Annotated in this window: 52 protein-coding genes, 1 tRNA gene and 1 pseudogene (1 of these 54 only partly in view); 37 read left to right on the top strand and 17 right to left on the bottom strand. The window is 67.4% G+C overall.

The window, feature by feature from the left end:
- Positions 1 to 284: the 5' portion of an NAD(P)H-dependent amine dehydrogenase family protein gene (locus tag ADBZ5N_RS00785; protein ID WP_526255575.1), read on the bottom strand. The gene continues 787 nt to the left of window position 1, outside the view; 284 of the gene's 1,071 nt are visible here — the first part of the coding sequence; the start codon lies at positions 282 to 284; the stop codon falls past the left edge of the window.
- Between the two features lie 40 nt (positions 285 to 324).
- Complete coding sequence (locus ADBZ5N_RS00780) at positions 325 to 1,347, bottom strand: helix-turn-helix domain-containing protein (RefSeq protein WP_526255574.1); 1,023 nt, start codon at positions 1,345 to 1,347, stop codon at positions 325 to 327.
- Positions 1,348 to 1,419: 72 nt separating this feature from the next.
- Here ADBZ5N_RS00780 and ADBZ5N_RS00775 point away from each other — a divergent pair, with 72 nt between their 5' ends.
- The 4 genes from ADBZ5N_RS00775 to holA all read left to right on the top strand — a co-directional run bounded on the left by ADBZ5N_RS00775 (position 1,420) and on the right by holA (position 7,058).
- Positions 1,420 to 3,612, top strand: a complete 2,193-nt coding sequence (locus ADBZ5N_RS00775) for a fatty acid desaturase (RefSeq protein ID WP_526255573.1) — start codon at positions 1,420 to 1,422, stop codon at positions 3,610 to 3,612.
- A gap of 103 nt (positions 3,613 to 3,715) precedes the next feature.
- Positions 3,716 to 4,555, top strand: coding sequence for a ComEA family DNA-binding protein (locus tag ADBZ5N_RS00770; protein WP_526255572.1), 840 nt, complete (start codon positions 3,716 to 3,718; stop codon positions 4,553 to 4,555).
- A 1-nt stretch (position 4,556) separates the two neighbouring features.
- Entirely contained in the window at positions 4,557 to 6,080 is a 1,524-nt protein-coding gene (locus ADBZ5N_RS00765; RefSeq protein WP_526255571.1) for a ComEC/Rec2 family competence protein, read from the top strand.
- 30 nt (positions 6,081 to 6,110) lie between these two features.
- Positions 6,111 to 7,058, top strand: a complete 948-nt coding sequence (gene holA, locus ADBZ5N_RS00760) for a DNA polymerase III subunit delta (RefSeq protein ID WP_526255587.1) — start codon at positions 6,111 to 6,113, stop codon at positions 7,056 to 7,058.
- A gap of 19 nt (positions 7,059 to 7,077) precedes the next feature.
- Here the strand turns inward: holA and rpsT are convergent, their stop codons facing one another.
- The gene (gene rpsT / locus ADBZ5N_RS00755) at positions 7,078 to 7,338 is read right to left on the bottom strand and encodes a 30S ribosomal protein S20 (RefSeq protein WP_526255570.1); all 261 of its coding nucleotides are present in this window, start codon (positions 7,336 to 7,338) and stop codon (positions 7,078 to 7,080) included.
- A gap of 307 nt (positions 7,339 to 7,645) precedes the next feature.
- On the opposite strand from rpsT, the gene ADBZ5N_RS00750 reads away from it, so the two are divergent.
- The 3 genes from ADBZ5N_RS00750 to ADBZ5N_RS00740 are packed head-to-tail and all read left to right on the top strand — an operon-like array spanning position 7,646 to position 11,009.
- On the top strand, positions 7,646 to 9,187 hold the full coding sequence (locus ADBZ5N_RS00750; protein ID WP_526255586.1) for a circularly permuted type 2 ATP-grasp protein: 1,542 nt from the start codon (positions 7,646 to 7,648) through the stop codon (positions 9,185 to 9,187).
- The gene (locus ADBZ5N_RS00745) at positions 9,187 to 10,170 is read left to right on the top strand and encodes an alpha-E domain-containing protein (protein ID WP_526255569.1); all 984 of its coding nucleotides are present in this window, start codon (positions 9,187 to 9,189) and stop codon (positions 10,168 to 10,170) included. The genes ADBZ5N_RS00750 and ADBZ5N_RS00745 overlap by 1 nt, the downstream gene beginning before the upstream one ends.
- Entirely contained in the window at positions 10,170 to 11,009 is an 840-nt protein-coding gene (locus tag ADBZ5N_RS00740; protein WP_526255568.1) for a transglutaminase-like domain-containing protein, read from the top strand. Before ADBZ5N_RS00745 ends, ADBZ5N_RS00740 begins: the two co-directional genes overlap by 1 nt.
- Before the next feature lie 13 nt (positions 11,010 to 11,022).
- Here the strand turns inward: ADBZ5N_RS00740 and ADBZ5N_RS00735 are convergent, their stop codons facing one another.
- The gene (locus tag ADBZ5N_RS00735) at positions 11,023 to 11,844 is read right to left on the bottom strand and encodes a ribonuclease Z (RefSeq protein ID WP_526255567.1); all 822 of its coding nucleotides are present in this window, start codon (positions 11,842 to 11,844) and stop codon (positions 11,023 to 11,025) included.
- A 93-nt stretch (positions 11,845 to 11,937) separates the two neighbouring features.
- Between ADBZ5N_RS00735 and ADBZ5N_RS00730 the strand changes: the two genes are divergently transcribed.
- Positions 11,938 to 12,369, top strand: coding sequence for a CBS domain-containing protein (locus ADBZ5N_RS00730; RefSeq protein WP_526255566.1), 432 nt, complete (start codon positions 11,938 to 11,940; stop codon positions 12,367 to 12,369).
- A gap of 7 nt (positions 12,370 to 12,376) precedes the next feature.
- On the opposite strand, the gene ADBZ5N_RS00725 is transcribed toward ADBZ5N_RS00730, so the two are convergent.
- The gene (locus tag ADBZ5N_RS00725) at positions 12,377 to 12,994 is read right to left on the bottom strand and encodes a type II toxin-antitoxin system PemK/MazF family toxin (RefSeq protein WP_526255565.1); all 618 of its coding nucleotides are present in this window, start codon (positions 12,992 to 12,994) and stop codon (positions 12,377 to 12,379) included.
- A 43-nt stretch (positions 12,995 to 13,037) separates the two neighbouring features.
- On the opposite strand from ADBZ5N_RS00725, the pseudogene lepA reads away from it, so the two are divergent.
- Both lepA and ADBZ5N_RS00715 read left to right on the top strand, forming a co-directional pair.
- Positions 13,038 to 14,983: pseudogene (lepA, locus tag ADBZ5N_RS00720) on the top strand (translation elongation factor 4).
- 12 nt (positions 14,984 to 14,995) lie between these two features.
- A complete protein-coding gene (locus ADBZ5N_RS00715) occupies positions 14,996 to 15,727 on the top strand; it encodes a sensor domain-containing protein (protein WP_526255564.1) in 732 nt (243 codons plus the stop codon).
- 46 nt (positions 15,728 to 15,773) lie between these two features.
- On the opposite strand, the gene ADBZ5N_RS00710 is transcribed toward ADBZ5N_RS00715, so the two are convergent.
- Complete coding sequence (locus ADBZ5N_RS00710; RefSeq protein WP_526255563.1) at positions 15,774 to 17,771, bottom strand: glycoside hydrolase family 15 protein; 1,998 nt, start codon at positions 17,769 to 17,771, stop codon at positions 15,774 to 15,776.
- A 76-nt stretch (positions 17,772 to 17,847) separates the two neighbouring features.
- Between ADBZ5N_RS00710 and ADBZ5N_RS00705 the strand changes: the two genes are divergently transcribed.
- The 6 genes from ADBZ5N_RS00705 (at position 17,848) to ADBZ5N_RS00680 (ending at position 22,415) form a co-directional block, all read left to right on the top strand.
- A complete protein-coding gene (locus ADBZ5N_RS00705) occupies positions 17,848 to 18,036 on the top strand; it encodes a hypothetical protein (protein ID WP_526255562.1) in 189 nt (62 codons plus the stop codon).
- Positions 18,037 to 18,330: 294 nt separating this feature from the next.
- Positions 18,331 to 19,362 (top strand): sulfate ABC transporter substrate-binding protein, encoded by a 1,032-nt coding sequence (locus tag ADBZ5N_RS00700; protein ID WP_526255561.1) that lies wholly within the window; start codon positions 18,331 to 18,333, stop codon positions 19,360 to 19,362.
- On the top strand, positions 19,359 to 20,192 hold the full coding sequence (gene cysT / locus ADBZ5N_RS00695; protein ID WP_526255560.1) for a sulfate ABC transporter permease subunit CysT: 834 nt from the start codon (positions 19,359 to 19,361) through the stop codon (positions 20,190 to 20,192). The genes ADBZ5N_RS00700 and cysT overlap by 4 nt, the downstream gene beginning before the upstream one ends.
- Entirely contained in the window at positions 20,189 to 20,995 is an 807-nt protein-coding gene (gene cysW / locus ADBZ5N_RS00690; RefSeq protein ID WP_526255559.1) for a sulfate ABC transporter permease subunit CysW, read from the top strand. The genes cysT and cysW overlap by 4 nt, the downstream gene beginning before the upstream one ends.
- Positions 20,992 to 22,038, top strand: coding sequence for a sulfate/molybdate ABC transporter ATP-binding protein (locus tag ADBZ5N_RS00685; RefSeq protein WP_526255558.1), 1,047 nt, complete (start codon positions 20,992 to 20,994; stop codon positions 22,036 to 22,038). Before cysW ends, ADBZ5N_RS00685 begins: the two co-directional genes overlap by 4 nt.
- A 2-nt stretch (positions 22,039 to 22,040) precedes the next feature.
- Entirely contained in the window at positions 22,041 to 22,415 is a 375-nt protein-coding gene (locus ADBZ5N_RS00680; protein ID WP_526255557.1) for a hypothetical protein, read from the top strand.
- Positions 22,416 to 22,430: 15 nt separating this feature from the next.
- Here ADBZ5N_RS00680 and ADBZ5N_RS00675 read toward each other — a convergent pair whose 3' ends face one another.
- Genes ADBZ5N_RS00675 through ADBZ5N_RS00665 form a run of 3 tightly spaced genes read right to left on the bottom strand, consistent with a single transcriptional unit; the run spans position 22,431 to position 25,524 of the window.
- Complete coding sequence (locus ADBZ5N_RS00675; protein ID WP_526255556.1) at positions 22,431 to 23,150, bottom strand: sirohydrochlorin chelatase; 720 nt, start codon at positions 23,148 to 23,150, stop codon at positions 22,431 to 22,433.
- The gene (locus ADBZ5N_RS00670) at positions 23,147 to 23,839 is read right to left on the bottom strand and encodes a phosphoadenylyl-sulfate reductase (protein WP_526255555.1); all 693 of its coding nucleotides are present in this window, start codon (positions 23,837 to 23,839) and stop codon (positions 23,147 to 23,149) included. Before ADBZ5N_RS00670 ends, ADBZ5N_RS00675 begins: the two co-directional genes overlap by 4 nt.
- Before the next feature lie 29 nt (positions 23,840 to 23,868).
- A complete protein-coding gene (locus ADBZ5N_RS00665) occupies positions 23,869 to 25,524 on the bottom strand; it encodes a nitrite/sulfite reductase (RefSeq protein ID WP_526255554.1) in 1,656 nt (551 codons plus the stop codon).
- A gap of 273 nt (positions 25,525 to 25,797) precedes the next feature.
- Here ADBZ5N_RS00665 and hemW point away from each other — a divergent pair, with 273 nt between their 5' ends.
- Positions 25,798 to 26,949, top strand: coding sequence for a radical SAM family heme chaperone HemW (gene hemW, locus ADBZ5N_RS00660; protein WP_526255553.1), 1,152 nt, complete (start codon positions 25,798 to 25,800; stop codon positions 26,947 to 26,949).
- Between the two features lie 116 nt (positions 26,950 to 27,065).
- On the opposite strand, the gene ADBZ5N_RS00655 is transcribed toward hemW, so the two are convergent.
- Together ADBZ5N_RS00655 and ADBZ5N_RS00650 are read right to left on the bottom strand one after the other, a co-directional pair.
- Entirely contained in the window at positions 27,066 to 27,299 is a 234-nt protein-coding gene (locus tag ADBZ5N_RS00655; RefSeq protein WP_526255552.1) for a hypothetical protein, read from the bottom strand.
- Positions 27,300 to 27,363: 64 nt separating this feature from the next.
- Positions 27,364 to 29,487 (bottom strand): SulP family inorganic anion transporter, encoded by a 2,124-nt coding sequence (locus ADBZ5N_RS00650; RefSeq protein WP_526255551.1) that lies wholly within the window; start codon positions 29,485 to 29,487, stop codon positions 27,364 to 27,366.
- Positions 29,488 to 29,720: 233 nt separating this feature from the next.
- On the opposite strand from ADBZ5N_RS00650, the gene ADBZ5N_RS00645 reads away from it, so the two are divergent.
- The 3 genes from ADBZ5N_RS00645 (at position 29,721) to ADBZ5N_RS00635 (ending at position 32,261) form a co-directional block, all read left to right on the top strand.
- Complete coding sequence (locus ADBZ5N_RS00645; protein WP_526255550.1) at positions 29,721 to 30,491, top strand: response regulator transcription factor; 771 nt, start codon at positions 29,721 to 29,723, stop codon at positions 30,489 to 30,491.
- Positions 30,492 to 30,568: 77 nt separating this feature from the next.
- Positions 30,569 to 31,927, top strand: coding sequence for a sensor histidine kinase (locus ADBZ5N_RS00640; RefSeq protein ID WP_526255585.1), 1,359 nt, complete (start codon positions 30,569 to 30,571; stop codon positions 31,925 to 31,927).
- Positions 31,928 to 31,970: 43 nt separating this feature from the next.
- Positions 31,971 to 32,261, top strand: a complete 291-nt coding sequence (locus ADBZ5N_RS00635) for a DUF427 domain-containing protein (protein WP_526255549.1) — start codon at positions 31,971 to 31,973, stop codon at positions 32,259 to 32,261.
- Positions 32,262 to 32,344: 83 nt separating this feature from the next.
- Here the strand turns inward: ADBZ5N_RS00635 and ADBZ5N_RS00630 are convergent, their stop codons facing one another.
- Complete coding sequence (locus ADBZ5N_RS00630) at positions 32,345 to 32,608, bottom strand: hypothetical protein (RefSeq protein WP_526255548.1); 264 nt, start codon at positions 32,606 to 32,608, stop codon at positions 32,345 to 32,347.
- Between the two features lie 250 nt (positions 32,609 to 32,858).
- Positions 32,859 to 33,107 carry a hypothetical protein gene (locus tag ADBZ5N_RS00625; protein ID WP_526255547.1) on the bottom strand — a complete coding sequence of 83 codons (249 nt, stop codon included), beginning with the start codon at positions 33,105 to 33,107 and terminating at the stop codon, positions 32,859 to 32,861.
- Between the two features lie 403 nt (positions 33,108 to 33,510).
- On the opposite strand from ADBZ5N_RS00625, the gene ADBZ5N_RS00620 reads away from it, so the two are divergent.
- From ADBZ5N_RS00620 to ADBZ5N_RS00575, 10 genes are all read left to right on the top strand, one after another.
- Positions 33,511 to 33,783: a hypothetical protein gene (locus ADBZ5N_RS00620; RefSeq protein WP_526255546.1), complete on the top strand. Its 273-nt coding sequence runs from the start codon at positions 33,511 to 33,513 to the stop codon at positions 33,781 to 33,783.
- 132 nt (positions 33,784 to 33,915) lie between these two features.
- Positions 33,916 to 34,953, top strand: a complete 1,038-nt coding sequence (gene hrcA / locus ADBZ5N_RS00615; protein ID WP_526255545.1) for a heat-inducible transcriptional repressor HrcA — start codon at positions 33,916 to 33,918, stop codon at positions 34,951 to 34,953.
- A 27-nt stretch (positions 34,954 to 34,980) separates the two neighbouring features.
- Positions 34,981 to 36,114: a molecular chaperone DnaJ gene (dnaJ, locus tag ADBZ5N_RS00610; protein ID WP_526255544.1), complete on the top strand. Its 1,134-nt coding sequence runs from the start codon at positions 34,981 to 34,983 to the stop codon at positions 36,112 to 36,114.
- 12 nt (positions 36,115 to 36,126) lie between these two features.
- Positions 36,127 to 36,873 (top strand): 16S rRNA (uracil(1498)-N(3))-methyltransferase, encoded by a 747-nt coding sequence (locus tag ADBZ5N_RS00605; protein WP_526255543.1) that lies wholly within the window; start codon positions 36,127 to 36,129, stop codon positions 36,871 to 36,873.
- A gap of 152 nt (positions 36,874 to 37,025) precedes the next feature.
- Entirely contained in the window at positions 37,026 to 38,036 is a 1,011-nt protein-coding gene (locus ADBZ5N_RS00600) for a PhoH family protein (RefSeq protein WP_526255542.1), read from the top strand.
- Between the two features lie 9 nt (positions 38,037 to 38,045).
- On the top strand, positions 38,046 to 38,576 hold the full coding sequence (gene ybeY / locus ADBZ5N_RS00595; protein WP_526255541.1) for an rRNA maturation RNase YbeY: 531 nt from the start codon (positions 38,046 to 38,048) through the stop codon (positions 38,574 to 38,576).
- A 13-nt stretch (positions 38,577 to 38,589) separates the two neighbouring features.
- The gene (locus ADBZ5N_RS00590; RefSeq protein ID WP_526255540.1) at positions 38,590 to 39,915 is read left to right on the top strand and encodes a CNNM domain-containing protein; all 1,326 of its coding nucleotides are present in this window, start codon (positions 38,590 to 38,592) and stop codon (positions 39,913 to 39,915) included.
- On the top strand, positions 39,908 to 40,813 hold the full coding sequence (gene era, locus ADBZ5N_RS00585) for a GTPase Era (RefSeq protein WP_526255539.1): 906 nt from the start codon (positions 39,908 to 39,910) through the stop codon (positions 40,811 to 40,813). The genes ADBZ5N_RS00590 and era overlap by 8 nt, the downstream gene beginning before the upstream one ends.
- A gap of 113 nt (positions 40,814 to 40,926) precedes the next feature.
- On the top strand, positions 40,927 to 41,736 hold the full coding sequence (gene recO, locus ADBZ5N_RS00580) for a DNA repair protein RecO (protein WP_526255538.1): 810 nt from the start codon (positions 40,927 to 40,929) through the stop codon (positions 41,734 to 41,736).
- Positions 41,702 to 42,610, top strand: coding sequence for a decaprenyl diphosphate synthase (locus tag ADBZ5N_RS00575; protein WP_526255584.1), 909 nt, complete (start codon positions 41,702 to 41,704; stop codon positions 42,608 to 42,610). Before recO ends, ADBZ5N_RS00575 begins: the two co-directional genes overlap by 35 nt.
- A 5-nt stretch (positions 42,611 to 42,615) precedes the next feature.
- Here ADBZ5N_RS00575 and ADBZ5N_RS00570 read toward each other — a convergent pair whose 3' ends face one another.
- Positions 42,616 to 43,035, bottom strand: coding sequence for a Fur family transcriptional regulator (locus tag ADBZ5N_RS00570; RefSeq protein WP_526255537.1), 420 nt, complete (start codon positions 43,033 to 43,035; stop codon positions 42,616 to 42,618).
- Between the two features lie 104 nt (positions 43,036 to 43,139).
- Between ADBZ5N_RS00570 and ADBZ5N_RS00565 the strand changes: the two genes are divergently transcribed.
- The gene (locus ADBZ5N_RS00565) at positions 43,140 to 44,534 is read left to right on the top strand and encodes a glycine--tRNA ligase (protein WP_526255536.1); all 1,395 of its coding nucleotides are present in this window, start codon (positions 43,140 to 43,142) and stop codon (positions 44,532 to 44,534) included.
- Between the two features lie 30 nt (positions 44,535 to 44,564).
- Here the strand turns inward: ADBZ5N_RS00565 and ADBZ5N_RS00560 are convergent, their stop codons facing one another.
- Entirely contained in the window at positions 44,565 to 46,580 is a 2,016-nt protein-coding gene (locus tag ADBZ5N_RS00560) for a TPM domain-containing protein (protein ID WP_526255535.1), read from the bottom strand.
- An 85-nt stretch (positions 46,581 to 46,665) separates the two neighbouring features.
- Here ADBZ5N_RS00560 and ADBZ5N_RS00555 point away from each other — a divergent pair, with 85 nt between their 5' ends.
- The 3 genes from ADBZ5N_RS00555 to ADBZ5N_RS00545 all read left to right on the top strand — a co-directional run bounded on the left by ADBZ5N_RS00555 (position 46,666) and on the right by ADBZ5N_RS00545 (position 50,270).
- Positions 46,666 to 47,931 (top strand): deoxyguanosinetriphosphate triphosphohydrolase, encoded by a 1,266-nt coding sequence (locus ADBZ5N_RS00555; protein ID WP_526255534.1) that lies wholly within the window; start codon positions 46,666 to 46,668, stop codon positions 47,929 to 47,931.
- Complete coding sequence (dnaG, locus tag ADBZ5N_RS00550; protein ID WP_526255533.1) at positions 47,928 to 49,874, top strand: DNA primase; 1,947 nt, start codon at positions 47,928 to 47,930, stop codon at positions 49,872 to 49,874. Before ADBZ5N_RS00555 ends, dnaG begins: the two co-directional genes overlap by 4 nt.
- A 69-nt stretch (positions 49,875 to 49,943) precedes the next feature.
- Positions 49,944 to 50,270, top strand: coding sequence for a DUF7155 family protein (locus ADBZ5N_RS00545; protein WP_526255532.1), 327 nt, complete (start codon positions 49,944 to 49,946; stop codon positions 50,268 to 50,270).
- Positions 50,271 to 50,278: 8 nt separating this feature from the next.
- Here ADBZ5N_RS00545 and ADBZ5N_RS00540 read toward each other — a convergent pair whose 3' ends face one another.
- Complete coding sequence (locus tag ADBZ5N_RS00540; protein WP_526255531.1) at positions 50,279 to 50,515, bottom strand: hypothetical protein; 237 nt, start codon at positions 50,513 to 50,515, stop codon at positions 50,279 to 50,281.
- 137 nt (positions 50,516 to 50,652) lie between these two features.
- On the opposite strand from ADBZ5N_RS00540, the gene ADBZ5N_RS00535 reads away from it, so the two are divergent.
- A tRNA-Asn gene (locus ADBZ5N_RS00535) sits at positions 50,653 to 50,725 on the top strand.
- A 162-nt stretch (positions 50,726 to 50,887) separates the two neighbouring features.
- Here ADBZ5N_RS00535 and ADBZ5N_RS00530 read toward each other — a convergent pair.
- A complete protein-coding gene (locus ADBZ5N_RS00530) occupies positions 50,888 to 52,672 on the bottom strand; it encodes a hypothetical protein (RefSeq protein WP_526255583.1) in 1,785 nt (594 codons plus the stop codon).
- Between the two features lie 1,150 nt (positions 52,673 to 53,822).
- Between ADBZ5N_RS00530 and ADBZ5N_RS00525 the strand changes: the two genes are divergently transcribed.
- On the top strand, positions 53,823 to 55,904 hold the full coding sequence (locus tag ADBZ5N_RS00525; RefSeq protein ID WP_526255530.1) for an ATP-binding cassette domain-containing protein: 2,082 nt from the start codon (positions 53,823 to 53,825) through the stop codon (positions 55,902 to 55,904).
- Positions 55,901 to 56,538: CbiQ family ECF transporter T component (locus ADBZ5N_RS00520; protein WP_526255529.1), on the top strand; the 638-nt coding region annotated here is incomplete at its 3' end. The genes ADBZ5N_RS00525 and ADBZ5N_RS00520, both read left to right, overlap by 4 nt.

The following is a 56,538-nucleotide window of genomic DNA, read 5'->3' as shown; positions in this document are numbered from 1 at the left end:
TCGATGCTGGGCCACAGCGGGTTGTAGCAGCAGGCGTCGGGTTGGGTGGCCAATAGTGCATCGATGTCATTGGTCGCGGTGATGCCGGTGGGCGTGTCGGGCCCCAGTGGCCAACCGGCCAGTTCGGCGGCGTCCAGACCGACCTTGTCGGCGCCGTGGGCGTAGACACCCACCAGTTCCATGTCCGGCCGGCTGATGATCGCGTGCAGGGAGCGCCGACCGATGTTGCCGGTGGTCCACTGGATCACCCGCACAGGCCTGTCGTGTGTTGCCGTCATGGGCATCTGTGTACACGATCCGCCGCCGCGGGTGAAGGCTCTGGCGTCATCCGTGCGATCTGGCCCGGAAGTGGCTGGGGGGCATACCGGTCCACCGCGTGAACGCATGGGTGAAGCTGGCGGTTTCGGCGTAGCCCAGGTGGGCGGCGATGGCCTCGATCGGCTCGTCGCCGCTGAGCAGCAGCTCGGCGCGGATTCGCCGGGCCTGGGCGATCAGTTCCCGATACGACGTCCCCTCAGCGGTGAGTTTGCGACGCAAGGTGCGTGGGTCGAGGTGAAGTTCGTCGGCCACATCCTGCATCGACGGAAACCCACTGGTGTGCATGATTCGGCTGCGGACCTGGCCGGCGACGCCGACGCGGGACAGCCGCTGCTCGAGTAGTTGTCGGCACTGACGCTCGGCGATGCGCGCCGTATTCGGATCCGACTGCGGCAGCGGAACATTCAGCAGTCCGGGCCGACCGACGATACGGTTTCGTGGCCGGTTCGGGCGGACGTCGGACGTCAGCGACCACGTCGACGCCAGGCGTTGGGCGCGCTGCTCGTCGAGAGTCGTCTCCAGCCAGTCGGCGGCAAGGGTCACGTTCGCGCCGGCCAGCACGGCCGCCAGCCCGGCCAGATCACGTTCGACGATGAACGGGCGGACATTCGGGGGGATGTCGCGGTCGTCGGCGAGCAGATACTCCCCGTCTTCGTCACTGTGGATGGAGAAACGCACGTGGGATGGCAGTAACGCCTGGTAGGGCAGAATCCGCTCAAGGCCGTCCCGCACGGTGGCACTGGTGAGGAACGCGAAACCCAACACCCCGAGTCTGCCAAGAGTGCTGAATCCACCCACATCCACACCGAGGCCCGGCCTATCGCCGAGGTGGTTGGAGATATTGCGGACGACCGTGAATTCCTGGTGGGCCCAGATTTCATGGTCTTCGTCCGCCAGGTCGGATTCGTCCAGGCCGGTTCCGGTAAGACACTGCGCGACGGGCATCGAGTCGGCGACCGCCTGCGTCATGATCCGCACGCCCTCGGTTCCGCGGGGCACCGCCCACACCGGGGTGTCGAACCGACTCACTGTCCGAAAATATCAAAAATGTGCCCGGTGGGGACATTAACCTGGCCTTCTTCGGCCCCTACTGTTCATGTCATGCCGTCCACCGCTGTAGCGCCGCAAGAGACCACGGCCGGCCTGGCCGACGAACTGCAGGCCCTCTACCTGCAGACGCGGTCGAAGATGGGCGAGGCAGACCTGGCGCACATCCGCACGGTCACCGCTTACGGCCAGGCGATCAACGCCCGCCGGCTGGAGTTGCTGCGCGACGGTGGCCCGAAGGCCACCAGCCGCGCGATGGTGCTGGAGATGCTGTACCGGCTGCTGCAGTTCTCCGAGCTGGGCCACAACATCCTGCACGGCAGCTACGACGACCTGCCGGGCAACGGGCAGTACCACTCGGATCGCTACCACTGGGATTTCAACGTCGACCCCACCCAGTGGAAGGTCATGCACCACGAAGGCCACCACCCCAACACCAACATCGTCGGCAAGGACCACGATCTCGGCTACAGCGTTCTGCGTGGCCAGGCGGCCCAGGACTGGTTCGGGCATCATGCGGTGCAACTGGTTCTTTTCGGTGCGGCCTCCCCGTTCTTCACCCAGTTGGCCCCGTTTCTCATCGCCAACATCACCAGACAGGTTGAGGGAAGGCGGTTCTGGTCGCGCGAGACTCTGCGGGCACCGATCCGCATCGCGCTCTCCGACACCAAGCGCCGGCTGGTGACAGAGCCCGCTACGATGGGCACCCGATTCCTGCCGGCCATGCTGGCCAACCACATCGGCGGCGCCGCAGGCTATCTCTGCGTCCTCTTTCTCGTCGCCATTGAGCACCACGCGGGCGAGACCGAGGTCTTCCCCGATCCGGGCCCGGACGAGACGCGCGATGAGTACTACCGGCGCCAGATCCGCGGAACGCGAAACTTTCTGCGCAGTGCAAAACTCGACTCGGCCCTGATGCGGATCCTCGAGGAGGAGGTGCCGTTCGGGAATCGGCCCGACTTCCGGATCTTTTACGGCGGCCTCGACACTCACATCGAGCACCATCTGTTCCCGGATCTGCCGCCGAACAGGCAGCGCGAGGTCTCGCCGCGGGTCAAGGAGATCGTCGCCCGCCGTGGTCTGCCGTATCACGAGACACCGCTCGGTGAGACTGCGTCGTTGATGCTCAAAGCGCTTACCGGGCTGTCGATTCCGGTGGGGGAGCGCGAGGCCTCTCACCCGTTGATGCTATTCAGGCAGCCTGCGGGACTCGCTCGCCGGTTGGTGTCCGGAATGCGTTACCGGACGCTGCCGGAGGCCCCCTATCTGGACAAGACCCGCTGGTACAACGTTGGAGCCCGGGTGGTCGAGACGCGGGTACTCGCCGGCGGACGGGCCCGGTTGATCCGGTTGGAGAAACCGCGTGGCTGGGACGATGTCTGTTGGGATCCGGGGGCTTTCGTCTCACTGAGTGTCGAGGACGGCGACGAGACGCTGATCCGGCAGTACAGCCTGCTGCACGACAGCGAAGGTGCACAGACGTTGGACATCTGCGTCAAGCAGGTGGACGGTGGCCGGGTCTCGGGCCTACTCAACGCAGGCGTGCGCACCGGTGACTACCTCACGCTGCTGAGTCCGCCGATCTCCAACGGCGGCCTGGCCATCCCCACGCCTCCCGCGCGCGCCCTGTTCGTTGCCGGCGGCGTAGGGATCACGCCCATCATCAGCCACCTGCGGATGATCGCCCGCTCCGCGACGCCGAAGGATGCGGTGCTGCTGTATTTCAACCACGACGCCAACTCGATCCTTTTCGGAAGCGAGATCGCCGAACTCGGAAAGGTTTTCGGGATCACCGTGCACGTCTTGACCGGTTGTCGCCCGTCGCGAGAGCTGATCTGCGAGCTGGTTCCCGATGCGGCCGATCGGGATACCTTCGCGTGCGCGCCGGCCGGCATGATCGACTTTCTGCGCGATTGCCTTGCGGATATGGGCCACGCGCCGGATCGATTCCACACCGAGTCCTTCGCCCCGCCGCAGTTGCGTCGGCCTGCCGATGACGACAGCCGCTATGTCGTCACCTTCACCCGTGCCCAACGCTCGATCGAAGTCGACGGCAGCACCACGCTGTTGGAGGCGGCCAACCGGGTGGGCATTCGGGTGCCGACCGGTTGTCGCAGCGGCCTGTGCCGAGCCTGTGTGACACCGAAGCTCGGGGGCATTACCCGGCACGAGGCGCAGGGTCCGGTCATGGAACGGATCACGGTCTGTGACAGCTTCGCGTGTTCGGATATCGAGTTGGATCTCTGAGATCGCCGACTGACCACTCACAGATCCCGATTCATTCACACCTCGGCCGGCCGGACGATTCCCGGGGGTCTGCGCGGTCGGCGCCCGGTCCTACCGTCGCGGCATGAGAACCGATGAGCCGCTGGCCAATCTGCACCGCCGGCTGGGCCTGCGCCCCGAGGTGCCGCAGAACACCGACGAGGAGGCGGAGGAGTCCGAGGCAGCCGTCGAGCCCAGTTGGCTACCCGAGGGCCTGGCGGAGAGCAGCGGCCGTGGTCCCCAGCACTGGCTGACCGCGATTCGCGCTGATCCCGGTCGTGCCGGTGGGATCGCCCTGGCAGTCATCGCAGCGTTGGCGGTGCTGGTCACCGTGTTCACTCTCGCCCGCCAGCGCCCCGCACCTGTCGCGTCGGCCAACCTGCCGCCGGTGGAGATGGTTTCGACGTCCGCCGTCCCGCCCGCCGCCCAGCCCGCCGCCCAGCCTTCGGGCACCGCCGCACCGCAGCCATTGGTGATCAGCGTTGTCGGCCTGGTGCAGCAGCCGGGCTTGGTGACCCTGGCCCCGGATGCCCGAGTCGCCGACGCGGTCTCGGCGGCAGGCGGGCCGCTGCGCGGTGCGGACACCCTGGGCTTGAATCTGGCCCGCCACCTCGTAGACGGCGAGCAGATCGTGGTCGGCATCGCCGCCCCGGCCGGGCAATCGCCGGCACTGGGCAGTTCGGTGGGATCAGCAACCGCACCGCAGATGCCCGCCGCGCCGGCCAAACCCGTTGGTCCGGTCGACCTGAACACCGCGACCGTCGAGCAGTTGGACGCTCTACCCGGCGTGGGACCGGTCACCGCAGCGGCGATTGTGGCCTGGCGGACCGCAAACGGCCGGTTCACCGCCGTCGATCAGTTGGGGGAGGTTGACGGTATCGGTCCGGCGCGACTGGAAAAGTTGCGTCCGCTGGTTCGGGTGTGAGTTGCTGACTCCGGTTCCGCGACTGGATGTGCGGTTGGTACCGGCGGCGCTGGCCGCCTGGGGCGCCACCGCTGCCGGGATCGTCTGGCGTTCGGGCCCGGCGCTGGCACTGCTCGGCGCGGTCATCGGGATCTGCGGGGCACTGGCCGGAAGCCGGTGGCCGAATCGGTTCCCGCTGCTGCGTGCCACCGCCACCGGGGTGCTCGCTGCGGCGGTGGTCGGCGCCGGATTCGCCGTCGCGGCTGGACTGCGCAGCGAGGCGGTACGCCAGCATCCCCTTGCCGCACGCACCGGGACAACGGCCCAGGTGACTCTCACCGCAATGGACAGCCCGCGCCAGACCGGCCCCGGCCGGCTGATCTTCCGCGGCGATTTGAGCCGAGTGGCGGGCGCCGAAATGAGTGGCACGGTGGTGGTTTTCGCGCCTGCCGTCGACTTCGGTCAGCTCACCGCCGGTCAGCCGGTGGGGTTTCGCGCGCGCATCGGCCGACCCACCCGGCGCGATCTGACCGTGGCGGTTCTCACTGCTGTCGGCCGCCCGGAGTTCGGGCATCCCTCCGCGGTGCAGCGTGCGGCGCACGCGGTGCGGGAGCGGTTCGCTGCGGCCTGCCGCGCGACGCTGCCCGCCGACCAGGCGGCCATGCTGCCCGGTTTGGTGCTCGGGGACACCGCAGCCATCCCAGCCGCCACGACCGCGGACTTCCGAACGGCCGGTCTGACGCATCTCACAGCTGTGTCCGGCGCCAACGTCACCATCGTCTGCGGGGCGGTACTGCTCAGCTCGCGGTTGGTCGGCCCACGGCCCGCGGTGGCCCTGGCGGCGCTGGCCCTGGTGGTGTTCGTGGTGGTGGTGCAACCGACGGCGAGCGTGCTGCGAGCGGCGGTAATGGGCGCGATTTCGCTACTCGCGGTGGTGTCCGGTAGACGTCGCCAAGCCGTCCCGGTGCTGGCAGCCACCGTCCTGGCTCTGATGGTCACCGCACCGCACCTGGCCGTCGACCTCGGCTTTGCGCTGTCGGTTTCGGCGACCGCAGCACTTGTGGTGCTGGCCCCGGTCTGGTCCGAGCGGCTGGTGCACCGGGGCTGGCCCAGGCCTGCGGCGGCTGCGGTGTGCGTCGCAGTGGCGGCGCAACTGGTCACCGCACCGCTGGTCGCGGCGATCTCCGGACGATTCAGTGTGGTGTCGGTGCTGGCGAATCTGGCTGTGGCGCTGGTGATTCCACCGATCACCGTGCTGGGGACGGCCGCGGCGGCTCTGGTGCCACTGTGGCCGTCTGCCGCTGAACTGCTGATCCGCTTCACCGGGCCCGAAGTGTGGTGGCTGCTGCGGGTCGCCCGCGCCGCGGCAGCGCTGCCCGGTGCGGCGGTGGCTGTGCCCAGCGGGTGGGCCGGACTGGTGACGGTGGGGCTGGTCGGTATGGCCGCGGTCGTGCTGTGGCGATTTCGGTGGTTTCGGCTGGCGACGGCGGGGACGGTGCTGTGGCTGGCCGCATGGTCGGTATCCGGCGCCGTCGGCGGTTCGTGACACCATCGGGGAGTGAGCGCGACCGCGGGACTGCATCTGGTGCTCGGCGATGAAGATCTCCTCGTCGAGCGTGCGGTCGGCGACATTGTGCGGGCGGCCCGGGTGGCGGCGGGCACCGACGACGTCCCGGTGAACCGGTTGCGGGCCGGTGATGTGTCGACCCACGAACTGGCCGAGTTGCTCAGCCCGTCGCTGTTCGCCGACGAACGGGTGGTTGTTCTGGAGGCCGCCGCCGAGGCCGGTAAAGATGCCGCAGCGCTGATCGCCGCCGCGGCGGGTGACCTGCCGCCAGGAACGGTTCTGGTGGTCGTGCATTCCGGCGGCGGGCGGGCCAAGGCGCTGGCCGCTCAGTTGCGTGATCTGGGAGCTCACCCCCATCAAGCGGCCAAGATCGTCAAAGCCGCCGAGCGGACCGACTTCGTGCGGGCCGAATTCCGCAGTCTGAAGGTCAGAGCCGATGAGGACACCGTTGCCGCCTTGCTGGAGGCCGTCGGCTCCGATATCCGGGAACTGGCCTCGGCATGCTCACAACTGGTGGCCGATACCGGCGGCCGGGTGGACGCCGCCGCGGTGCGTCGCTACCACAGCGGAAAAGCCGAGGTGACGGGCTTCGAGATCGCCGACAAAGCGGTCGCCGGCGACGTCGCCGGTTCCGCGGAGGCGCTGCGCTGGGCGATGTCGCGCGGCGTGCCGCACGTGCTGCTGGCCGACGCACTGGCGGAGGCGGTCCATGCGATTGCGCGGATCGGGCCGCTGTCGGGGGACCCCTACCGGATGGCGGGCGAACTGGGTATGCCGCCGTGGCGGGTGCAGAAGGCGCAAAAACAGTCCAGGCGGTGGTCACGGGACAGAATCGCGACCGCCATCCAGTTGGTGGCCGCCCTCAACGGCGACGTCAAAGGAGCCGCAGCCGATCCCGACTATGTACTGGAAGCCACCGTGCGCAAAGTGGCCGAACTGGCCGCCGGCCGGGGATAGCTCAGAGCTTGTCGACAGCTCAGAGCTTGTTGTAGGCCTGGGCCAGCGCCGACTTCTTGTTGGCGGCCTGGTTCTTGTGGATGACGCCCTTGGTGACGGCCTTGTCCAGCTTGCGACTGGTGGCGGCCAGCAGTTCGCCGGCCTTGTCCTTATCGCCTCCAGCGGCGGCGGTGCGGAATGCGCGGATGGCCGTGTGCAGGGACGACTTCACCGACTTGTTGCGCATCCGACGGCGCTCGTTGGTGAGAATGCGCTTCTTCTGCGACTTGATGTTGGCCACGCGTTAGTTCCTCTGTCTTAAAGATACGGTTTCTCAAGCTCGTGCAGTCAACGCCGGGACTGTTGCCCTCACGGCGCGTCGTAAGAATACCAGCAGAGCCGGGCCGCGCCCAAAATGCAGAACCTCTTGCCCTGCGGAAACGGCGTGCGTGATGCAGCATGTGACCGTGACCATTAGCAGCGCGCGGCCCCCGAAGGCCAAGGCCGCCCGCAACGGGTCCCGATCTGCTGCCGACGACGTCCGCGTGAACCTGGGCACCTTCGGTGGATATGCGGAGCCGGGCCCCTACAGTGCCGCCTTCGACGAGATGTTCGACCGCCAGGGCCGGGTTCGGGCGCCCTACAAGGGCATCTACACCGAACTGGCGCCCACCGACACCGACGAACTCGGCGCCCGGGCCGAGGCCCTGGGCCGGGCCTTCGTCGATCAGGGCATCACCTTCTCGCTGTCCGGCCAGGAACGCCCCTTCCCCCTCGACCTGGTGCCGCGGGTCATCTCGGCGGCCGAGTGGGCGAAACTGGAAGCCGGGATCACCCAGCGCGTCGTCGCGCTGGAGAAGTTCCTCGACGACGTCTACGGCGACCAGGAAATCCTTCGGGACGGGGTCATCCCACGCCGACTGGTGACCTCCTGCGAGCACTTCCACCGCGAAGCGGCCGGCATCAGCCCGCCCAACGGGGTGCGGATCCACGTCGCCGGCATCGACATCGTCCGCGACGCGGCCGGAACCTTCCGGGTGCTGGAGGACAACCTGCGCTCGCCGTCCGGCGTCTCCTACGTCATGGAGAACCGGCGGGTGATGACCCGCGTCTTCCCCAATCTGTTCGGCACCCACCGGGTCAGGTCCGTCGACGACTATCCGTCGCACCTGCTGCGGGCGCTGCGCAACGCCGCGCCCACCAACGAGTCCGATCCGACCGTCGTGGTGCTCACCCCGGGGCCGTTCAACTCCGCCTACTTCGAGCACTCGCTGCTCGCTCGTCAGATGGGTGTCGAACTCGTCGAGGGACCGGACCTGTTCTGCCGCGACAACCTCGTCTACATGCGCACCACCGAGGGGGAACGGCAGGTGCACGTGATCTATCGCCGCATCGACGACGACTACCTCGACCCGATGCATTTCCGGCCGGATTCCATCCTCGGGGTGGCCGGCGTACTCAACGCCGCACGCGCCGGCAACGTGGTGATCTCCAGCGCGGTCGGCAACGGCGTGGGCGACGACAAGCTGGTTTACACCTACGTACCGACCATCATCGAGTACTACCTGGGCGAGAAGCCGTTACTGGCCAACGTCGACACGTTGCGATGCTGGCTGGACGACGAACGAGCCGAAGTGCTGGACCGGATCGACGAACTGGTCATCAAACCCGTCGAGGGATCCGGCGGCTACGGCATCGTCTTCGGGCCGAACGCCTCGGACAAGGAGTTGGCGGTGATCCGGCGCAAGATCATCGCCGACCCGCGGGGCTGGATCGCTCAGCCGGTGGTCCAGCTGTCCACCGTGCCCACCAAGGTCGGCGATTCCCTGACCCCCCGCCATGTCGACCTGCGCCCGTTTGCGGTCAACGACGGCGAGAAGGTGTGGGTGTTGCCCGGCGGGCTCACCCGCGTCGCCCTGACCGAGGGTTCCCTTGTCGTCAACTCCAGTCAGGGCGGCGGTTCCAAAGACACCTGGGTGCTGGCAAGCCGATCCTCGGCGCAGGACCGGGAACTGCGGGCAGCGCAGGTGGTGCGAACCATTCCGGTGTCCGCCCACACCGGCACCGATCTGCACCCGCTGCAACAGCAGGCCATGACCGGTCAGCAGCAACAACAGCAACAGCAGCAGCAGCAGACCGGAGCCCGCTGATGTTGGCCCGCAACGCCGAGGCGCTGTACTGGATCGGCCGGTACGTGGAGCGCGCCGACGACACCGCCCGCATTCTCGATGTGACGGTCCACCAATTGCTCGAGGACTCGACGGTCGATCCGGATCACGCATCCCGAATCCTGTTGCAGGTACTTGGGATTGAACCGCCGGCGTCCAGGCTGGATATGTGGGCCTTGACCGACCTGGTGGCCTTCAGCCGCGGGCTGCCCGCCGGCTGCTCAATCGTCGACGCGATCTCCGCAGCGCGGGAGAATGCCCGTTCGGCACGCGAAGTGATCTCCGGCGACATGTGGGAGTGCCTCAACACCACCTACAACGCGCTGCCCGAACGGGAGCGGGCGGCGCGCCGACTCGGGCCGCACGAGTTCTTCACCTTCGTCGAGGGCAGAGCCGCGATGTTCGGCGGGCTGTCCGACTCGACGCTGTCCCGCGATGACGGCTACCGCTTCCTGGTTCTGGGCCGGGCCATCGAACGCGTCGACATGACGGTCCGGTTGCTGCTGTCCCGGGTGGGCGACAGCGCGTCCTCCCCGGCCTGGGTGAGCGTGTTGCGCGCGGCCGGCGCGCACGACACCTATCTGCGCACCCACCGCGGCGTTCTGGATGCCAACCGAGTCGTCGAGTTCATGCTCCTCGACCCCCTCTTTCCGCGGTCGGCGTTCTACTCCCTGCGCCTGGCCGAGCACAGCGTGGAGCGGTTGATGGCAAGCCCCGCCGACCGGGTGGGTCCCGCGGCCGAGGCCCGCCGACTGCTCGGGCGGGCCCGCAGCGAGCTGGAATTCGTCCGCCCCGGAGCGGTCCTGGACTCTCTGGAGCACCGACTGGCCGGGTTGCAGGACACCTGCCGGGATGTGGCCGAGGCTCTGGCGATGCAGTTCTTCCGGCCCACCATGTGGGTGGCCTGGTCGGACGCCGGCCACAACGCACCCCTGGTCGACGACATGGATGCAGGTGAGATCTGATGTGGCGGATGCGGGTAGTCCATGCGACCGGTTATGCCTACAAGGCGCCGGTCACCGCCTCCTACAACGAGGCGCGCCTGACCCCCCGGTCGGATTCCCGGCAGAACGTGATCATCAACAGGGTCGAAACCGCGCCGGCCACCCGGTCCTACCGCTACGTCGATTACTGGGGCACCGCGGTGACGGCGTTCGATCTTCACGCGCCGCATCTCGAACTCGAGGTCACGTCCTCCTCGGTGGTGGAGACCGACAAAGCCGAGATGCCCGCCACCGATGTCGACTGGGCCGCTCTTCAGTCGCCGAAGGTCATCGACCGCTACGACGAGGTGCTCACCCCGACCGACTACACCCCCAACAGCAAGCGCCTTGATCGGGTGGCCCGGCACCTGGCCAAGGGGCACGATCCGCGCCATGCCGTGCACGCTGCGGTCGAGTGGGTCCGCACCGAATTGCAGTACGTGCCGGGCACCACCGGGGTGCATTCCTCGGGTCTGGACGCGTTGCGCGAAGGCAAGGGGGTGTGTCAGGATTTCGCTCACCTGTCGTTGATCCTGTTGCGTGCCATGGGAATTCCAGCTCGCTATGTATCGGGCTATCTGCATCCGAAGGCTGACGCCACCATCGGGGAGGTGGTGCAGGGCGAGAGTCACGCCTGGATCCAGGCCTGGACCGGCGGCTGGTGGCACTACGACCCCACCAACGACACCGAGATCAGCGAGCAGTACATCAGCGTCGGATACGGGCGAAGCTACGCCGACGTCACTCCGCTGAAGGGTATCTACCTCGGCCAGGACTCCAGTCAACTCGACGTCGTCGTCGAGATGACAAGGCTGGCTTAGGAATCAGGGCGGTTCAGCACGAGACCGTCAGCAGATCCTCGCCGAGCTCAACCCGGCCGCTGAACTCTCCCGCCGCCAGTGCCCGCCACTGATCCTCCTGGCCGGGGACCAGTGGGGGCACGTAGTGGGTCAGCACCAGGGTGTCGACCCCGGCCCGCGCTGCGGTAGCCGCCGCCTGCTCAACCGATGAGTGGTAGTCCAAGATGTCGCGAATCCGCTGGACCGGCATCTGCTCCACCAGGTCCTTGCGGATCGCCGTGTGCACCAGCATGTTCGCGCCGTCAGCCAATTCGTCCAGGGTGACGCACGGCACGCTGTCACCGGCCACCACCACCGAGGCGCCGTCGTGCGTGATTCGGAAGGCGATGGTCGGCTCAACCGGCCGGTGGTCGGTGGGGGCCACCGTGATCCGCACGTCGCCGGCCTTCCACACCAGGCCCTCCACATGCTCTTCGACCTTCACCGCGGGCGGTTCGGTGATGTCGGCGTGGTGGGCGATCCGGTAGGAGATGTCCGGCGCGAGGGCGGCCAGGATGGCCGTGACCACCGCCTGGGTTCCCGGCGGCCCGATGATCGGCAGCGGGGTAGGGGCGAACGTGGTGACCCAACGGGTGGTGATGACATCGGCGAGGTCGGTGATGTGGTCGCTGTGCAGATGGGTCAGCAGCAGCGCGGTCAGGTTCGCCGCACCGACTCCGGCGGCGGCCGCACGCATCAGCACCCCCCTGCCGCAGTCGACCAGGAATGTCGAATCCCCGGCCCGCACCAGCGTGGACGGACCGGCCCGATTTGGGTCGATCATGGGGCTGCCGGTGCCGGTGAGAGTGATGTCCATGCACTCGTCTTACCCGACGAGCAGGCTCTTCCCACGCCCGGCCCACCCGTCGTAACCTGATGTGATCTCAATCACATACCAGGGGGTGGCTCGATGCGTATCGCGGATATCTTGCGCAGCAAGGGTGCAGGGGTGGCGACCGTCACCGAGAGCACCACCGTCACCGGGCTGCTTGCCGAGCTTGTCGTCCACAACATCGGGGCGATGGTGGTCATCGGCACCAACGGCGGGGTGGTCGGCATCGTCTCCGAGCGCGACGTGGTCCGCGACCTCGACCAGTTTGGGCCCGAGCTGCTGCGCCGACCGGTCGCGGAGATCATGAGTGCGGTCGCGGTGACCTGCCGGCCCGATGATCCCGTTGACGACCTGGCCGCACTGATGACCAACAACCGGGTTCGCCATGTTCCCGTCCTCGACGACGGGCGCCTGGTCGGCATCGTCAGCATCGGCGACGTGGTGAAGAACCGGATGGAGGAACTGCAGGCCGAGCGCCAGCAGTTACGCGCCTACATCACCGGAGGCTGACGTTCTTTCAGCTCCAGCGGTATTCGGTGCGCAGCCGGGCCGCGACGATCTCGAAAGTGGGCCGGTCCATGATCGCGCCCTCCCGCCGGATGCTTTCCTCGGGCACGTCCAGTACCCGGTCCAGCCGCACCCAGGACGGTCGGCCTTCGTAGTCCCAGCTACCCGGACCGATGTGCACCCAGCTCGGGTCGTGGGCGTGGTGTGCCTGGCTGGACAGCATCAACCCCAGCAGGGTCTGGCGGTCACGGCCCACCACCAAGACCGGGCGGTCTTTGCCCTTCGTCGGGTCGTCCTCGAAAACCACCCAGGTCCAGACGATCTCCCCGGGGTCGGCCCGGCCGTCCAGGTTGGGGGCGTACACGACTCTGCGGGCCCGGTGTGCGGTGGGCGCACTGTCGCGGGTGATCGGCCGCCCGGCGGTGATCGCCACCTGCGGAGGCGGGGGCATGGCGGTGGCGACCAGGGCCTCGATACCCAGCCGCAGACCGGTTTGGATACCGCTCTGGATTGTCCGCTGAACCCCGTTGGGCTGCTGCAACTGCCGAATCAACTTGGGAGCCTCGGTGAACACCAGGTGCTCGGTCTCCCTCAGAAACCGCTGAAACGCCCTCCACTGCGACGCCATTCTGACGAGCATAGGCGAGAGTCGCCGACGGCCGCGCGGCGCGATTGTGTCCGGCCGCGATCGGGTCGATACGCTGGACCACGCCGGAACCCGCCCGCCCACCAGGAGATTCCCATCAGCAGTTTCGCCGATCAGACGTTCACTGCGCCGGCGCAGATACGTAACTTCTGCATCATCGCTCACATCGACCACGGCAAATCCACGCTGGCCGATCGGATGCTGCAGTTGACCGGTGTGGTCGACGAGCGATCCATGCGTGCGCAGTACCTCGACCGGATGGACATCGAGCGGGAACGTGGCATCACCATCAAGGCCCAGAACGTCCGGCTGCCCTGGACGGTCAAGCACGACAGCGAGGGTCTGGCCGCCGGCGACTACGTCCTGCACCTGATCGACACCCCCGGGCACGTCGACTTCACCTACGAGGTTTCCCGGGCGCTGGAGGCCTGCGAGGGTGCGGTGCTGCTGGTCGACGCCGCCCAGGGCATCGAGGCGCAGACGCTGGCCAACCTGTACCTGGCCCTGGACCGCGACCTGACGATCATCCCGGTGCTCAACAAGATCGACCTGCCCGCGGCCGATCCGGAGCGTTACGCCGCCGAACTGGCGCACATCATCGGTTGCGAACCCGGCGACGTGCTGCGGGTCTCGGGTAAGACCGGCGAGGGCGTGGCCGAGTTGCTCGACGAGGTGGTCCGGCAGGTGCCGCCGCCCACCGGTGCCGCCGACGCCCCGGCCCGGGCGATGATCTTCGACTCGGTCTACGACATCTACCGCGGTGTGGTCACCTACGTGCGCGTGGTCGACGGCAAGATCACCCCGCGGGAGAAGATCAAGATGATGTCCACCGGCGCAACCCACGAACTGCTCGAGGTGGGCATCGTCTCGCCCGAACCCAAGCCGTCGGACGGCCTCGGCGTCGGCGAGGTGGGCTATCTGATCACCGGGGTGAAGGACGTCCGCCAGTCCAAAGTCGGCGACACCGTCACCAGCGCTCGCCACGGGGCCACCGAGGCGCTGACCGGCTACCGCGAACCCAAGCCGATGGTGTACTCGGGCCTGTATCCGATGGACGGCTCGGACTATCCGAACCTGCGCGAGGCTCTGGACAAGTTGCAACTCAACGACGCGGCGCTCACCTACGAACCCGAGACGTCGGTGGCGCTCGGTTTCGGATTCCGTTGCGGCTTCCTGGGATTGCTGCACATGGAGATCACCCGGGAACGCCTCGAGCGGGAGTTCGGCCTGGACTTGATCTCCACCTCGCCCAACGTCGTCTACCGGGTGATCGGGGAGGACGCCACGGAGAAGACCGTCACCAACCCCTCGGACTGGCCGTCGGGCAAGATGCGTGAGATCTACGAGCCGGTGGTGAAGTGCACGGTGATCGCGCCCAGTGAGTTCATCGGCACCATCATGGAACTCTGCCAGTCCCGCCGCGGTGAACTCGGTGGCATGGACTACCTGTCGCCGGAGCGTGTCGAACTGCGCTACACCATGCCGTTGGGCGAGATCATCTTCGACTTCTTCGATTCCCTGAAGTCGCGTACCCGCGGCTACGCCAGTCTGGACTACGAGGAAGCCGGCGAGCAGCAGGCCGACCTGGTCAAGGTGGACATCCTGTTGCAGGGCGAGGCCGTCGACGCGTTCAGCGCGATCGTGCACAAGGACGCCGCGCAGGCCTACGGCAACAAGATGACCGTCAAGCTCAAAGAGCTCATTCCGCGCCAGCAGTTCGAGGTCCCGGTTCAGGCAGCGATCGGCTCGAAAATCATTGCCCGTGAGAACATCCGGGCCATCCGCAAGGACGTGCTGGCCAAGTGCTACGGCGGCGACATCACCCGCAAGCGCAAACTGCTGGAGAAGCAGAAGGAGGGCAAGAAGCGGATGAAGACCATCGGACGGGTCGACGTCCCGCAGGAGGCCTTCGTCGCCGCGCTGTCCACCGATGCCGCCGGTGACAAGCCGGGCGAGAAGACCCGGAAGTAGGGGGCTATCTCCGTGGGTTGTGCGGCCCTGTTCCCGCGGATGTTGGCCGCCGCGTTCTGTGTCGGGGTCTCGGCGGGTTGCGTGGCGACCGTCGACGGCGGTGCGGTGCGCAAGCACGCCATCGGTCTGCAGGATGTGCTGCCCAGCGCAACCCAGGTAGCCCAGGCGGTGGGCAATCCGCTCGATCCGACAAGTCCACCGATGGTCGGCGGGATCGCACTGCTGCCCAACGGTATCCGGGACGGCGACGAGGTGTCTGAGCTGGAGTGTCTGGGGGCGGCGACACCATTGATGCGGGTCGTCTACGAGCGTGGCGACGTCCGCTCGGTCGGTCTGCAGGATTTCTCCCGCTACGGCGAGGGGCTGACGGTGTCCAGCGCTCACACCGGTGTGGTGCGGTTCGGTTCAGAAGATGAGGCCGCGCGGATGTTCGAGATATTCGCCGAGCAGTGGCGGTCCTGCGCGGACACCCTGGTCAGTGTGCAGGTGACCCCCAACTCCGCGCTGGAATGGATGATCACCGATGTGCGGCAGGCCGACGACATCGTGTCAGCGACGGTCCTCAACGGGGAGACCGACCGCCAGGCGGCCTTCCCGGTTGAACACGCCATCGGCCTGGCCGGGGAGTACATCATCGACGTCGATGTCGCGGTCACCGACGCCGAGCCGTCCCGGCGGGTCGTAACCGGCCGCGCGGCCGAACTGGTGCGGCTGATCCGGGACAACATCGCCGGCACCAGCTGAATCGGTCAGCGCCGACCAGGGGTCGTTCGGGCTCGATCAGAATTGGTCAGGACGGGGCGTTGGCCGGTTGGAATACCCCGGTCCCGTCGGCCTGCTCCTCGGCACGGATCACGTGGACCACGGCGTTGATCAGTGCCAGGTGGGTGAATGCCTGCGGGAAGTTCCCCAGGTGACGGCCGGTACTGGGCTCGATCTCCTCGGCGTAGAGATGCAGCGGGCTGGCAAACGAGAGCAGCCGCTCGCAGAGGTGCCGGGCGCGGCCCACTTCGCCGATCTCCACCAGTGCCGACACCAGCCAGAACGAGCAGATGGTGAAACTGCCCTCCGCCCCGGAGAGGCCGTCGTCGGTTTCCTCGACCCGGTAGCGCAACACCAGGCCGTCATCGGTGAGTTCATCGGCGATGGCCAGCACAGTGGCCCGGACCCGGGGGTCGTCCGGCGGCAGGAACCGCACCAGCGGCACCAGCAGCAGGGAGGCGTCCAAGGCGCTGTCGCCGTAGCGTTGGGTCAGCACCCCGCGCGCATCGACCCCGTTGGCCAGAATGTCGGCCTTGATCTCGTCGGCGATCGCCCGCCACTGCTGGGCGTAACTCTTCGAACCCTGCAGCGCGGCGAGTCGTGCCCCGCGGTCCAGCGCAACCCAGCACATCACCTTCGACGAGGTGAAGTGCTGCGGCTCGCCCCGAACCTCCCAAATGCCGCGGTCCGGTTCGCGCCAGTGCTTGATGGCTTCCTCGACCTGCTCCTTGAGCACCGGCCACAGCTGATCGGAGATGTTCTCCCGCGATTTGCAGTGCAGGTACACCGAATCGAGCATGGTGCCCCAAATATCATGTTGGCGTTGGTTGTAGGCGCCGTTGCCGATGCGCACCGGGCGGGCGCCGTCGTAACCGGATAAGTGGTCGAGTTCCTCCTCGACCAGTTCACGCTCGCCGCCGACGGCGTACATCACCTGCAGGGGCTGCCGTTCGCCGTTGTTGGCGCCGGACACGTCGGCGATGAAGGAGAAGAAGTCGTCGGCCTCGCGGTCCAGCCCCAACGTGTAGAGGCCCCACAGCGCGAAGGTGGAATCCCGCACCCAGGCGTAGCGGTAGTCCCAGTTGCGTTCCCCCTGAGGCGTTTCCGGCAGCGAGGTGGTGCTGGCGGCCAACAGCGCGCCGGTGGGCGAATAGGTGAGCCCCTTGAGGGTCAACGCGCTGCGCTGCAGATAGGACCGCCAGGGGTGATCCGGGAAATCGCCGATGTTGATCCACTGCCGCCAGGCCTCGGCGGTCTGCCACATCTTCTCGGCGGCGTCCTCATAGGTCTGCGGTGAAGGATGCGTGGACCAGGACAGCGCCACGAAGACGTTGTCCCCCTCCTTGAGTCGGGTCCGGGCGCGTGCTTCCCGGCCCTCTAGGCCGATCCGCAGATTGGTGGTCAGTCGCATCGTCGGGTGGGCGTCGGGGTCGGTGCGGGACCGGGCGATCGCCTCACCGTAGGCGTTGGCCGAGTACTCCCACACCGCGGTACCGCGGCCGTAGTCGAACGCCGGCTCACAGTTCATCACCAATTCGACAGTCCCACTGACGCAGCGCACCGTACGCAACAGAATGTGCTCGGCGTCCCAATCCATCGGGGTGCGGCGATGGGTGCGCGACCGGGCGTCGATGTCGTGCCAGGGACCCATCACCAGGGTGTCCCGCACGATGATCCACCCGGTAGGGGTCTGCCAGGTGGTTTCCATGATCAGGCTGCCGGGCAGGTAACGGCGGGCCGCCGGCACCGTCACCCCGTACGGCCCCAGCCGGAAGTGACCGGCCCCCCGGTCGAGAATGGATCCGAACACACTCGGCGAATCCGGGCGTGGGACGCACATCCACTCCACCGATCCGGCGGCGGAGATCAGGCAGGTGTTCTCGCAGTCGGACAGGAACGCGTAGTCGGCGATCGGCGGGAACTGGCTGCGGCGCGGACCGTTGGGGACATCCGGCACCGGTTTGGTGAGGTTGAGCCCAGTGGCAACTGCGGGTTCCTCACCTGCGGGTTGGGCGTGCAGCACCATCCCGCAATCATGGCGGCCGTGCCGTCTGCGCGTCCACCGATCCGATGAACAAGGCACCGGCGGTTAGGGTTGGGAGGTGGACCGAATCCTCAGCTGGTGGGATGGCTTCGAACTGTGGCTGTCCGGGCTGGGCTTCGTCTGGCAGACCCTGATCGTGATGCCGGTCGTACTGATGCTGGCCTTCGCTATCGCGGTCGTGACCGACGCTTTGCTCGGCGGCGGTATCCGAGTGGTCCGCCGGCTGCGCGGGGACGGCCAAGGATGAGCGGCATGCCCCGATCCCGGGTCACCCTGGCGCTGGTCGCTCTGCTGCTCCTGGTGGTGCTGGTCTGGCTGATCAACCGCTGAGCGCAGCGCGGGGGCGGACGGGTGTTAGGCTGCGGACATGCGTTCGGCTTACGGATTCGGCAGTGCTGTCGATGCTGTCGCCGTCGCCGTCATCAGCTGTTGTCGCTGATTTCCCTGCCCGTCCGGAGCTGGTGGAGATCGCGGCATCACCGATGCCAACCTCTCGTCTGCGGGCGTGCACCAAAGCCCCTGCAACGAGAAAGGCCCGCTGATGTCCGCAGGACCGCTTCGCCACCTGCGCACCGCCGCCGCACTCGCCGCCACCGTCACCGTGCTGGCCGGCTGCGCAGGTGGCGGGAGCAGCGATGTCGTCGGTGGCGGAAACTCCGACGCCGACACCACCCTGACACTGGTCGCCTACGCCGTCCCCGAGCCTGGCTGGAGCAAGATCATTCCCGCGTTCGCCGCGACGCCGGAGGGCAAAGGGATTGACGTGACGACGTCCTACGGCGCCTCCGGGGACCAGTCCCGCTCCGTGGTGGACGGCAAGCCCGCCGACATCGTGAACTTTTCGGTCGAGCCCGACGTCACCCGTCTGGTGAAGGCCGGCAAGGTCACCCCGGAGTGGAATGCCGATGTCACCAAGGGCATCCCGTTCGGATCGGTGGTCTCCCTGGTGGTGCGGAAGGGGAACCCCAAGAACATCAAGGACTGGGACGACCTGCTGCGCCCCGGCATCGAAGTGGTCACCCCCAGCCCATTGAGTTCCGGTTCGGCCAAGTGGAATCTGTTGGCGCCTTACGCCGCAAAAAGCAACGGCGGGAAGGAGCAACAAGCCGGCCTGGACTTCGTCGGCAAGCTCGTCGCCGACCATGTCAAGACCCGTCCCAGTTCCGGCCGGGAAGCCACCGACGTGTTCCTGCAGGGCACCGGTGACGTGCTGATCAGCTATGAGAACGAGGCAATCCACGTCATCAGGCAGGGCAAAGACGTTGAGTACGTCAACCCACCTCAAACCTTCAAGATCGAGAACCCGGTGGCCGTCGTCACCACCAGTACGCATCTTCAGAAGGCGACCGCGCTGAAGAACTTCCTGTTCACCCCCGAGGGCCAAAAGATTTGGGCGCAGGCCGGTTTCCGCCCGGTCGATCCGGCGGTGGCCGCAGACTTCACCGAGGAGTTCCCGCCCGTTCAGAAACTGTGGACCATCGCCGACCTCGGCGGGTGGGGTGCGGTGGATGCCGCCCTGTTCGACAAGGACACCGGGTCGCTGAGCACCATCTACAAGAAGGCCACCGGATGACCGCAGTGCTCAGCGCCCGGGCGGCGGTCTCGGGTCCGCGGGGCGGTTCCACCCCTGCACTGGCCGGAGCGGCATCGGTGTGGCTGAGCCTCATCGTCCTGTTGCCACTGGCGGCAATAGTCTGGCAATCCGGCAAAGGCGGGTGGGCGGCGTTCGTGGCCGCGGTCACCTCGAGTGCCGCGCTGGAGTCGTTCCGCGTCACGCTGACCGTCTCCGTCGGCGTCACGCTGGTCAACACGGTGTTCGGTCTGCTGGTCGCCTGGGTGCTGACCCGCGACGACTTCCCCGGCAAGAGGTTGGTCGACACCCTGATCGACCTTCCTTTCGCGCTGCCCACCATCGTGGCCAGCCTGGTCATGCTCGCTCTCTACGGGCCCAGCAGTCCGGTGCGACTGCACCTGCAGCACACCATCTGGGGAATCGGGGTGGCACTGCTGTTCGTCACGCTGCCGTTCGTGGTGCGCACCGTCCAACCCGTCCTGCTGGAACTCGACCGGGAGACCGAGGAGGCCGCCGCGTCGCTGGGCGCCACCAACCCGGTGATCTTCCGTCGGGTGATCCTGCCGGCCCTGCTGCCGGCCCTGCTGACCGGTGCCGGGCTGGCATTTTCCCGGGCGATCGGCGAATTCGGGTCGGTGGTCCTCATCGGCGGCGCCGTACCCGGTGAGACCGAAGTGTCCTCGCAGTGGATCCGGACCTTGATCGAAAACGACGATCGCACCGGCGCGGCGGCGATTTCCATTGTGCTGCTGCTGGTTTCCTTCGTAGTGTTGTTCGTGCTCCGCTGGATCGGTTCACGTGCGGCCAAACGCGAGGAGTTGGCGCCGTGATCCTCTCGCCGACGGCGCGCCTGGTCGCCCGCTACCTGGCGCTGACGTACATCGCCGTGCTGGTCGCGGTGCCGGTGGGTTTGATCCTGTGGCGGACCTTCGCGCCCGGCTTCGGGGCCTTCGTTGCCTCGATCAGCACTCCGGCGGCGATCTCGGCGTTGAACCTGTCGCTGCTGGTGGTGGCGATCGTGGTTCCGCTCAACGTCATCTTCGGCGTGCCGACTGCTTTGCTGCTGGCCCGCAAACGGTTTCGCGGAAAACCCGCGCTGCAGGCGATCATCGACCTGCCGTTCGCGGTGTCCCCGGTGGTGATCGGTGTCGCCCTGATCCTACTGTGGGGCAGCGCCGGTCTCTTCGGCTTCGTGGAGAACGATCTGGGATTCAAGATCATCTTCGGCCTGCCCGGCATCATTCTGGCGAGCATCTTCGTCACGGTTCCGTTCGTCATCCGTGAAGTGGAACCGGTTCTGCACGAATTGGGCACCGAGCAGGAGGAGGCCGCCGCCACCCTGGGATCGACGTGGTGGCAGACGTTCTGGCGGATCACCTTGCCGTCCATTCGCTGGGGCCTGACCTACGGGATCGTGTTGACCGTTGCTCGCACGCTCGGCGAGTTCGGGGCGGTTCTTTTGGTGTCATCCAATCTGCCGGGCAAGTCCCAGACCCTGACACTGCTGGTGAACGACCGCTACAACAGGGGCGTCGAATACGGTGCCTACGCTCTCTCTACGCTGCTGATGATGGTGGCGGTGCTCATTCTGGTGGTCCAGGTGGTGCTGGATGCGCGAAGGAGTCGCACGTGACCAATCCGACTGCCCCCGAGAACGCGATCGTCGTGAGCGGCGCCAACAAGCGCTACGGCGACTTCACCGCCCTGGACAACGTGGACTTCGTGGTTCCCGCCGGTTCGCTGACCGCTCTGCTGGGTCCCAGCGGTTCGGGGAAGTCCACCCTGCTGCGAGCGATCGCCGGGTTGGACCGACCGGACACCGGCACCGTGGTCATCAACGGCCGGGACGTCACCGCCGTCCCGCCGCAACGGCGCGGAATCGGCTTCGTATTCCAGCACTACGCAGCGTTCAAACACCTCAGCGTCCGCGACAACGTGGCGTTCGGATTGAAGATCCGCAAGCTGCGCAAGGCCGAGATCGACGCCAAGGTCGACAATCTGCTCGAGGTGGTCGGCCTGGCCGGTTTTCAGAACCGCTACCCCAATCAACTCTCCGGCGGTCAGCGCCAGCGGATGGCGCTGGCCCGCGCGTTGGCAGTGGATCCCGAGGTGCTGCTGCTCGACGAACCTTTCGGCGCGCTGGACGCCAAGGTCCGGGAGGATTTGCGGGCCTGGCTGCGCCGGTTGCACGACGAGGTGCACGTCACCACCGTTCTGGTCACCCACGACCAGTCCGAGGCCCTCGATGTGGCCGATCGGATCGCGGTGCTCAACATGGGTCGGGTTGAGCAGGTCGGCACTCCCACCGAGGTCTACGACAGTCCGGTCAACCCGTTCGTGATGTCCTTCCTCGGTACGGTGTCCGCGCTGAATGGAATCTTGGTGCGTCCGCACGACATTCGGGTCGGCCGTACTCCGGAGATGGCGATCGCCGCCGGCGACGGGACGGCTGAGAGCACCGGGGTCATCCGGGCTACCATCGACCGGGTGGTGTACCTTGGCTTTGAGGTGCGGGTCGAGTTGACCAGTTCAACCACCGGCGCCCCCTTCATCGCCCAGATCACCCGTGGCGACGCTGAGGCCCTCGCGCTGAAAGACGGTGACACCGTGTACGTGCGGGCCACCCGCATCCCGCCGATAGCCGGCGCCCTGCAGGCTCAGACCCAAGGAGGCTGACGATGTTCAGACGGGTACGGATGGCAGCCCTTGCTGGGGTCGTCGCGGTCGTGTGTTCGGCGGCCGGGTGCAGTGTGACCACCGGGGGGACTCCCGGCGGCGACGGCTCGGCCCCGACGAAGAGTGCGGTGACTCCGACTGGCGAGAAGCCGACCGATGAGAAGGAGGACGGCGTGACCGATGGGAATGGCGGTAACGGCGGCAAGGGTGGTGCCGGTGGACAGGGTGGTGCCGGCGGCAAGGGTGGTGCCGGCGGACAGGGTGGTGCGGGCGGACAGGGTGGCAAAGGTGGGCTCGGCGGTCAGGGTGGCACCGACGGTGCTGACGGTGCCGACGGCGCTGACGGTGCCGACGGTGCCGACGGAACTCCGGGCTGACCCAGCCCCGGCGTCCTAGGCGGCCAACCGCTGCGCGACAGCGTGGTCGAAGCGATCCAGCACAGTCTCGGCAACCAGGTGGTGGGCGCCGAGCGGGTCGGCCATCTCGACACCGGCCGTTTCCGCGATCGCGGTAACCCGGTCGGTGATCAGTCCCGGAGCGATGAACCACGGCGCCGCGACGATCCGGCCGGCACCGGCCTGGCGGAGAGCCTTGATGCCGTCGGCTACCGAAGGTTGCGGTCCGGTCGCATAGACGACCTCGACACCGGTCCACCGGGTGCCTTCGGCCAGTGCGCCGGCCAGGGTGGCGGTCCGGGCGTTTGCGGCGCTGTGCGACGACCCGACCGCCACCACCAGCACGCCGGTGCCGCTGTGGTGCGACTCGACCCCGCGCTGAGCAAGTCGTTCAGCCAGTACGCCGACCAACCGCGGATCTTCACCGAGGGTGTCGGCCTGCACCACATGGGCGCCGGACTCGGCGATCATCGCCGGAATGTCGACCCGCGCATGGTAGGCGCTGGCCAACAGCAGAGGCGTCACCACCGCCGGTCTGCCGCCCAGGCCGGCGAGGACGTCAAGCAGGTTCGGCTCGCTTTTCTCGCAGAACGCCACCCGGACATCCAACTGCGGCCGAAGCCGCCGGATCTCCTCGGCCACGGCGTGCGTGGTGGCCGAGGAGCGCGGGTCGGCGCTGCCGTGTGCGGTGAGAAGAAGCGACGGTGCCTGACTCACGATGCGTGCAACCCGCACTCGGTTTTGGTCAGACCTTGCCAGCGTCCACTGCGCGGGTCTGCGCCCTGCGCCGGTCTGGCGGTGCATGGAGCGCACCCGATCGACGGATAGCCCTCGTCCACAAGGGGATTGACCAAGATCCCGTGAGTCTCGATGTAGGTCTGCATATCCTCGTCAGTCCAGGCGGCCAGCGGATTGACCTTCACCAGCTTGAAAGCCTCGTCGAAGCTGATCAGCGGGGCCCCTGCCCGGGTGGGGGACTCCACCCGGCGGATCCCGGTCACCCAGGCTGCGTAGTTGCTCAGCGCCCGGCGCAGCGGGACGACTTTGCGCAGCCGGCAGCACTGTTCCGGATCGCGGGCGAACAGATCCTTGCCGAGCAGGTGGTCCTGTTGGGCCACAGTGTGTTCCGGCGTCACGTTCACCACCGTGATGTCGTGGACGGTTTGCACGGCGTCGCGGGTGCCGAGGGTTTCGGCGAAGTGATAGCCGGTGTCCAGGAACAGCACGTCGACCCCTGGGCGCACTCTGGCGGCCAGGTCCACCAGGACCCCGTCCTGCATGTTCGAGGCCACCACGTAGTTCGCGCCGAAGTGCCGGTCGGTCCACGCCAGCAGTTCCTCAGCGCCGGCACCGTCCAACTCGGCGGCACCGCGAGCGGCCAACTCGCGCAACTGATCGTCAGTCATCTGATCGCCTCGAGCGCTCGCCGCCCGGCTCATCGCAGGGCTTCCTCGTCGGCGCGCACCGCCCACTGGGCGAACCGTTCACCGGGTTCGCGCTGGGCGATGAAGTTGCGCACCACCCGCTCGATGTAGTCACCGAGTTCGGCGCTGAGGACCTTGTGCTGGCGGAGTTTGCGCCCGAAGTTGCTGTCCAGGCCCAGGCTGCCGCCGAGGTGGACCTGAAAACCTTCGACCGGACCGTCACCGTCGTCGACCATCTGACCCTTGAAGCCGATATCGGCCACCTGGATCCGCGCGCACGAGTTCGGGCAACCGTTGAGATGGACGGTGACCGGTACGTCGAGTTGGGCGTTGAGGTCGGCCAGTCGCTTCTCCAGGTCCGGTACCAGCGACTGGGCCCGGACGCGCGTTTCGGCGAAGGACAGTTTGCAGAATTCGATCCCGCTGCAGGCCATCAGATTCCGTCGCCACTGGGATGGAGTTGCCGACAGACCGAGTGCCGCCAGTCCGGCGATGAGTTCGTCGACCCGGTCGTCGGGAACGTCGAGGACGATCAGCTTCTGGTGCGGGGTGAACCGGATCCGGTCGGAGCCCACTCTTTCAGCCAGGTCGGCGACCGCGGTGAGGATCGTGCCCGAGACGCGGCCCGCGATCGCAGCCACCCCGACCGCGTTGAGTCCGTTGCGCAGCTTTTGCACACCGACATGGTCGATGGGGCGGACGACCGGATCCGGGGCAGGGCCGTCGATGAGGGGCCGCGTGAGGTACTCCTTTTCCAGGACCTCGCGGAACTTGACCGGCCCCCAGTCCTTGACGAGGAACTTCAGCCGGGCTTTGGACCGCAGCCTGCGGTAGCCATAGTCCCGGAATAGGCTCACAACGGCTTCCCACACGTCGGGCACCTCGTCCAGGGGTACCCATGCGCCCAGGCGCTGGGCCAGCATCGGGTTGGTGGACAGGCCCCCGCCCACCCACAGATCCAGGCCGGGCCCATGTTCGGGGTGGTTCACCCCGACGAAGGCCACGTCGTTGATCTCGTGCACGACGTCCTGCAGGCCGCTGATCGCGGTCTTGAATTTCCTTGGCAGGTTGGCGTATTCGGGCTTGCCGATGTAGCGGCGGACGATTTCGTCGATCGCCGGGGTGGCGTCGATGACCTCGTCGAGTGACTCGCCGGCCAGTGGTGAGCCCAACACCACCCGGGGGCAGTCGCCGCATGCCTCGGCGGTCTGCAGGCCGACACTCTCTAGCCGCCGCCAGATCTCCGGCATGTCCTCGATCCGGATCCAGTGGTACTGGACGTTCTGCCGGTCGGAGATGTCGGCGGTGTCGCGGGCGAACTCGGTCGAGATCTGGCCGAGCATCCGCAGCGACGCGGCGGTCAGCGCGCCGCCGTCGGTGCGGACCCGCAGCATGAAGTACGGCGCCTCGATCAGCTCGACGTTCTCTTCACCGGTGAAGGTGCCGTCGTAGCCCTCTTTGCGCTGGGTATACAGGCCCCACCAGCGCATCCGGCCGCGCAGATCGGTCTTGTCGATGCTGTCGAACCCCTGCTTGGAGTAGATCTCCTCGATGCGGGTCCGCACATTGAGCGCAGGGTCTTCCTTCTTGAACACCTCATTGGGGTTCAGCGGCTCATTGTCGCCGAGTGCCCACTGTCCCTCATTGCGGGGCTTGGCCTGGGTCATTGGTGCTCCTGGGATACGGAGCCGGAGATCGAGGGAAGCGTCCACCGTGGGGGTCCGGCGGCGCAGATCCGACGGCCGGCTGACGAGCAGGGGGACGGGTCTACGGCATCAAGCCGGACAACAACAGCTGCAGACTCGCATGAAGTCGACATGCCGCCGCGCCACCAGCGCGACTTTGCGCAGGGTAGAAGCGGTGGCGGACATGCCGACATTGTGTCACGGGCTGGTCAGGTTGCCCTAATCACCTCGGAGTGCTCTGGAACACTCGGGGGTGTGCTTCCAGAACTCGCCGTGACCCCGGGTCGCACCTTCGGGATCTATGTGCACGTACCGTTCTGCGCGACTCGCTGCGGGTACTGCGACTTCAACACCTACACCGCAGGTGAGCTGGGCGGCAGCACCCCGGACGGGTGGCTGGCGGCGCTGCAGATCGAACTGGCGATGGCCGCCGCCGCGGTCGGCGAGGTTCCCGTCGACACGGTGTTCGTCGGCGGTGGCACACCCTCGCTGCTGGGCGTGCAGCGACTCGCCGACGTGCTGGCTGCCGTGCGGGCCAACTTCTCGTTCTCGCCCGACGCAGAGGTCACCACCGAGGCCAACCCCGAATCGACCTCGCCGGAGTTCTTCGCCGCTGTCCGCGCGGCCGGATACACCCGGGTATCGCTGGGCATGCAATCGGCATCGGCGCGGGTGCTGGCCGTCCTGGACCGGACTCATTCACCGGGGCGGGCCGGTGCTGCGGCCCGCGAAGCGTTGGCGGCCGGCTTCGAGCACGTCAACCTCGATCTCATCTACGGCACGCCCGGGGAGTCCGACGATGATCTGCTCGCCTCGCTCGACGCCGCGCTGGCCACCGGGGTCGACCACGTCTCGGCGTACGCCCTCGTCGTCGAGGACGGCACCGCCCTGGCGCGGCGAGTACGCCGCGGTGAGATCCCAGCTCCCGACGATGACGTCCTGGCCGCCCGCTATCAGCTCATCGACCGGCAACTGAGCGCGGCCGGGTTCGGGTGGTACGAAGTGTCGAACTGGAGTCGGCCCGGCGGCCACTGTCGCCACAACGAGGGTTACTGGTCGGGCGGGCAGTGGTGGGGCGCCGGACCAGGAGCGCACGGTTTTATCGGCGATGTGCGGTGGTGGAACATCAAGCACCCCAGCGCCTATGCCGAGACGCTGACCAGCGGGCAGTCCGCGGCGGCCGGTTTTGAGCGGATCGGACCGCGCGAACGTCATATCGAGGACGTGCTGCTGGGAATCCGACTGCGCCGCGGACTGCCCGTCACGACGCTCAGCGGTACTGAACAACTGCGCGCCCGCCGGGCCGTCGCCGAGGGTCTGCTCGCTGCGGTCGGCGGCCGGTTGGTCCTGACCGACCGCGGCCGCTTGATGGCTGACGGGGTTGTCCGTGACCTGATCGACGACTGACCGGCCGCAACCGACTTGCCGCAAAAGTCAGGGCCGCGAGACGCCTGGCGGTCTGAAGCGTCTCGCGGCCCTAGCGCGGAGGGTTAGTCGAGGGTTAGTCGAGGGTTAGTCGAGGGTTAGTCGATGGCGAGCAGCGGTGATTGGCCCGGGGCGATCGAGAACGTGTGCAGATCGTTTCTGGGTTCGGCGTAGATCGAGGCGTGACCGGTGCGGGTGCACACCGCGGAGGTGCCCCGATCCGAGCAGTCCGGAGAGTTGGTGGCGCCGGCCACGGGTGCGGAGACAATCGCTGCCGCAGCGCCTGCCAGGAGCACCGGGGCGATGATCGTGAGACCGAGCTTCTTGGTCATGTCGAGTTCCTTTCTTTCAGGGCGGTGAAATCACCACCGGCGGTGGCGTTTTCGGTGGATCGCTCTATGTCTTAAGCGTAGGTGCGACTGGTTCGCCGGTCACGTCTCTCATAGAGAAGTCATATGTCAAATTCGCGAGGTGGCGTTCGTAATTAGGTGCGACTGTGACGGTCCGGTCCTCGGCCATGTCGTAGAACAGGCCCGACACCTCCAGCCGGCCCTGCTGATGCAAGTCGCGGACCAGCGGATGCCGGGCAATGATCTTGGCCTGTACCGCCACGTTGACGACGCTGAGCTGATCGGCGGCGTCCAGGCCGTGCCGGGCCGCACAGCGAGCCAGCGGATGGTTTCCGTTTCGGTATGCGGCCCGGGTGGTCTCGGTGTGAGCGAGCCAGGACTTGAGGGTGCGGTCGCTGACCGGCCGCTCGTCGGCGTTGAGCACGGTCCGCATAGCGCTGCAGCAGGAGTGGCCGCACACCACAATCTGCGACACCTTGAGTTCGGTCACGGCGTAGGCAATTGCGGCTTCGATCGAGGGATCGAATTGCCCTGCCGGAACAAGGTTTCCGACGTTCCGAACGATGTAGAGCCCACCGGGGTCGCTGCCCATGATGGCGTTGGGGAAGATCTTCGGGTCGGTACACGTGATGAACAGGGTGCTGGGCTGGTCGGTGCTGGATGATGACCGCTGCGGCAGGGTGTTCTGGCCCCCCGGCTGCTCCACGAACACCGTGCCGCCGGAGGCCTCGTGCTGACGCTTCCAGGCCTCAATGAACTCACGGGCGGCATGGTCGGTGAAGTTGACCGCCATCCGCATTCGTACCCGGCTGCCGCTCGGGACCGACGCCAGAGCCCGGTGCAGGCGCGGCAGCGACAGAAAGGTGCATGACCCCTCCAGATCGACCCGCCAGTCGCCGTCGGGGTCAGGCTCGGCTGCGACTCGGGCATTTGCCAGGCGCCACACCGTCATGAGGATCGCCATGGCGAGGCCCAGCAGCACCCCGTTGAGTAGATTCAGGAACACGACGCCGACGACGGTCACCAGGTACACCGCTATGTCACCGTTGCGCCAGGCGGTCGCGATGTGGGTGATCTTGACCAGTTGGACGCCGATCACCACCAACAGGCCGGCCAACGCGGCCATCGGGATCTTCTCGGCGAGCCAGGCGAACGGCAGGGCGAACACCAGCACCCACAGACCGTGCAGAATGCTCGAGGCGCGCGTCTTGGCGCCCGCGGCCACGTTGGCCGAGCTGCGCACGATGACCCCGGTGATCGGCAGCCCGCCGATCGAACCGGACACCATGTTCGCCGCGCCCTGGCCCACCAGTTCCCGGTCCAGATTGCTGCGGACACCGGTGTGCATGCGGTCGACGGCGACCGCGGTCAGCAGACTCTCCACACTGGCGATGAGGGCGACGGTGAGCACGCCAGCAGCGAATGCGCCCCAGTTCCCATCCGGCAGGCCGGGTAGCGCAATTGCATCCAGAAGCGAGCCGTCCAGGGCGATCTTGGGCACATTCGGGGCCAGTGCCAGGGCCGCGACGCTGGCGACGACGATGGCTACCAGCGGGCCGGGGACCTTGCGCAGTGCTGCCGGAACCCACCGCCAGGCCACCAGGATGGCGATCACCAGAAAGCCCAGAGCCATCCCGGCGAGATCGGCTTCGGCCAGATCCATCGGCAGGTCGATGACGTTGTGCCAGGCCGAACTGTGCGCCTCCCCGCCGAGCAGAACATGGATTTGCTGCAGGGCGATGGTGATGCCGATACCGGCTAGCATGGCGTGCACCACCATTGGCGAGATGGCCAGTGCTGCTCGTCCCACCTTGCTCAGGCCGAACAGAACCTGCAGTACGCCGGCGCAGACGGTGATCGCACAGGTGACTTTCCAGCCGAACTCAGCGATCAACCCCGCCACGATGACGGTAAGACCGGCGGCCGGTCCGCTCACCTGCAGGGGTGAGCCGCCGAGGGCGCCGGCGACCAAGCCGCCGACGATCGCGGCGATCAGGCCGGCCAACGCCGGTGCGCCCGAGGCGATTGCGATACCCAGCGACAACGGCAGCGCTACGAGGAAGACCACCAGCGAGGCGGGTACGTCGTAGCGCAGCACGGTTCGGGCTAGGTCTTTGGGGGACGGTGCCTCGGCACTTGCTGAGCCGAAAACCGTTGCGAGCGGGGCCATGTGATCGAGGGTAGGTATCCCCTATGAGCTCGCCAAGGATCGAAGGCAGACGCATAGAGAATCCATATTCAGTACTTTCATCTCGTAAATGTGACGTAATGATTACGGAGGGCAGCTCCCAAGGCTGCTCAGACTTAGGCTTATGAAAAAGGCGCTGCGAAGTAAAAATGAAGAAGATATGAAACCCATATGGGATCCATGACAGACCCAAGCACGACGCACACAATTGCACTATGACTACCATGGTGACTCCAAGAACTCAGCGCCAGCGCCCGGCGATTCTGGGCCAGCTTCCGCGGATCACCCGTGCCGACGGATCCCCGATTCGCGTGCTGCTGGTCGACGATGAGCCGGCGCTGACCAACCTGTTGAAGATGGCCCTGCACTATGAGGGCTGGCAGATCGAAGTGGCCCGGGACGGCCAAGAGGCGTTCGCCAAGTTCGCCGAGTTCGCCCCTGACCTGCTGGTGCTCGACATCATGCTGCCCGACACCGACGGCCTGCAGATCCTCAAGACGATTCGGGAGACCGAGGCCTACACCCCGACCCTGATGCTGACCGCCCGTGACTCGGTCCTCGATCGCGTCACCGGTCTGACGGCCGGCGCCGATGACTACCTGACCAAGCCCTTCAGCCTCGAGGAACTGGTCGCCCGGCTACGGGGTCTGCTGCGCCGGTCCAAAGCCATGGAAGCGCCCGAGGACGAGGTACTCACCGTTGGCGACCTCGTTCTCGACGGCGCCAGCCGGGAGGTCACCCGCGGCGGTGAGTCGATCTCCCTGACCGTCACCGAATTCGAGCTTCTGCGCTACCTCATGCGCAACCCGAAGCGGGCCATAAACCGTGCCGAGATCCTCGACCGGGTCTGGAACTATGGGTTCGGCGGCAAGTCCAGCGTCGTCGACCTCTATATTTCCTACCTGCGGCGCAAGATCGACACCGACAGGGAGCCCATGATTCACACGGTGCGCGGAGTCGGGTACATGCTGCGACCATCGCAGTGATCATCGACTGGTTGCGGCGGCGTTCGCTGCGCCGGCAACTAGTCATCGGTGTCTCCGCGATCGTCAGCGCCGCGCTGATGGGAACCGGAGCGGTCGCCATCCTGAGCCTGCGCAACGAGGTCGACACCCTCTCCGACGCCCAGGTGGAAAACTCCCTGTCGGCCTTCAAGTACTCCTACTCCAAGGCCCGGCGCGGTGAGCTGACCTTTCCCGGCCAAGCACCGGGCACCATCATCGTCCTGCTCAGCAACGGTTCGCCGGTGTTCGGCGCGAAGTTCAGCGACGGCGAACCGGTCCCGGCGCCGGCGCAGGCCCTGCAGGTCGTGCAGTCCCTCGACTGGAAAACCGGCGATGCGGTGACCGTCAGACTCGGCGACCTCGGGCCATACCGGGTGGGAAGTCGCGACATCGGCAACGGTGAGCGTCTGGTCTCGGCGGTGTCCCTGGAGGCTGCACACCGCACACTCACCCACAACACCCTGATCGTGGCGGGTTTGGTGCTGATAGCGCTGGTGGGGACCGCGGCCGGCACGGTCATGGTTGTCCAGCATGCCCTGCGGCCGTTGCGCCGCGTCGCCGCCATCGCCGGTCAGGTGGCGACGCTGCCGTTGGACGCCGATGAGTACCGCATCACCGCGCGGGTGGCCGAGATGGATACCGACCGGGAGACCGAGGTGGGCGTTCTCGGCACCACCCTCAATCGGATGCTGGACAACGTCGACGCGGCTCTGACCGGGATGGCCGATTCCGACCGGCGGATGAAGCAGTTCCTGACCGACGCCAGCCATGAGTTGCGCACCCCGCTGGCGTCCATCCTGGGGTACGCCGAACTGACCCGGCAGGAGAGCGAGATGCTGCCGCCGATGACCGAGTACGCACTGGAACGTATCGAGGCCGAATCTCGGCGGATGTCCACACTGGTGTCCGATCTGCTGCTGCTATCCCGCCTCGATGAGGGTCAGGATCTGCAGCTTGAGGATCTGGACCTGTGCGATCTGGCCGCCGACGCCGTCAACGACGCCATCGTCACCGCACCCGGTCACGACTTCGTCACCGATCTGCCCAACCGTGCGATATGGGTCCGCGGTGACCGGGTGCGGCTGCAGCAACTGCTGGCCAATCTGCTGGCCAACGCCCGGATCCACACCCCGGAAGGCGTAACCGTCACGGTGGGGGTGTCTGTGGCGGGACCCGATACGGTTAGGCTGACCGTCGCCGATGACGGGCCCGGGATCCCGGCGGCGATCATGCCGAACCTGTTCGGCAGGTTTGTGCGTGCCGATAAGGCGCGATCCCGGGAATTGGGTTCCAGTGGACTCGGTTTGGCGATCGTCGCATCGATCGTCGATGCGCACGGGGGCACCGTGGTCGTTGACTCGGTGCCGGGTCACACCGAATTCACGGTGCTGCTGCCCGCCGCCCCCGGCAGCACCTGATTCATCAGTTACTGTGCCCATCATTGAGAAAGAAGGTCGAGTCGTGATCCGAGCGGTGTGGAACGATGCAGTGCTGGCTGAGGCAGCCGAGACTGTGAAACTCGAAGGCAACGACTACTTTCCAGCCGATAGCCTGCGGCGGGAATTCCTCAGCGACAGCACAACCACCACGGTGTGCCCGTGGAAGGGAACTGCGCACTACTACACCGTGACCGTGGAAGGTGAGGTGAACCCAGACGCCGCGTGGTACTACCCGAAACCGAGTTCGCGCGCCCAGCAGATCGCCGATCACGTCGCCTTCTGGAAGGGCGTTCGGATCGAACGGGACGTTTAGGCACACGCTAGGCACCCAAAAAGTAGGGCCGCGAGGCGCTCGGCGGTCTGGAGCGTCCTCGCGGCCCTACTGGGCGGGGATGGTTAGTCCATGGCAAAGATCGGCGGTATCGGGCCGGCGCCGAAGGGGTTGCCGCCCGGTGCGAACGTCAGCGATTGCCGGTCGACGTTCGGTGTCGCGACGATCGCTGCGTGTCCGCTGCGGGTGCACACCGAAGCGACGCCGTTGTCGTCGCAGCTCGCCGAGGTGGTGGCGCCGGCGGCCGGTGCAAAGAGGATCGCTGCCGCGGCGGCCCCCGCCAGGAAGACCGGGGCGAGAATCTTGGTAGCCAATGTGTTGGTAGCCATGGTGTTTCCTTTCTCTGTGGGCGGTGAAACCCTCACCCGCTGTGTTGGTTTCGGCTTGCTCGCCCTGTGCTTTCAGCCTAGGTAGGGCTCCCGGGGGAGTCACGCCCTTCATAGCAAAGACATATCTTTTCATGATGTGTGATTCGCTATTTGCAGATGATCCAGGCCGGCCGCGTCGGCTCGACCAAAAGTAGGGCCGCGAGGCGCTCGGCGGTCTGGAGCGTCCTCGCGGCCCTACTGGGCGGGGTGGTTAGTCCAAGGCGAAGATCGGCGGCATCGGGCCGGCGCCGAAGGGGTTGCCGCCCGGGGCGAACATGAGCGATTGCCGGTCGACGTTCGGTGTCGCGACGATCGCGGCGTGTCCGCTGCGGGTGCACACCGAGGCGATGCCGTTGTCGTCGCAGCTCGCCGAGGTGGTGGCGCCGGCGGCCGGTGCAAAGAGGATCGTTGCCGCGGCGGCCCCCGCCAGGAAGACCGGGGCGAGAATCTTGGTAGCCATTGTTGTCCCTTTCTCTGTGGGCGGTGAAACCCCCACCCGCTGTGTTGGTTTCGGCTTGCTCGCCCTGTGCCCTCAGCCTAGGTAGGTACGGCGGGGCAGTCACGAACTTCATGCCAAACACATATTTGAATTCACGATCACTGATTTGCCAATAAAGGATGAGATGAGGCGGGGCGCTGTTCGGCGCTGCACTTGGAGGAGCTGTTCACGGCCGGAACACGTTGTTTCCGTAGCGCGTTCGTTGATCGGCTCACGCGGCGTCGATTGGTTTCGGCCACGAATTGTGTGACAACGGTATGAAGTTCGTGAATCTGAATTCGTAAGTAGTTACCGTGATTGATGAGGCCCTGCGGGACCAAAACGTCTCAGCCCGTAGAGCTTCCGACACGAAAGGAAGCCGACCATGACCGTCCACACGAGCGCCAGCAGATCGAAGTCCCTCTTCCTGGCCCCCTTCGTCGCCGCGGTTGCCGCCGCGGCGGCCATCATCGCGGCGCCCACTGCCGGCGCGGTTCAGTGCCGCGACAGCGGCGGGGCCAAGATGTGTCAGAGGCCGGGCCATGCCTCGATGCACGCCAAGCCCACGCCGCGCAACCCCACGGGCTCACTGTTCAGCAACGCCTGGCTGCCCGGCTACGGCCGCGGTCACCTGCCACCGCTGTTGGCTCTGGACTAAGCGCCCTCTGGATGGCCGGATCGGTGCCTGCGCCCGGTCCGGTCCATTCACGCGGCGTGGCACTCCGCGGGCTTGTCTGCTAAACCTGCTGCTGAACACACGTAAAATGGCAGCGGATTGGGAGGTGGGCCGATGGGAAGTGCCGATGACCGCCGCTTCGAGGTGCTGCGCGCCATCGTCGCCGACTTCGTCACCACCAAAGAGCCGATCGGCTCCAAAGCGCTGGTGGAGCGGCACAACCTCGGAGTCTCCAGCGCCACGGTCCGTAACGATATGGCGGTGTTGGAGGCCGAGGGCTACATCGCCCAGCCCCACACCAGTTCCGGCCGGGTGCCGACCGAGAAGGGTTACCGGGAGTTCGTCAACCGGATTCACGACGTCAAGCCGCTCTCGTCCCCGGAGCGACGCGCCATCCTGTCCTTCCTGGAATCCGGCGTCGACCTCGACGACGTGCTGCGGCGGGCGGTTCGACTGCTGGCGCAACTGACCCGCCAGGTGGCGGTGGTGCAGTACCCCACGCTGTCCGCCTCCACGGTGCGCCACCTCGAGGTGGTCGCCCTGACCCCGGCGCGGCTGCTGATGGTGGTGATCACCGACTCCGGCCGGGTCGACCAGCGAATCGTCGAACTCGGCGACACCATCGACGAGCATCAGGTGGGCCAACTTCGTGAAATGCTCGCCAAGGCGCTGGAGGGCAAGAAGCTCTCCGCCGCGTCGGTGGCGGTCGCCGATCTGGCCAGACAGCTCAGCTCGGCGGGAAAGCTGGGCGATGCGGTCGGCCGCTCCGCGACGGTGCTGTTGGAGTCCCTCGTCGAGCACACCGAAGAGCGACTGTTGATGGGTGGCACCGCCAATCTCACCCGCAATACCGCCGACTTCGGCGGGTCGCTGCGGTCGGTGCTCGAGGCGCTCGAAGAGCAGGTGGTGGTTCTTCGGCTGCTTGCCGCCCAGCAGGAGGCCGGCAAGGTGACGGTGCGCATCGGCCACGAGACCGAGGCTGAACAGATGGCCGGCACCTCGGTGGTGACCGCCGCCTACGGCAGTGCGGGAACGGTCTTCGGCGGCATGGGTGTGGTGGGGCCCACCCGGATGGACTATCCCGGGACGATGGCCAACGTCGCGGCGGTTGCAATGTATATCGGTGAAGTCCTGGGCAGCCGCGCTGGCTGACAGCAGCGCAGACGAAAGAGGTCAGACGTGGCACGCGACTATTACGGACTGCTCGGGGTGAGCAGGAACGCCAGTGATGCGGACATCAAGCGCGCCTATCGCAAACTGGCCCGCGAACTTCACCCCGACATCAACCCCGACGAGGGGGAGCGGTTCAAGGAGATCAGCGCCGCCTACGAGGTGTTGTCCGACCCCGAGAAGCGGCGCATCGTCGATCTCGGCGGTGACCCGCTGTCCAGTGCCGGCGGCGGCGGGTTCGCCGGGTTCGGCGGATTGGGCGACGTCTTCGAGGCGTTCTTCGGTGGGGGCGGCGGCTCACGCGGGCCGATCGGGCGGGTCCGGCCGGGATCGGATTCGCTGTTGCGGATGCGGTTGACCCTCGATGACTGCGCCACCGGAGTCACCAAGGCGGTCACCGTCGACACCGCGGTGCTGTGCGACCTATGTCAGGGCAAGGGCACCCACGGCAACTCCACCCCGGTCACCTGCGACATCTGCGGCGGCCGGGGTGAGGTGCAGACCGTCCAGCGGTCGCTGCTCGGGCAGGTCATGACCTCCCGCGCCTGCCCGACCTGCGGTGGGGTCGGCGATGTGATTCCCGACCCGTGCCACCGCTGCGGCGGGGACGGCCGCGTGCGCGCCCGCCGCGAGATCAGCGTCAAGATCCCGCCCGGTGTCGGCGACGGGATGCGGGTCCGCCTGGCCGCGCAGGGCGAGGTCGGGCCCGGCGGAGGTCCGGCCGGTGACCTGTACGTCGAAGTGCATGAGCAACCGCACGACATCTTCATCCGCGACGGTGAGGATCTGCGCTGCACCATCGATGTTCCGATGGTCGACGCGGCACTGGGCACCACCGTCACCGTCGAGGACATTCTGGACGGCGCCATCGAGATCACCATCCCGCCCGGAACCCAGCCCGGGTCGGTGACGACGCTGCGCGGGCACGGCATGCCGCGACTGCGCTCCGAAGCCCGCGGCGATCTGCACGCCCACATCGAGGTGGTCGTGCCCACCAAGATCGACGCCGGGGCGCGGGAGTTGCTCACCGAGTTCAGGAGCCGCAGCACCGAACGCGCCGGCGTGCGGAGCACCCGCGCGGCGGCACCGACGTCCGGGGGTGGGTTGTTCAGCCGGCTGCGGGAAACCTTCACCGGCCGCTGACGGGCTGGCCTCATGGCGGCGACCCTTTTCTACGCCGACACCATCCCGGGCGTCGGTGCGACCGCCGTTCTCGACGGTGACGAGGGCCACCACGCCGCCACGGTGCGCCGCATCCGGCCCGGGGAGACCCTCGTCCTCTCCGACGGGTCCGGAACGCTGGCCGAGTGCGTGGTGGAGAACGCCGACAAGCACAGCCTGACCGCGCGGGTCACGGCCCGCCGAACAGCACCGCAGCCCCGTCCGACGGTGACGGTGGTGCAGGCGATCCCCAAGGCCGAGCGTTCCGAGCTGGCCGTCGAACTGGCCACCGAAGCCGGGGCCGACGACTTCGTGGCCTGGCAGGCCGACCGGTGCGTGGCCCGCTGGGACGGCGAGCGCGCCGCCAAGGGTCTGCGCCGCTGGCGTGCGGTTGTCCGGTCTGCGGCGCGGCAATCACGCCGAGCGTGGATACCGGAAGTCACCGGGCCGCTGTCCACCGCCGAGTTGTGCGGCTATCTGAGCAGCCGGCCCGCGGCGGTGGCGCTGCTGTTGCACGAATCGGCCGGACTTCCACTGGCCGAAGTGTCCGTGGCGCAGGCGGACTCGCTGGTGCTGATGGTGGGGCCCGAAGGCGGCATCAGCGACGCCGAGGTGGCCGCGTTGGCCGCGGCCGGTGCCGTGCCGGTCCGGCTGGGGCCCACGGTGCTGCGCACCTCCACGGCGGCCGTGGTGGCGCTGGGGGCCTTGGGTGTGCTGACCGCGCGGTGGTCGGTGGACTGACCGCCCGCCGGCCGCCGAGATTGCGTCCCTGCGGTCGCTGGCCCGCCTTTTGCCTGCGTGAGGTCAATCTCGCGCTGCTCGCGCCCGGGGCGGCGTTAGAATCGCAGCACACCGGAAGAGTCGGAGAGTGGAGAAAGAGGCACCGAAAGCACGTGACGCCCCGCGAAACGAGCACTGCCGCGAAGATACGCAGCAGCATGACTGTTCCGCCCGACCTTGTCATGGGCTTACTGGGCTCCGCCGACGAGAACCTGCGTGCGCTGGAGGCGAACCTCTCTGCCGAGGTGCATGTCCGCGGCAACACCGTCAACCTGTCCGGGTCCTCGGCCGACGTCGCCCTGGCCGAACGGGTGATCTCCGAACTCATCGCGATCGTGGCCGGTGGCCAGGCACTGTCGGCCGACACGGTCCGGCGCAGCGTGGCGATGGTGGCCGGAGAGGAGAACACCTCACCGGCCGAAGTGCTGACACTGGACATTCTGTCCCGGCGTGGCAAGACCATTCGGCCCAAGACGCTCAACCAGAAGCGCTATGTCGATGCCATTGACGCCAACACCGTGGTGTTCGGTATCGGGCCAGCCGGCACCGGCAAGACCTACCTGGCGATGGCGAAAGCCGTTCAGGCGCTGCAGAGCAAGCAGGTGACCCGGATCATCCTGACCCGGCCCGCCGTGGAAGCCGGTGAGCGCCTTGGCTTTCTGCCCGGCACGCTGAGCGAGAAAATCGATCCCTACCTGCGGCCGTTGTACGACGCTTTGCACGACATGATGGATGCCGAGGCGATCCCGAAGCTGATGAGCGCCGGGGTAATCGAGGTGGCGCCGTTGGCATACATGCGCGGCCGCACGTTGAACGACTCCTTCATCATCCTCGACGAGGCGCAGAACACCACCGCCGAACAGATGAAGATGTTCCTGACCCGGCTGGGGTTCGGATCGAAAATTGTTGTTACGGGCGACATCACGCAAGTCGACCTACCTGGCGGCGCGCGTTCCGGCCTGCGCGCGGCCATGGACATCCTTGACGGGATTGACGATATCCACTTCGCCGAGCTCACCAGTGTCGACGTGGTGCGCCATCGGCTGGTGTCCGACATCGTCGACGCCTACGCCAGAGCCACTGAACAGCACGGGCTCAACCGGGCGCAGCGGCGGCGGCAGTAGGAATCACCCATGATTGAGGTCTCCAACGAATCGGGTATCGACGTATCCGAAGAAGAGTTGATCAGCGTCGCGCGCTTCGTCATCCGCAAGATGAACGTCAACCCGGCCGCCGAACTGTCCATGGTGCTGCTGGATCTAGCTGCGATGGCCGATCTGCACATGCGGTGGATGGACCTGCCCGGTCCGACCGACGTGATGAGTTTCCCGATGGACGAACTCGAGCCCGGCGGCCGTCCGGACGCTCCGGAGCCCGGTCCGTCGATGCTGGGCGATATCGTGCTGTGTCCGCAGTTCGCGGCCGAGCAGGCCGTCGCGGCGGGTCACAGCCTGGGTCAGGAACTGGCTCTGCTCACAGTGCACGGTGTGCTGCATCTGCTGGGCTACGATCACGCCGAACCGGACGAGGAGAAGGAGATGTTCGCACTGCAGCGCCGACTCCTCGAGGAGTGGGTGGCCGATCAGGTCGACGCGTATCACCAGGACAGGCAGGCCGAACGTGATCGGCGACTGCTGGACAAGACCCGGCATTTCGACCGTTGACCGGCTGGGAACATTGACCGGATTACTACCGCTGGCGGGCGCGATCTCCCTGATCTTGCTCGGTGGACTCTTCTCGGCCATCGACGCCGCCATCTCCACGGTGTCCACCGCCCGCGTCGAGGAACTCATCCGCGATGAGCGCCCCGGTGCGGTCCGGTTGGGCCGGGTGATCACTGAACGGCCTCGGTACATCAATCTTGTTGTGCTGCTTAGGATTGCCTGTGAGGCCACCGCGTGCGTGCTGATCGTGGCCTATCTCAACGATCGTTTCGGTTTGCGCTGGGCGCTGGTCGGCTCCGCTGCGATCATGACGGTCGCCAGTTTCGTCGCAGTCGGGGTGGGGCCGCGCACCCTCGGCCGCCAACACGCGTACTCCATCGCACTGGCGTCAGCGCTTCCGCTGCAGGCGATCTCGGTTCTGCTGGCTCCGATCAGCCGGTTGCTCGTTCTGCTGGGCAATGCCCTGACCCCGGGGCGGGGTTTCCGCAACGGCCCATTCGCCTCCGAGATTGAGGTGCGCGAGGTGGTGGACCTGGCCCAGCAGCGCGGGGTGGTGGCCGACGAGGAACGCAAGATGATCCAGTCGGTGTTCGAACTCGGCGACACCCCGGCGCGCGAGGTGATGGTTCCGCGCACCGAAATGGTGTGGATCGAGAGCGGCAAGAGCGCCGCCCAGGCGACGTCGCTGGCGGTACGCAGTGGCTACTCCCGGATCCCGGTCATCGGGGAGAACGTCGACGACGTCCTCGGCGTGGTGTACCTCAAGGATCTGGTGCGCCGGACGTACTACTCGGCCAGTGCCGCACGCGACATCACCGTGGCGGAGGTCATGCGGCCGGCGGTGTTCATCCCGGACTCCAAACCCCTCGACGACCTGCTCAAGGAGATGCAGCGTGACCGCGTCCACATCGCTCTGCTGGTCGACGAGTACGGTGCGACCGCCGGCCTGGTGACCATCGAGGATGTGCTTGAGGAGATCGTCGGTGAAATCGCCGACGAGTACGACACCCACGAGGTGGCTCCGGTGGAAGACCTGGGGGACAACACGTTCCGGGTCTCCGCACGATTGCCGATCGAGGATGTGGGGGAGCTCTACGAGGTGGAGTTCGACGAGGATCTCGACATCGACACCGTCGGTGGGCTGCTGGCACTGAAACTGGGCCGGGTCCCGCTTCCCGGTGCCGAGGTCGTCACGCACGGATTGCGGCTTCGGGCCGAGGGGGAACGTGACCCGCGGGGCCGGCTGCGCATCGGAACGATCCTGGTTCGGCGCGACACCGCCGACGATGAGACGGACGACGGGCCGAACCGGGCTGGCGACGGGTCCGTCGGTGGATGAGGGCTTCCGGTCCGGCTTTGTATGCCTGGTCGGTCGGCCCAATACCGGTAAGTCGACGCTGACCAACGCCCTGGTGGGCAGCAAGGTCGCGATCACCTCCAACCGGCCGCAGACCACCCGGCACACCATCCGCGGGATCGTGCACCGCCCGCAGTTCCAGATCGTGTTGGTCGACACACCCGGTCTGCACCGTCCCCGCACCCTGCTGGGCAAGCGGCTCAACGACCTGGTGCGTGACACCTACTCCGACGTCGACGTGATCGGATTGTGCATTCCGGCCGATGAGCCGATTGGCCCGGGCGACCGCTGGATCTACGAGCAGATCCGCTCCGTGGCCCCGAAGACCCCGCTGGTGGTCGTCGTCACCAAGATCGACAAGGTGGTCAAGGATGCGGTGGCCGCCCAACTGCTGGCGGTCGCCGACCTCGTCGGCGAGACCGCCGCCGCGATCGTGCCGGTGTCGGCCACCACCGGCGAGCAGATCGACCTGCTGATCGGGGTACTGGTCGATCACCTCTCACCGGGCCCGGCGTACTACCCGGAAGGCGAGCTCACCGATGAGCCTGAGGAGGTTCTGATGGCCGAGCTGATCCGGGAGGCCGCTCTGGAGGGGGTTCGTGATGAGCTGCCACATTCGCTGGCCGTGGTGATCGACGAGGTGGCTGCGCGCGAGGGCCGCGATGATCTCATCGACGTGCACGCGATCCTCTATGTCGAACGCGACAGCCAAAAGGGCATCGTGATCGGCCGTGGCGGTGCGCGGCTCAAAGAGGTCGGCAGCAACGCCCGGCGTCAGATCGAACGGCTGCTGGGCACCAAGGTTTACCTCGAGCTTCGGGTCAAGGTGGCCAAGAACTGGCAGCAGGACCCCAAGCAACTGGGTCGATTGGGGTTTTAGGGCCGACTCCGTCGGCGGGGACCTTTCGGCCGACTCCGTCGGCGGGGACCTTTCGGCCGACTCCGTCGGCGGGGGTCCTAGGCGTTGTCGCGGCGCGGTGCCAGACTGGATCAATGCGGTTGTACCGGGATCGGGCTGTTGTGCTTCGCCAGCACAAGCTCGGCGAGGCCGACCGCATCGTCACCTTGCTGACCCGCGACCATGGCCTGGTCCGCGCGGTCGCCAAGGGGGTCCGCCGCACCCGCAGTAAGTTCGGCTCCCGGTTGGAGCCGTTCGCTCATATCGACGTCCAACTGCACCCGGGCCGCAACCTCGACATCGTCACCCAGGTGGTGTCGATTGACGCCTTCGCCACCGACATCGTCTGCGACTACGGCCGCTACACCTGCGCCTGCGCGGTCCTGGAAACCGCCGAGCGGCTCGCCGGGGAGGAACGCGCGCCGGCCCCGGCGTTGCACCGGCTCACCGTCGGGGCGCTGCGGGCGGTCGCCGACGGGACTCGTCCGCGTGATCTGGTGCTCGACGCGTACCTGTTGCGCGCCATGGGCATCGCCGGCTGGGCGCCGTCACTGACCGAATGTGCGCGCTGCGCCGCCCCCGGCCCGCACCGGGCCTTTCACATCGCCGCCGGCGGGAGCGTGTGTATGCACTGCCGGCCGTCCGGGTCGGCCACCCCCGCGCAGGCCGTCCTGGATCTGATGTCGGCGCTCTACGAGGGGGACTGGGAGGTCGCCGAGGCGTCCTCGACATCGCACCGCAGTCAGGCCAGCGGCCTGGTGGCAGCGCATCTGCAATGGCATCTGGAACGTCAGTTGCGGACGCTGCCTCTCGTCGAGCGGGTCCAGTCTCGCGCCGCCGAACTCTTCAGGCAGGATGTGCCCCATGGCGATGGACCGGGTGGCCAGCTCCTGGCGGGGGGCTGAGCGCAGGCGCAGGGAGGTGTTTCCGCAGCTTCCCCCCGCGCCGGACGACTACCCGATTTTCCCCGACACCTCCACCTGGCCGGTGGTCTTTCCGGAATTGCCGGCCCCGCCGGACGGCGGCCCGCGGCGCCCGCCACAGCACCCCTCCAAAGCCGTCCCGCCATCGATCCCGGCCGACCAGTTGCCACAACACGTGGCCATCGTGATGGACGGCAACGGCCGGTGGGCCACCCAGCGCAGCCTGAGCCGCACCGAGGGGCACAAGATGGGGGAGGCCGTTCTCATCGATATCACCTGCGGTGCAATCGAAATCGGGATCAAGCACCTCAGCGTTTACGCGTTCTCCACCGAGAACTGGCGGCGCAGCGCCGACGAAGTCCGTTTCCTGATGGGCTTCAACCGCGAAGTTGTGCGCCGCCGCCGCGAAAATCTCGACATCATGGGTGTGAACATGCGCTGGGTCGGATCCCGGGCGCGGATGTGGCGCAGCGTGATCAAGGAGTTCGACATCGCCGAACAGATGACGGTCGACAACCGGGTGATCACCGTCAACTACTGCGTCAACTACGGCGGGCGAGCCGAAATTGCCGAAGCGGCAAGGCAGATCGCCCGCGAAGCCGCGGCCGGGCGGATCGACCCGGAACGGGTGGGCGAACGCACCATCTCCGAGCACCTGCACCGGCCCGACATCCCCGACGTGGACCTGTTCATCCGTACCTCCGGGGAACAACGGGCCAGCAACTTCATGCTGTGGCAGGCCGCCTACGCCGAATACGTCTTCCAGGACAAGCTCTGGCCGGACTATGACCGCCGTGACCTCTGGGCGGCCTGCCAGGAGTACGTCAACCGCAACCGCCGATTCGGCAGCGCATAGGCCGATCAGTCCCGGCAGTCCGTGCAGGTTCCGAACAACTCGATGGTATGGCTGACGTCGACGAATCCATGCGCGTCGGCGATCTCGGCGGCCCAGGCCTCCACCTCCCGACCGCTGACCTCCACTGCCGCGCCGCATCCGCGGCAGACCAGATGGTGGTGATGGTGCGGGGCGGCGCAGCGCCGGTAGACCGACTCCCCGGTGTCGGTACGCACCATGTCGACCAGCTCGGCGGCCGCCAGGGTCTGCAGGGTGCGGTACACCGTGGTCAGGCCGATGTTCTCGCCACGGCGGCGCAGTTCATCGTGCAGGTCCTGGGCCGAGCGGAACTCCTCGACCGTGTCGAGCAGCGCGATGATCGCGCCACGCTGCCGCGTCGCGCGAACGCCGGCACCAGCCGCGCGCGGATCGCTATTCGACACCATTTCAGTTGACCTTTGCACGGGTACGCAAGCCTGTCAAAGCCGGTCAAAGCCCGTCACCTACGCTGTAGCGGTTGAAAGTAGCCGCAGACAGGAGTGCATCTCAGGTGGCGTCCGTCATTGATTCCGTCGTCAATCTGGCCAAGCGCCGTGGGTTGGTGTACCAGTCCGGCGAGATCTACGGCGGCACCAAGTCGGCATGGGACTACGGACCTCTCGGCGTGGAGCTCAAGGAGAACATCAAACGGCAGTGGTGGCAGTCGATGGTGACCGGTCGCGACGATGTCGTCGGCCTGGACTCCTCGATCATCCTGCCCCGCGAGGTGTGGGTGGCCTCCGGACACGTTGAGGTGTTCAACGATCCGCTCGTGGAGTGCTTGAACTGCCACAAACGGCACCGGCAGGACCACATGCAGGAGGCGCACTTCGAAAAGAAGGGGGCCAAGGAGGGCGTCTCGTCACCCGAGTCGGTGCCGATGACCGACATCACCTGCCTGGACTGCGGCACCAAGGGTCAGTGGACCGAACCGCGCGACTTCAACATGATGCTCAAGACCTACCTCGGGCCGATCGAGACCGACGAGGGGTTGCACTATCTGCGTCCGGAGACCGCGCAGGGCATCTTCGTCAACTTCGCCAACGTCGTGACCACTTCCCGGCGCAAGCCTCCGTTCGGTATCGGCCAGATCGGCAAGAGCTTCCGCAACGAGATCACCCCGGGCAATTTCATCTTCCGAACCCGGGAGTTCGAGCAGATGGAGATGGAGTTCTTCGTCGAACCCGACACCGCCCGCCAGTGGCATCAGTACTGGATCGACACCCGCATGCAGTGGTATGTGGATCTGGGCATCACCCCGGAGAACCTGCGACTCTACGAACACCCCAAAGAGAAGTTGTCGCACTACTCCGACCGCACCGTCGACATCGAGTACAAGTTCGGCTTCCAGGGCAACCCGTGGGGTGAGCTGGAAGGAGTCGCCAACCGCACCGACTTCGACCTCAAGACACACTCGCAGCATTCCGGGGTCGACCTGTCCTACTACGACCAGGGCAGCGACACCCGCTACGTCCCGTACGTCATCGAACCTGCTGCGGGACTTACCCGTTCGTTCATGGCGTTCCTGGTGGACGCCTACGCCGAGGATGAGGCCCCCAACGCCAAGGGCGGAGTGGACAAACGTACGGTGCTGCGGCTGGATCCGCGGCTGGCCCCGGTCAAAGCCGCGGTTCTGCCGTTGTCCCGCAACGAGGACCTCAGCCCGAAGGCACGCGACCTGGCCGCGGAGTTGCGCCGCAATTTCAACGTCGACTTCGACGACGCCGGCGCGATCGGCCGGCGCTACCGTCGCCAGGACGAGATCGGTACGCCGTTCTGCGTGACGGTCGACTTCGACACGTTGGAGGACCAGGCGGTCACGGTGCGTGAGCGCGATGCCATGACCCAGGAGCGGGTCGGGTTGGACGCCGTGGCGGGATATCTGGCCGGCAAGCTGCTGGGCTGAGGCCCGCCCCGCCGAGCGTCGCTCGGCGGGTCAGAACCGCCCGCCGCCGCCGAGCCAGTCGCCGCCGGAACCGCCGTAGGACGTCGTCGACCCGCCGCTATACCCGCCGCCGTGGTAGCCGCCACCCATACCGCCGGTGAGGATGTTGCCCAGGATGATCCCGCCGACCATGGCGCCCATGTCGGACTGGCGGCGTCCGCCGTAGCTGGCCTGGTACTGGCGCTGGCCGGCCTGCACGTCGTCGTTGGCCAACTGCTGGGCCTGGGCGGCCAGCATGGAGGCGCCGTTGGCGTGCTTGATCGCCTCGTCGATGGCGGTGGCCCGCTTAGCCTCCGCAGCTTCGAGTTGGCGGATGGCCTCGTTGAGTCGGGTGCGGGCCTCCGGTCCGACGCTGCCGCGCCGGGTGTCGATGTAGTCCGACACCGAGCGCACCCGGGACTCGGCGGTAGAGAGCGCCTGGTCGTAGGAGCGCTGCAACCGGTCGGCAGCCTCACGCTCCTCGCTGACGCTGGCCAGCAGCCGATCCAGGTCGGCGTCGGCCTGGGTCAACTGGGTGAAGGCGCCCAGCGGATCGGCGTTGCCGTTGCTCTGCGCGGCCGAGACGGCCGCAACGGCGGCGTCGCGTGCCGCGGACAATTCGGCGGCCTTGGCCAGTCCACCCTTGGCGATCTGTTCGCCGGCCTGATTGATACCCCGCTGGATGTCGTCGATCGCCGAGGGCAGCGTCGAGACCGCCCGGCGGATATCACTGGCCGCACTGTCCACCGCATCGAGCATCGTGGTGGCTTGCTGCAGAGAGGATTCCGCACCGCGTACGCAATCGATCAGGTCACCCACCTCGCCGGCCACCGGCTTGGCGGCCAATTCCCGGCCGCGGGTGATCGCCTCGTCGGCGAAGGCCACCCGCTCCCGGGCGGCGTTGACGTTGCGGGCCACCGATGCCAGCGCGGACTCGTCGAATTCGGTTCGCAGTTGGGCAAGCTTGGCATCGGAGGGCTCCAGCCGAGCGGTCACCGTGACCAGTTGCTGGGTGAGGGAGTCCAGGCGCTCGGGGGCGTTGAACACCAGATCGCGCATCTGGCGGAACGACGCCGACTGGGTGTCCAGTTCCTTGTTCGCCTTGGCTGCCGACACCACCACCCGGGTTAGCAGGTCGCGACGTTCGGGCAGCGGTTCGGGAACGTCGTCGTCGAGTTTCTGTCGCACCACGAACGCCTGCTTAAGGGTTTCCCGGGCGTTGTCCACCGCCGCGGCGAACGGTGCGGTCTGCGTCTCGCCGAACTCCTCCACCGCCAGCACCAACTCGTTGGCACTGGTACGCACCGCGTTGTCCACTTCCACCACAATGGATTTCGACAGGTCATCGAGAGCGTTGATGGGCACTGACGCCAGCGCCGCGGGATCGGTGGGGTCGATGTTCTTGGCCGCGGCGACAGCCGACTCGTGGGCCTTACGGCGCCGCTTGCGGCCCCACACGGTCATGGCCCCGAACCCCAGCAGGCCCACCCCGGCCAGGACTACCAACGGAACCAGCATCGAGCCGCCACCACTGCCGCCACTGCTGCTGGCGCCCGCTCCCTTGAGGTTGGCCAGGCCGTTGGCGGCGGCGACCGCCGCGCCGGTCCAGTCGTTGTTGCGCAGCGCCGGTTCGATGCGGTCACGACGGATGTTGTCCACCTTCGTGGAACTGCCGCCCGCCGCGGCCGGGTTCACCAGGAAGGCATAGGACCGGTCTTTGGTGGCTACCGCCATGATGGCGTCCTCACTGCCCAGGTCGCTGATCTTCTGGGTCTGCTGAGCCCAGCCGATCGCGCCCTGGGGGGCGAAGGATTCCACGAAGACCACCCACAGCCGCACCCGGCGCTCGCTGTACAGCTGGTCGACGGCTTTCTGCACGTCAGCCAACTGGCGGTCGTTGAGCGCGCCGGCGTTGTCCGTGACGTAGTCGGGTAGCCGGAACGGGGGCTCGGCGGCCGCGGCCGGGGCCAGCAAGGTGGCTGCCGTGAAGATCGCGGCGAGCAGACTGAGCAATCGGGCAAGACGCATGACCGCCAATGTAGTGGTTCGCGCGCCGATGCCAGCAAAACTTAGTCACGATCAGCCCAGGGCGTACTGGCAGACTGCTGTGACGATGACGACCAACCAGACCGGACACTACGGCGAGGCAGACCGGGAGCGGGTGGTGGCCGACCCGGTGAAATCGGCCACCCTGGCGGGGACCAGCGCCGAACACCGGACCGACTTCGCCCGGGACCGGGCCCGGGTGCTGCACAGCGTCGCGTTGCGACGACTGGCGGACAAGACGCAGGTCGTCGGCCCGCGGGAGAGCGACACCCCGCGCACCCGATTGACCCACTCCCTGGAGGTCGCCCAGATCGGCCGCGGCATGGCCGTCGCGTTGGGCTGCGATCCCGACCTGGTCGATCTGGCTGGTCTTGCCCACGACATCGGCCATCCGCCCTACGGGCACAACGGCGAGCGCGCGTTGGACGACATCGCCTGCGACTACGGGGGTTTCGAGGGCAATGCGCAGAACTTCCGGATCCTGACCCGGCTCGAGCCGAAAGTGCTCGACCGGCAGGGCTGCAGCGTCGGGTTGAACCTGACCCGGGCGGCGCTGGACGCCGTCACCAAGTACCCCTGGCAACGTCCGGCGGGCGGCGGCAAGTTCGGGTTCTACGCCGACGACGCCGCGATCGCCGACTGGATGCGGTCCGGTGCGTCACCGGACCGGCCGTGCCTGGAGGCACAGGTGATGGACTGGGCCGACGACGTGGCCTACTCGGTGCACGACATCGAGGACGGGGTGGTCTCGGGCCGGATCGACCTGCGGGTGCTGGCCGACAGCAACGCCGCCGCCGCCCTGGCCGAACTGGGCACCTCGGTCTACGGGTCCGGGGCCGACGTCGACGAACTTGAGGGGGCCGCCCGCCGACTGTCTGAACTTCCGGTGGTGTCCGCGGTCGGCAAGTACGACGCCACCCTGATGGCCTCGGTAGCCCTCAAAACGCTGACCAGTGAATTTGTCGGCCGGTTCGCCTCGGCGGCCATCGCCGAAACCCGCCGTCGGGCCGGACCGGGACCATTGGTCCGCTATCAGGCCGATCTGCACGTGCCGCCGACGGTGCGTGCCGAGGTCGCCGTGCTCAAAACGCTGGCCCTGCAGTTCATCATGTCCGACCCGCAGCACCTCGACATGCAGGCCGGCCAACGGGAGCGGGTCGCGCGGGTGGCGGACTGGCTGCTGGCCGGGGCGCCGGCCACCCTGGACCCGTTGCTCGTCCCGGCTTTCACCGCCGCCGCCGACGACGCCGGGCGGATGCGGGTGATCGTCGATCAGATCGCCTCGTACACCGAAGGTCGACTGGAACGCATCGACCTAGACTTGGGTCCGTGACAGCCCCCAACCCCCCGTACGGCGGCGGTGGGGGCGCCCGCAAGGGCCGCATCCCCGACCGCGATATCGCCGCCATCCGGGACCAGGTCCGCATCGAGGATGTGGTCGGCGACTACGTCCAGTTGCGCCGCGCCGGGGCCGACTCACTGAAGGGTCTGTGCCCCTTCCACGACGAGAAGTCGCCGTCGTTTCACGTGCGGCCCAACCACGGCCACTTCCACTGCTTCGGCTGCGGCGAAGGCGGCGACGTCTATGCCTTCATCCAGAAAATCGAACACGTCAGTTTCGTCGAAGCGGTGGAGACGCTGGCCGACCGGACCGGTTACGCCGTCACCTACACCGGCGGCGGAAACACCAATCAGCGCGACCGCGGCAGCCGCAGCCGGCTCATCGCCGCGAACGCCGCGGCGCAGGAGTTCTATTCCGCGGCACTGCAATCCGCGGAGGCGGCCCCGGCCCGTCAATACCTGACCGAGCGCAACTTCGACGCCGCCGCGGCTAGCCGGTTCGGCTGCGGTTTCGCTCCCTCGGGGTGGGATTCGCTGACCAAACATCTGATCCGCAAGGGCTTCGAGTTCAAGGAGCTCGAGGCCGCCGGACTGTCCCGGGAAGGCCGGCGCGGCCCGATGGATCGTTTCCACCGCAGATTGCTGTGGCCGATCCGCAGCGCCAGTGGGGACACGGTGGGCTTCGGTGCCCGCCGGATTTTCGACGACGACGTGATCGAGGCCAAGTACGTCAACACTCCTGAGACCGTGCTCTACAAGAAGTCGGCCGTGCTGTTCGGCATCGACCTGGCCAAGCGCGATATCGCCAAGGGACACCAGGCCGTGGTGGTCGAGGGCTACACCGACGTGATGGCCATGCACCAGGCCGGCGTCACGACTGCGGTGGCCTCCTGCGGCACCGCGTTCGGCGACGAACACCTGGCGATGCTGCGCCGGCTGATGATGGATGACAAGTTCTTCAAGGGCGAATTGATCTACGTCTTCGACGGTGACGCGGCCGGGCAGGCGGCCGCACTCAAAGCGTTCGCCGGCGAGCAGAATCTGGCCGGGCAGAGTTTCGTGGCGGTGGCCGCGGACGAGAAATTGGCCGGGATGGACCCGTGCGACGTCAGGCTGCAATTCGGCGATGCGGCGTTGCGTGATCTGGTGGCCCGCCGCACCCCGCTGTTCGAGTTCGCCATCCGCACCACCCTCGCCGGCTACGACCTGGACAGCGCCGAAGGCCGAGTCGCCGCCCTGCGGCACTGCCTGCCGATGGTCGCCCAGATCAAGGACCCCACCCTGCGCGACGAGTACGCCCGTCAGGTGGCCGGCTGGGTCGGCTGGGACGACGTCGCCCAGGTCATCGCCCGGGTCCGGGAGGAGGCCGGCCGCAAGCCCGGGACGCGAGGCGCGCAACGGGGCCCGGCCACGCCGCGGCGCCCCACCGGGGTCGAGCGTCCCGACCCCCGCGACCCGACCCTGTGGCCGCAGCGCGAGGCGCTCAAAGCGGCTCTGCAGTACCCGGCGCTGGCCGGTCCGGTGTTTGATTCGCTGACCCCGGACAGCTTCACCCACCCCGGGTACAGCGCCGTCCGTGCCGCGATCGAGGCGGCCGGTGGGGCGTCGTCGGGTTTGACCGGCGGCCAATGGATCGAAACCGTCCGCGACCAAGCCCTCAGCCCGGCCGCGGCCGGATTGATCAGCGAACTTGGCGTGGAGACCATCAAGGTCGACGACGACGAGAGACTGCAGCGCTATGTGGGCGGGGTGCTGGCCCGGCTGCAGGAAGTCTGGGTGGGCCGGCAGATCGCCGAGGTCAAGTCCAAGCTGCAGCGGATGTCCCCGGTGGAGCAGGGCGACGAGTACCACGCGCTGTTCGGCGACCTGGTGGCCCTGGAGGCCTATCGGCGCAGTCTGCTCGAGCAAGCCAGCGGCGATGATCTTTCGGCCTGAGCAGGTTATTGTTGACATCTCGGGCAAACGAAGGCTAACGAATCAGCCCGGGATGGCGAAAGGTCAGGTATGGCACTCGCGAACATCTCCCTCCGGCGCGTCGCCGCCGCGGGTGCGCTGGCCGTTGCCGCGCTGACCGGGCCGGGGCTGGCCGCGTTGAGTTCCCCGTCGACCACGGATACCGCCACGGGCAGGTGCCTGGCCTGGTTCGGCGCCCGCGAGGACGGCGTCTGCCTGGGCTATTCCAACGGCAGCCCGACCTACATCGGCACCCCCTCAGTCGGCGTCTGGGGTCCCGGCTACGGCAACAACATTCCCGGCATGAACGGCATCGGCGTCACCACCGGCCCCCTGCTGCCGGGCCAGACCATCAACGTCCCGATCGGTGGGCAGTAACCGCCAGTTCAGCCGCGCTCGGGTTCGACGATCGTCGTCTGGGCGTCGATCTCGGCAATGGTGACCATAGGCCGGTCCGGGGAGACCCGCTCGGCGATCTTCCGGCGTCCGGCGTCGATCATCGACTTGGTGGCCGGGTGGCTGGTGACCGCCCTGCAGGTCCCGACGATCTGCTCATAGCGCTCCCGGCCGGCCTTGGTGCCCAACACGTAGCCCGCCGTCAGCACGGTCACAAACCCGATCACTGTGCTCCCTCCAAGCCCTGCGCTACCCCCACCATCCTGCCTGACGGCCCGGGATGCCGCCCCGGGTCCGGGGCCTTTGGGTGGTCGAACGTCGGTACGCTAAAGTTTCACCCCGTCCCGCCGATGGGCGGGAGCAGTCCCCTGTAGCTCAATTGGCAGAGCTCCCGACTGTTAATCGGGCGGTTGATGGTTCGAGTCCATCCGGGGGAGCCCCGCTGGCGACAGCGTCCTCCAGGTTGACGGCCCAGCCTCCATTGCACTGGGAGCTAGCCGCGGAGCCCCGTTCGGCTTTGGCGGCCAGCCTGTCCTACGCGGCGCGAACGGTGCTGCGGCGCGAATTCGGAGTGGGCGTGCCCACGCTGCGGCCGTAGATCAGGCGGGCTTGAAGTCGAACACGGTCGTCCCGCCACCGAGGTAGCCGTCGGGGCTGTAGCTGAAGTAGATCGGTCCCTGCCGGAACGGGATCAGGCCGGTGTTGAATCCCAAATTGGACGGCCAGTATTCCGGCACCAACTGGTCACCGGCCTTGACCTCCGTCGTGTACAGCAACGTGCCGTCAGGAGAGTAGGCCTTGATCGTGGTACCGACGGGCAGCCCGTCGCCTTCGGCGACATTGTCGACAATTGCGCTCGGCAGATACTGCTTTGCCACACCGCCACCGAGTCCACCACTGTCGATAACGCCGTACTCGACGACCTGTTGGATCTCGGTGAAACAGCCCTTCGTCGCGGCGGTGGGACAGCCCACGTCAGGGTTGACGACGCTGATCTGGACGGCAAGATCGGTGTAATACCAGCCGGGAACCGAGTTCTGTGCAGGCAGTGGATTGGCGCCGAAGCTCAGTTCGCCGGCACTACCCGGGCCCTGCCCGTCGAACAGGAAGCCCTGCCCGAGGCCGCCGGGAAGCGCCGGCACCGGACTGACGATGGGGTAACCCCGGTAGGGGGCGACGCCCATGAGCGGCTTGATGTTGACGGGATCCTTGCCCCAATCCTCCGGCTTGACCTCCTGGCCGTTGATGACCACTTTGTAGAAGATCCCGACCGGGACGGGCTGGGTGACCATGCCATTGCCGAAGTCGACACTCTGGGCATACACGGTGTAGTAGAACTGGCCCCAGTCCCCGTATTCGGCAATCCCCGACGCGCCGGTGGCGGGCCCCAACTGGTCCGCGGGGATGACACCGTCGGGGATGATCAGTCCTGCAGAGCCGGTGTCGACCTCGACGGGTTCGAATTCATAGCCAGCGATTTTCAGCGTTGTGTAGAACCAGGTGTTCGCCGAGTAGAGCGTCAACGCAGTGCCGGGTGACCCGCCGGCGGCGCCGGCGGCACCGTCCTTCCCGAGTAGTCCGGCGCCTCCCCCTGCACCGCCGCCCGCAGCGACTCCGCCTGCGCCACCGGCGCCGCCGTCGCCGAACAGGGTTCCACCAGCACCGCCCGCACCGCCCTGAGCAGCCGCCCCGCCGGTTCCGCCCGCGCCACCGGAACCGAAAAGCCCCGCCTTGCCGCCGGGGCCACCCAGGCCGCCGGGGCCACCGGCGCCGCCGGCCGCACCGTTGCCGTACAGCCAGCCGGCAGAACCTCCACCGCCCGCGGCGGCACCCCAGCCACCGGCGCCGCCGACGCCGCCATCACCCAGAGCCGACAGCGCACCGCTGTTCCCGCCGTCCCCGCCTGCCCCGCCCCTGCTGCCCTGCCCGGTCCCCTGGCCGCCGGCGCCGCCGGCACCTGCCGTGCCGAACGTTGCGAACAAACCGGTGTCACCACCACGGCCACCGGCGCCGCCGACGCCGTTCTGGCCCGATGCGACTCCACCGGCACCACCGGCCCCCGCGACGCTCAGCCAGGCGAACATGCCGGTGTTCCCGCCGCTACCGCCGCGCCCACCGATCTGCCCCCGGCCGCTCACCGAGCCGCCGGCACCGCCGGCTCCACCGTTGCCGAAGAACAGTCCGCCCACACCGCCGGTGCCGCCGGCGCTACCGTTGACGCCCGATCCGCCGGCGCCGCCGTTGCCGAACAGGCCGGCCGATCCGCCGGCGCCGCCGCCAAATCCGTTGCCGCCGTTGCCGAACAGGAAACCGGACCGCCCACCTGTGCAGGCGGTATTCGGGGGGCAGGTGCCGGAGGTCCACGAGTAGCCGTCGCCGATCAGGATGCCAGCGTTCGGATTCTCCGCGGTGCCGTTGCCGATGAAAACGTCGATGAAATTCTGAATCGGATTGCCGGCCGCCGAGGCGGTCGCCTGCACCGACGCGCCCGAAGGGAAAGCCCGGCCGGGCGTGGTCGACGCGGCCGGATGCACCACCGCCGACGGTGTCTGGAACTCCCGGCGGCTGGCCGCCAGTGCGGTCCACGCCAAGGGCGCCGCCGCCGGAACACCGTCGCCACCGCCGGACCCGACCACATTCAGCAGCCCGCCGTCCACGGACGTCACCGATCCCGACCCCGCGGCCAGTATCACCGGAGCCGGCGCGGACGGCCGCACTTGCTCCGCCGGGGCCGCTGGGACTCCCACGGGCGCCGCTGGGACTTCCACGGGCGCAAGGACATCGGCGACGTCCACCGACGGAGCCGCCGGCTCGGGTACGTCGGCGGGATCGGATGGCTCGGCGATCGGTGCGATTTCCTCGACCGGCTCCGTGTCGACCGCCGCGGCCGGTAACACGGTATCGACACCAGCGATCGCGACCGGCACCGAACCGCCGTCAGGCCCGCGCTCTGATCCCGGATCTGGCGCACTGGGCCGCCGGCGTATCTCAGGGGCTCCAGCCTGCCCCTCCGAATCGGCCGCGGCCGGAGTCGCCGCACGACTCTCCCGGGTATGCGCCGGGGACTGCCTCTTGGGAGCCGCCGCCCGATCTGACCTGTCGTCGGACACGCCCGCTGGGCCGGCCGTGTCCGCGTGGGCCAACGCCGGCATCGCTACCACCGACGCACCGATACCCAAGGCGACGGCCAGCGCCCCCACCCGGCCCACACATCGCGTGGGGACTGAACTCAGTCCGGGCAGGCGCGGGAGGGAATCTGTTAACACAGCAGGCAGGCTCACGCCGGACAGCCTAAAGCTGCTGGTGGTCCCTGCTCAACAACTCAGCCTGCCCAACAATTCGGCCGGGCGCTGGAAGGGACGGTGCTACGGATGGCAGTCGTCCTGCTCGTGGGACTGGCTGTGGTAGCGCTGGCCCCGGGCACCCATTGGCCCGGCCAAGGGAGAGCGAGGAGGCGATCGTCTGGAGGTGACCGGTTCAGGTCGCGGTAGGTCGCAGCAACCCGTCGGACAGGGCGGCTGGCAGAATCGAGCAATGACGTCGACCCGGCCCGAGGCGCCGGCGCTGCGCCCCCGGGGTTCGACGTCGCGATTGCCCTCCAAAGCGCTGACCCCGGTGGAGATGGCGCAGGCCGCGGTAATGGCTGCGCTCAGCGCGGCACTGGCGATCATCTCGGTGGTGATCCCGTTCGCCGGCGGGGTATCTCTGCTGGTCGCCGTGCCGATGGGGCTGCTCGGCTACCGCTACCGGCTGCGGGTGCTGCTCGCCGCAGCGTTCGCTGCGGCCACCGTCACCTTCCTGATCGCCGGAATCAGCGGGTTCATGGTGGTGCTGAACTGCGCCTACGTCGGCGGTATGGCCGGCATCATCAAACGCCGCGGTCGTGGCACGCCGACGGTGATCGCGGTGTCCATCATCGCCGGGATCCTCAACGGGCTGTGGATCATCGGGGCCCTGCTGGTCCTAGTCCGGCTGCGGACCCTGGTGCTCGACGCGCTGTCAGCCAACGTCAACGGCGTCTTGAACTTCATGGCCGACCTCCCGGTCTCCGGAGAGGCTTTCCGGCAGTCCGCCGAGCAGACCCGCGCGCTGTTCAACACGGCCATCCAGCACTGGCCGGTGCTGATCATGGCCTACTCGATCTTCACCATCGTGGTGGTTTCGCTGGTCGGCTGGTGGGCGCTGGGCCGGGTGCTGAACCGGCTGCGCGGCATCCCCGACGTTCACAAACTCGACGCCAGTTCTCTGTCCGGCGTGGAGAGCGCTCCGGTGGCCCCCGTCCCGGTACGGCTCACCGACGCCCGCTTCCGCTATCCGGGCGCCGACCACGACGCTCTGCGGCCGCTGAGCCTGACCATCGAGCCCGGTGAGCACATCGCGGTAACCGGCGCCAACGGATCCGGCAAGACCACCCTGATGCTGCTGTTGTGCGGCCGGGAACCCACATCGGGGAGCATCGAGCGTCCCGGCGCCGTGGGTCTGGGACAGCTGGGCGGGACCGCAGTGGTCATGCAGCATCCGGAGAGTCAGGTGCTGGGCAGCCGGGTGGCCGACGACGTGGTGTGGGGGCTGCCGCCCGGCACCACCACTGACGTTCCCGGACTGCTCGACGAGGTCGGCCTGACCGGTATGGAGGAACGTGACACCGGGGGGCTGTCCGGCGGGGAATTGCAGCGTTTGGCGGTGGCTGCGGCGCTGGCCCGGCAACCGGCGATCCTGATCGCCGATGAGGTCACCACCATGGTTGATCAGCGCGGCCGTGAGGGACTGCTCAGCGTGCTGTCCGGGCTCACCCAGCACCACGACATGGCCCTGGTTCACATCACGCACTACAACAACGAGGCTGAGATCGCCGACCGCACCGTCAATCTCAGTGAGTCCCAGGACAACATGGTGATGGTTGACCACGCCGCGGCGCCCACCGCCACAGTGACCCCGGTGGCGCATACCGATCACCGGCCGGTTCTGCAGTTGCGCGGCGTCGGCCACGAGTACGGCAGCCGCACCCCGTGGACCAAGACCGCTCTGCGCGATGTCAGCTTCACCGTCAACGAGGGTGACGGTCTGCTCATCCACGGCGGCAACGGCTCGGGCAAGTCCACGCTGGCGTGGATCATGGCCGGCCTGACCACACCCACGACCGGGGAGTGTCTGGTGCGGGGCCGCCCCGCCCACGAGTGCGTGGGTGACGTCGCGATCGCCTTCCAGGCAGCCCGGCTCCAGTTGCTGCGCAGCCGGGTGGATCTCGAGGTCGCCTCGGCTGCGGGGTTCTCGCCGTACGACACCGGCCGGGTGGTGTCGGCGCTGGCCACCGTCGGCCTGGACGGATCGCTGGCCGGGCGCCGCGTCGACCAGCTCAGTGGCGGGCAGATGCGCCGGGTGGTGATCGCCGGCCTGCTGGCCCGGTGGCCGCAGGCGCTCATCCTCGACGAGCCGCTGGCCGGTTTGGACGCCGCCAGCCAGCGCGGCCTGCTGCGGCTGTTGACCGATCTGCGGCTCAACACCGGACTGACCGTCATCGTCATCTCGCACGACTTCGCTGGTCTGGAGGAACTCTGCCCGCGCACCCTGCACTTGAACCGCGGGGTGCTGGCGCCGACCGGTGACCTGTCATGACCGCCACCCGTCAGCGCCGCCCGGTGGTCCTGCTGCGCCCGGTCCCCGGGACATCGGTGATCCACGAGTTGTGGGCGGGCACCAAACTGATTGTGGTCTTTGCCGCGTCGCTGCTGCTGTCGTTCTACCCGGGCTGGATCGCGATCGGCCTGATGGCGGCGCTGGTGGTGGTGGTGATCCGGCTGGCCCGCATTCCGCGCGGCACGATGCCGACGATCCCGCGGTGGTTGTGGATCCTGCTGGTGTTCGGTGCGCTGACTGCGACGTTGGGCGGCGGGCAGCCGGTGCTGCACCTGTGGTCCTACGACGTCGAGATCGGCGGGCTGTTGAAGTTCCTGCGGTTCACCGCGCTGTCGATCGTGCTGCTGGCGCTGGGGGCGCTGATCTCCTGGACCACCAACGTCGCCGACGTCGCACCCGCGATCGTGACGCTGGGCCGGCCGCTGCGCTGGTTTCGGATCCCGATCGACGACTGGGCCGTCGCGTTGGCGTTGGCTTTGCGGGCGTTCCCGATGCTGCTCGACGAATTCCGGCTGCTCTACGCCGCCCGGCGGTTGCGGCCGCGGCCGCTCATGCCCGACGGCCGGGCCCGGCGGCGGCGGTGGCTGGCGGACCTGGTCGATCTGCTCGCCGC

The sequence above is a fragment of the Mycobacterium sp. genome, assembly GCF_044370595.1.
Classification (GTDB): domain Bacteria; phylum Actinomycetota; class Actinomycetes; order Mycobacteriales; family Mycobacteriaceae; genus Mycobacterium.
The sequence above is the reverse complement of the archived record's forward strand: the minus strand, read 5'-3'. Positions and strand labels throughout refer to the sequence as shown.

Excerpts from the sequence above, each read along its gene's own strand:
- ADBZ5N_RS00775 (WP_526255573.1), top strand. The coding sequence starts at position 1,420 with ATGCCGTCCACCGCTGTAGCGCCGCAAGAGACCACGGCCGGCCTGGCC.
- ADBZ5N_RS00770 (WP_526255572.1), top strand. The coding sequence starts at position 3,716 with ATGAGAACCGATGAGCCGCTGGCCAATCTGCACCGCCGGCTGGGCCTG.
- ADBZ5N_RS00750 (WP_526255586.1), top strand. The coding sequence starts at position 7,646 with ATGTTCGACCGCCAGGGCCGGGTTCGGGCGCCCTACAAGGGCATCTAC.
- ADBZ5N_RS00745 (WP_526255569.1), top strand. The coding sequence starts at position 9,187 with ATGTTGGCCCGCAACGCCGAGGCGCTGTACTGGATCGGCCGGTACGTG.
- ADBZ5N_RS00740 (WP_526255568.1), top strand. The coding sequence starts at position 10,170 with ATGTGGCGGATGCGGGTAGTCCATGCGACCGGTTATGCCTACAAGGCG.
- ADBZ5N_RS00735 (WP_526255567.1), bottom strand. The coding sequence starts at position 11,844 with ATGGACATCACTCTCACCGGCACCGGCAGCCCCATGATCGACCCAAAT.
- ADBZ5N_RS00730 (WP_526255566.1), top strand. The coding sequence starts at position 11,938 with ATGCGTATCGCGGATATCTTGCGCAGCAAGGGTGCAGGGGTGGCGACC.
- ADBZ5N_RS00725 (WP_526255565.1), bottom strand. The coding sequence starts at position 12,994 with ATGGCGTCGCAGTGGAGGGCGTTTCAGCGGTTTCTGAGGGAGACCGAG.
- ADBZ5N_RS00710 (WP_526255563.1), bottom strand. The coding sequence starts at position 17,771 with ATGGTGCTGCACGCCCAACCCGCAGGTGAGGAACCCGCAGTTGCCACT.
- ADBZ5N_RS00700 (WP_526255561.1), top strand. The coding sequence starts at position 18,331 with ATGTCCGCAGGACCGCTTCGCCACCTGCGCACCGCCGCCGCACTCGCC.
- cysT (WP_526255560.1), top strand. The coding sequence starts at position 19,359 with ATGACCGCAGTGCTCAGCGCCCGGGCGGCGGTCTCGGGTCCGCGGGGC.
- ADBZ5N_RS00680 (WP_526255557.1), top strand. The coding sequence starts at position 22,041 with ATGTTCAGACGGGTACGGATGGCAGCCCTTGCTGGGGTCGTCGCGGTC.
- ADBZ5N_RS00670 (WP_526255555.1), bottom strand. The coding sequence starts at position 23,839 with ATGACTGACGATCAGTTGCGCGAGTTGGCCGCTCGCGGTGCCGCCGAG.
- ADBZ5N_RS00665 (WP_526255554.1), bottom strand. The coding sequence starts at position 25,524 with ATGACCCAGGCCAAGCCCCGCAATGAGGGACAGTGGGCACTCGGCGAC.
- ADBZ5N_RS00655 (WP_526255552.1), bottom strand. The coding sequence starts at position 27,299 with ATGACCAAGAAGCTCGGTCTCACGATCATCGCCCCGGTGCTCCTGGCA.
- ADBZ5N_RS00650 (WP_526255551.1), bottom strand. The coding sequence starts at position 29,487 with ATGGCCCCGCTCGCAACGGTTTTCGGCTCAGCAAGTGCCGAGGCACCG.
- ADBZ5N_RS00645 (WP_526255550.1), top strand. The coding sequence starts at position 29,721 with ATGACTACCATGGTGACTCCAAGAACTCAGCGCCAGCGCCCGGCGATT.
- ADBZ5N_RS00640 (WP_526255585.1), top strand. The coding sequence starts at position 30,569 with ATGGGAACCGGAGCGGTCGCCATCCTGAGCCTGCGCAACGAGGTCGAC.
- ADBZ5N_RS00630 (WP_526255548.1), bottom strand. The coding sequence starts at position 32,608 with ATGGCTACCAACACATTGGCTACCAAGATTCTCGCCCCGGTCTTCCTG.
- ADBZ5N_RS00625 (WP_526255547.1), bottom strand. The coding sequence starts at position 33,107 with ATGGCTACCAAGATTCTCGCCCCGGTCTTCCTGGCGGGGGCCGCCGCG.
- ADBZ5N_RS00620 (WP_526255546.1), top strand. The coding sequence starts at position 33,511 with ATGACCGTCCACACGAGCGCCAGCAGATCGAAGTCCCTCTTCCTGGCC.
- hrcA (WP_526255545.1), top strand. The coding sequence starts at position 33,916 with ATGGGAAGTGCCGATGACCGCCGCTTCGAGGTGCTGCGCGCCATCGTC.
- ADBZ5N_RS00605 (WP_526255543.1), top strand. The coding sequence starts at position 36,127 with ATGGCGGCGACCCTTTTCTACGCCGACACCATCCCGGGCGTCGGTGCG.
- ybeY (WP_526255541.1), top strand. The coding sequence starts at position 38,046 with ATGATTGAGGTCTCCAACGAATCGGGTATCGACGTATCCGAAGAAGAG.
- recO (WP_526255538.1), top strand. The coding sequence starts at position 40,927 with ATGCGGTTGTACCGGGATCGGGCTGTTGTGCTTCGCCAGCACAAGCTC.
- ADBZ5N_RS00575 (WP_526255584.1), top strand. The coding sequence starts at position 41,702 with ATGGACCGGGTGGCCAGCTCCTGGCGGGGGGCTGAGCGCAGGCGCAGG.
- ADBZ5N_RS00570 (WP_526255537.1), bottom strand. The coding sequence starts at position 43,035 with ATGGTGTCGAATAGCGATCCGCGCGCGGCTGGTGCCGGCGTTCGCGCG.
- ADBZ5N_RS00560 (WP_526255535.1), bottom strand. The coding sequence starts at position 46,580 with ATGCGTCTTGCCCGATTGCTCAGTCTGCTCGCCGCGATCTTCACGGCA.
- ADBZ5N_RS00555 (WP_526255534.1), top strand. The coding sequence starts at position 46,666 with ATGACGACCAACCAGACCGGACACTACGGCGAGGCAGACCGGGAGCGG.
- ADBZ5N_RS00545 (WP_526255532.1), top strand. The coding sequence starts at position 49,944 with ATGGCACTCGCGAACATCTCCCTCCGGCGCGTCGCCGCCGCGGGTGCG.
- ADBZ5N_RS00525 (WP_526255530.1), top strand. The coding sequence starts at position 53,823 with ATGACGTCGACCCGGCCCGAGGCGCCGGCGCTGCGCCCCCGGGGTTCG.